Origin of the sequence: Sphingomonas sp. (assembly GCF_019635515.1) — a bacterium.
Classification (GTDB): domain Bacteria; phylum Pseudomonadota; class Alphaproteobacteria; order Sphingomonadales; family Sphingomonadaceae; genus Sphingomonas.
Genome location: NZ_JAHBZI010000002.1, coordinates 167,548 through 223,478 on the forward strand (window position 1 = coordinate 167,548; position 55,931 = coordinate 223,478).

The 55,931-nt window shown below is 65.7% G+C and carries 55 protein-coding genes, 2 pseudogenes and 1 riboswitch (2 of these 58 only partly in view); of the genes and pseudogenes, 43 read left to right on the plus strand and 14 right to left on the minus strand.

What is annotated here, in order from left to right; all coding sequences use genetic code 11:
• The 3 genes in view from KF730_RS13020 to KF730_RS13030 are tightly spaced (at most 57 nt apart) and all read left to right on the plus strand, a layout consistent with a single transcriptional unit that may run on beyond the window.
• On the plus strand, positions 1-230 hold the 3' end of the coding sequence (locus tag KF730_RS13020; protein ID WP_294097859.1) for a sterol desaturase family protein. 538 nt of this gene lie to the left of the window's left edge; only the last 230 of its 768 coding nucleotides appear in the window; its start codon lies beyond the left edge, outside the window; the stop codon is at positions 228-230.
• Positions 193-591 carry a DUF2141 domain-containing protein gene (locus KF730_RS13025; RefSeq protein WP_294097860.1) on the plus strand — a complete coding sequence of 133 codons (399 nt, stop codon included), beginning with the start codon at positions 193-195 and terminating at the stop codon, positions 589-591. The genes KF730_RS13020 and KF730_RS13025 overlap by 38 nt, the downstream gene beginning before the upstream one ends.
• A 57-nt stretch (positions 592-648) precedes the next feature.
• Complete coding sequence (locus KF730_RS13030; RefSeq protein ID WP_294097861.1) at positions 649-1,527, plus strand: MipA/OmpV family protein; 879 nt, start codon at positions 649-651, stop codon at positions 1,525-1,527.
• Here the strand turns inward: KF730_RS13030 and KF730_RS13035 are convergent.
• The gene (locus KF730_RS13035; RefSeq protein WP_294097862.1) at positions 1,524-1,904 is read right to left on the minus strand and encodes a hypothetical protein; all 381 of its coding nucleotides are present in this window, start codon (positions 1,902-1,904) and stop codon (positions 1,524-1,526) included. The genes KF730_RS13030 and KF730_RS13035 overlap by 4 nt on opposite strands.
• Before the next feature lie 125 nt (positions 1,905-2,029).
• Positions 2,030-2,138: riboswitch (TPP riboswitch) on the plus strand.
• Positions 2,139-2,172: 34 nt separating this feature from the next.
• Between KF730_RS13035 and thiC the strand changes: the two genes are divergently transcribed.
• Together thiC and KF730_RS13045 are read left to right on the plus strand one after the other, a co-directional pair.
• Entirely contained in the window at positions 2,173-4,068 is a 1,896-nt protein-coding gene (gene thiC, locus KF730_RS13040) for a phosphomethylpyrimidine synthase ThiC (protein WP_294097863.1), read from the plus strand.
• Between the two features lie 203 nt (positions 4,069-4,271).
• Positions 4,272-4,883 (plus strand): DUF6445 family protein, encoded by a 612-nt coding sequence (locus KF730_RS13045; protein WP_294097864.1) that lies wholly within the window; start codon positions 4,272-4,274, stop codon positions 4,881-4,883.
• 27 nt (positions 4,884-4,910) lie between these two features.
• Here the strand turns inward: KF730_RS13045 and KF730_RS13050 are convergent, their stop codons facing one another.
• Positions 4,911-5,837: a 5'-nucleotidase gene (locus KF730_RS13050; protein ID WP_294097865.1), complete on the minus strand. Its 927-nt coding sequence runs from the start codon at positions 5,835-5,837 to the stop codon at positions 4,911-4,913.
• A gap of 110 nt (positions 5,838-5,947) precedes the next feature.
• Between KF730_RS13050 and KF730_RS13055 the strand changes: the two are divergent.
• A pseudogene (locus KF730_RS13055) lies at positions 5,948-6,391 on the plus strand (VOC family protein).
• Here KF730_RS13055 and KF730_RS13060 read toward each other — a convergent pair.
• Positions 6,340-7,434, minus strand: coding sequence for a hypothetical protein (locus KF730_RS13060; protein WP_294097866.1), 1,095 nt, complete (start codon positions 7,432-7,434; stop codon positions 6,340-6,342). The pseudogene KF730_RS13055 and the gene KF730_RS13060 overlap by 52 nt on opposite strands.
• 8 nt (positions 7,435-7,442) lie before the next feature.
• On the opposite strand from KF730_RS13060, the gene KF730_RS13065 reads away from it, so the two are divergent.
• Both KF730_RS13065 and KF730_RS13070 read left to right on the plus strand, forming a co-directional pair.
• A complete protein-coding gene (locus tag KF730_RS13065; protein WP_294097867.1) occupies positions 7,443-7,727 on the plus strand; it encodes a LysR family transcriptional regulator in 285 nt (94 codons plus the stop codon).
• A 261-nt stretch (positions 7,728-7,988) separates the two neighbouring features.
• Positions 7,989-8,738: a 2OG-Fe(II) oxygenase family protein gene (locus tag KF730_RS13070; RefSeq protein ID WP_294097868.1), complete on the plus strand. Its 750-nt coding sequence runs from the start codon at positions 7,989-7,991 to the stop codon at positions 8,736-8,738.
• Here the strand turns inward: KF730_RS13070 and KF730_RS13075 are convergent.
• Genes KF730_RS13075 through KF730_RS13085 form a run of 3 tightly spaced genes read right to left on the minus strand, consistent with a single transcriptional unit; the run spans position 8,735 to position 10,680 of the window.
• Positions 8,735-9,205 carry a pyridoxamine 5'-phosphate oxidase family protein gene (locus KF730_RS13075; protein ID WP_294097869.1) on the minus strand — a complete coding sequence of 157 codons (471 nt, stop codon included), beginning with the start codon at positions 9,203-9,205 and terminating at the stop codon, positions 8,735-8,737. The two genes, KF730_RS13070 and KF730_RS13075, sit on opposite strands and share 4 nt — an antisense overlap.
• Before the next feature lie 36 nt (positions 9,206-9,241).
• Positions 9,242-9,949, minus strand: a complete 708-nt coding sequence (gene ung / locus KF730_RS13080) for a uracil-DNA glycosylase (RefSeq protein ID WP_294097870.1) — start codon at positions 9,947-9,949, stop codon at positions 9,242-9,244.
• A 32-nt stretch (positions 9,950-9,981) separates the two neighbouring features.
• On the minus strand, positions 9,982-10,680 hold the full coding sequence (locus KF730_RS13085; protein WP_294097871.1) for an endonuclease III: 699 nt from the start codon (positions 10,678-10,680) through the stop codon (positions 9,982-9,984).
• Positions 10,681-10,775: 95 nt separating this feature from the next.
• Between KF730_RS13085 and KF730_RS13090 the strand changes: the two genes are divergently transcribed.
• From KF730_RS13090 to KF730_RS13100, 3 genes are all read left to right on the plus strand, one after another.
• A complete protein-coding gene (locus KF730_RS13090) occupies positions 10,776-11,126 on the plus strand; it encodes a GFA family protein (RefSeq protein WP_294097872.1) in 351 nt (116 codons plus the stop codon).
• A gap of 2 nt (positions 11,127-11,128) precedes the next feature.
• On the plus strand, positions 11,129-11,500 hold the full coding sequence (locus KF730_RS13095) for a tRNA-binding protein (protein ID WP_294097873.1): 372 nt from the start codon (positions 11,129-11,131) through the stop codon (positions 11,498-11,500).
• 72 nt (positions 11,501-11,572) lie between these two features.
• The gene (locus KF730_RS13100; RefSeq protein WP_294097874.1) at positions 11,573-12,100 is read left to right on the plus strand and encodes a hypothetical protein; all 528 of its coding nucleotides are present in this window, start codon (positions 11,573-11,575) and stop codon (positions 12,098-12,100) included.
• Here the strand turns inward: KF730_RS13100 and ubiG are convergent.
• Positions 12,097-12,828 carry a bifunctional 2-polyprenyl-6-hydroxyphenol methylase/3-demethylubiquinol 3-O-methyltransferase UbiG gene (ubiG, locus tag KF730_RS13105; RefSeq protein ID WP_294097875.1) on the minus strand — a complete coding sequence of 244 codons (732 nt, stop codon included), beginning with the start codon at positions 12,826-12,828 and terminating at the stop codon, positions 12,097-12,099. The two genes, KF730_RS13100 and ubiG, sit on opposite strands and share 4 nt — an antisense overlap.
• Positions 12,829-12,886: 58 nt before the next feature.
• Here ubiG and KF730_RS13110 point away from each other — a divergent pair, with 58 nt between their 5' ends.
• The 4 genes from KF730_RS13110 (at position 12,887) to KF730_RS13125 (ending at position 17,025) form a co-directional block, all read left to right on the plus strand.
• Positions 12,887-14,137, plus strand: a complete 1,251-nt coding sequence (locus KF730_RS13110; protein WP_294097876.1) for an aspartate kinase — start codon at positions 12,887-12,889, stop codon at positions 14,135-14,137.
• Between the two features lie 39 nt (positions 14,138-14,176).
• A complete protein-coding gene (locus KF730_RS13115) occupies positions 14,177-15,106 on the plus strand; it encodes a rhodanese-related sulfurtransferase (protein WP_294099876.1) in 930 nt (309 codons plus the stop codon).
• A 103-nt stretch (positions 15,107-15,209) separates the two neighbouring features.
• Positions 15,210-15,938 carry a hypothetical protein gene (locus KF730_RS13120; protein ID WP_294097878.1) on the plus strand — a complete coding sequence of 243 codons (729 nt, stop codon included), beginning with the start codon at positions 15,210-15,212 and terminating at the stop codon, positions 15,936-15,938.
• Between the two features lie 55 nt (positions 15,939-15,993).
• Positions 15,994-17,025 (plus strand): nitronate monooxygenase, encoded by a 1,032-nt coding sequence (locus KF730_RS13125; RefSeq protein WP_294097879.1) that lies wholly within the window; start codon positions 15,994-15,996, stop codon positions 17,023-17,025.
• A gap of 9 nt (positions 17,026-17,034) precedes the next feature.
• On the opposite strand, the gene KF730_RS13130 is transcribed toward KF730_RS13125, so the two are convergent.
• Both KF730_RS13130 and KF730_RS13135 read right to left on the minus strand, forming a co-directional pair.
• Complete coding sequence (locus KF730_RS13130; protein ID WP_294097881.1) at positions 17,035-17,997, minus strand: hypothetical protein; 963 nt, start codon at positions 17,995-17,997, stop codon at positions 17,035-17,037.
• On the minus strand, positions 17,997-18,341 hold the full coding sequence (locus KF730_RS13135) for a PadR family transcriptional regulator (protein WP_294097883.1): 345 nt from the start codon (positions 18,339-18,341) through the stop codon (positions 17,997-17,999). The genes KF730_RS13130 and KF730_RS13135 overlap by 1 nt, the downstream gene beginning before the upstream one ends.
• Before the next feature lie 383 nt (positions 18,342-18,724).
• On the opposite strand from KF730_RS13135, the gene KF730_RS13140 reads away from it, so the two are divergent.
• From KF730_RS13140 to KF730_RS13170, 7 genes are all read left to right on the plus strand, one after another.
• Entirely contained in the window at positions 18,725-19,414 is a 690-nt protein-coding gene (locus KF730_RS13140; RefSeq protein WP_294097884.1) for a hypothetical protein, read from the plus strand.
• Between the two features lie 45 nt (positions 19,415-19,459).
• Positions 19,460-21,736, plus strand: coding sequence for a phosphoenolpyruvate--protein phosphotransferase (gene ptsP, locus KF730_RS13145; protein ID WP_294097885.1), 2,277 nt, complete (start codon positions 19,460-19,462; stop codon positions 21,734-21,736).
• Between the two features lie 106 nt (positions 21,737-21,842).
• Complete coding sequence (locus tag KF730_RS13150) at positions 21,843-22,796, plus strand: helix-turn-helix domain-containing protein (RefSeq protein WP_294097886.1); 954 nt, start codon at positions 21,843-21,845, stop codon at positions 22,794-22,796.
• Positions 22,797-22,876: 80 nt separating this feature from the next.
• Positions 22,877-23,830: a hypothetical protein gene (locus tag KF730_RS13155; protein ID WP_294097887.1), complete on the plus strand. Its 954-nt coding sequence runs from the start codon at positions 22,877-22,879 to the stop codon at positions 23,828-23,830.
• A gap of 4 nt (positions 23,831-23,834) precedes the next feature.
• Positions 23,835-24,806, plus strand: coding sequence for a tRNA lysidine(34) synthetase TilS (tilS, locus tag KF730_RS13160; RefSeq protein WP_294097889.1), 972 nt, complete (start codon positions 23,835-23,837; stop codon positions 24,804-24,806).
• 83 nt (positions 24,807-24,889) lie between these two features.
• Positions 24,890-26,851 (plus strand): ATP-dependent zinc metalloprotease FtsH, encoded by a 1,962-nt coding sequence (gene ftsH / locus KF730_RS13165; protein WP_294097891.1) that lies wholly within the window; start codon positions 24,890-24,892, stop codon positions 26,849-26,851.
• A 65-nt stretch (positions 26,852-26,916) separates the two neighbouring features.
• Positions 26,917-27,285 carry a hypothetical protein gene (locus KF730_RS13170; protein WP_294097893.1) on the plus strand — a complete coding sequence of 123 codons (369 nt, stop codon included), beginning with the start codon at positions 26,917-26,919 and terminating at the stop codon, positions 27,283-27,285.
• 7 nt (positions 27,286-27,292) lie between these two features.
• Here KF730_RS13170 and KF730_RS13175 read toward each other — a convergent pair whose 3' ends face one another.
• Complete coding sequence (locus KF730_RS13175; RefSeq protein ID WP_294097894.1) at positions 27,293-28,345, minus strand: DUF3667 domain-containing protein; 1,053 nt, start codon at positions 28,343-28,345, stop codon at positions 27,293-27,295.
• Between the two features lie 45 nt (positions 28,346-28,390).
• Here KF730_RS13175 and KF730_RS13180 point away from each other — a divergent pair, with 45 nt between their 5' ends.
• Positions 28,391-29,647: a glutamate-5-semialdehyde dehydrogenase gene (locus KF730_RS13180; RefSeq protein WP_294097895.1), complete on the plus strand. Its 1,257-nt coding sequence runs from the start codon at positions 28,391-28,393 to the stop codon at positions 29,645-29,647.
• 4 nt (positions 29,648-29,651) lie between these two features.
• Here KF730_RS13180 and KF730_RS13185 read toward each other — a convergent pair whose 3' ends face one another.
• A complete protein-coding gene (locus KF730_RS13185) occupies positions 29,652-31,688 on the minus strand; it encodes a M3 family metallopeptidase (protein ID WP_294097897.1) in 2,037 nt (678 codons plus the stop codon).
• Between the two features lie 65 nt (positions 31,689-31,753).
• On the opposite strand from KF730_RS13185, the gene KF730_RS13190 reads away from it, so the two are divergent.
• The 8 genes from KF730_RS13190 (at position 31,754) to KF730_RS13225 (ending at position 37,550) form a co-directional block, all read left to right on the plus strand.
• Positions 31,754-32,380 (plus strand): nicotinate-nucleotide adenylyltransferase, encoded by a 627-nt coding sequence (locus KF730_RS13190; protein ID WP_294097899.1) that lies wholly within the window; start codon positions 31,754-31,756, stop codon positions 32,378-32,380.
• A gap of 8 nt (positions 32,381-32,388) precedes the next feature.
• Complete coding sequence (gene rsfS / locus KF730_RS13195) at positions 32,389-32,769, plus strand: ribosome silencing factor (RefSeq protein WP_294097900.1); 381 nt, start codon at positions 32,389-32,391, stop codon at positions 32,767-32,769.
• 7 nt (positions 32,770-32,776) lie between these two features.
• On the plus strand, positions 32,777-33,199 hold the full coding sequence (locus tag KF730_RS13200) for a 23S rRNA (pseudouridine(1915)-N(3))-methyltransferase RlmH (protein ID WP_294097902.1): 423 nt from the start codon (positions 32,777-32,779) through the stop codon (positions 33,197-33,199).
• 4 nt (positions 33,200-33,203) lie between these two features.
• Positions 33,204-34,376: a peptidoglycan DD-metalloendopeptidase family protein gene (locus KF730_RS13205; RefSeq protein WP_294097903.1), complete on the plus strand. Its 1,173-nt coding sequence runs from the start codon at positions 33,204-33,206 to the stop codon at positions 34,374-34,376.
• A gap of 340 nt (positions 34,377-34,716) precedes the next feature.
• On the plus strand, positions 34,717-36,048 hold the full coding sequence (locus KF730_RS13210; RefSeq protein ID WP_294097904.1) for a S41 family peptidase: 1,332 nt from the start codon (positions 34,717-34,719) through the stop codon (positions 36,046-36,048).
• 3 nt (positions 36,049-36,051) lie between these two features.
• The gene (locus KF730_RS13215) at positions 36,052-36,534 is read left to right on the plus strand and encodes a disulfide bond formation protein B (RefSeq protein WP_294097906.1); all 483 of its coding nucleotides are present in this window, start codon (positions 36,052-36,054) and stop codon (positions 36,532-36,534) included.
• Positions 36,531-37,064 (plus strand): demethoxyubiquinone hydroxylase family protein, encoded by a 534-nt coding sequence (locus KF730_RS13220; RefSeq protein WP_294097908.1) that lies wholly within the window; start codon positions 36,531-36,533, stop codon positions 37,062-37,064. The genes KF730_RS13215 and KF730_RS13220 overlap by 4 nt, the downstream gene beginning before the upstream one ends.
• Before the next feature lie 81 nt (positions 37,065-37,145).
• Positions 37,146-37,550, plus strand: coding sequence for a hypothetical protein (locus KF730_RS13225; RefSeq protein WP_294097910.1), 405 nt, complete (start codon positions 37,146-37,148; stop codon positions 37,548-37,550).
• Between the two features lie 149 nt (positions 37,551-37,699).
• Here KF730_RS13225 and KF730_RS13230 read toward each other — a convergent pair whose 3' ends face one another.
• Complete coding sequence (locus KF730_RS13230) at positions 37,700-38,911, minus strand: hypothetical protein (protein WP_294097912.1); 1,212 nt, start codon at positions 38,909-38,911, stop codon at positions 37,700-37,702.
• A 72-nt stretch (positions 38,912-38,983) separates the two neighbouring features.
• Between KF730_RS13230 and KF730_RS13235 the strand changes: the two genes are divergently transcribed.
• From KF730_RS13235 to KF730_RS13255, 5 genes and pseudogenes are all read left to right on the plus strand, one after another.
• Complete coding sequence (locus tag KF730_RS13235; protein ID WP_294097914.1) at positions 38,984-40,234, plus strand: putative DNA modification/repair radical SAM protein; 1,251 nt, start codon at positions 38,984-38,986, stop codon at positions 40,232-40,234.
• A gap of 31 nt (positions 40,235-40,265) precedes the next feature.
• Positions 40,266-40,742: pseudogene (locus KF730_RS13240) on the plus strand (hemerythrin domain-containing protein).
• A gap of 60 nt (positions 40,743-40,802) precedes the next feature.
• Positions 40,803-41,990, plus strand: coding sequence for a parallel beta-helix domain-containing protein (locus KF730_RS13245; protein WP_294097916.1), 1,188 nt, complete (start codon positions 40,803-40,805; stop codon positions 41,988-41,990).
• Entirely contained in the window at positions 41,987-42,994 is a 1,008-nt protein-coding gene (locus tag KF730_RS13250; protein WP_294097919.1) for an SO2930 family diheme c-type cytochrome, read from the plus strand. The genes KF730_RS13245 and KF730_RS13250 overlap by 4 nt, the downstream gene beginning before the upstream one ends.
• A gap of 6 nt (positions 42,995-43,000) precedes the next feature.
• The gene (locus KF730_RS13255) at positions 43,001-44,380 is read left to right on the plus strand and encodes a UdgX family uracil-DNA binding protein (protein ID WP_294097923.1); all 1,380 of its coding nucleotides are present in this window, start codon (positions 43,001-43,003) and stop codon (positions 44,378-44,380) included.
• A gap of 124 nt (positions 44,381-44,504) precedes the next feature.
• Here the strand turns inward: KF730_RS13255 and KF730_RS13260 are convergent, their stop codons facing one another.
• Both KF730_RS13260 and KF730_RS13265 read right to left on the minus strand, forming a co-directional pair.
• The gene (locus KF730_RS13260) at positions 44,505-45,200 is read right to left on the minus strand and encodes a DJ-1/PfpI family protein (protein ID WP_294097925.1); all 696 of its coding nucleotides are present in this window, start codon (positions 45,198-45,200) and stop codon (positions 44,505-44,507) included.
• Between the two features lie 51 nt (positions 45,201-45,251).
• Positions 45,252-45,869, minus strand: coding sequence for a hypothetical protein (locus KF730_RS13265; protein WP_294097927.1), 618 nt, complete (start codon positions 45,867-45,869; stop codon positions 45,252-45,254).
• Between the two features lie 146 nt (positions 45,870-46,015).
• On the opposite strand from KF730_RS13265, the gene KF730_RS13270 reads away from it, so the two are divergent.
• The 7 genes from KF730_RS13270 to KF730_RS13300 form a co-directional block, all read left to right on the plus strand.
• The gene (locus KF730_RS13270; RefSeq protein ID WP_294097928.1) at positions 46,016-47,107 is read left to right on the plus strand and encodes a histidine kinase; all 1,092 of its coding nucleotides are present in this window, start codon (positions 46,016-46,018) and stop codon (positions 47,105-47,107) included.
• Positions 47,104-47,904 carry a LytTR family DNA-binding domain-containing protein gene (locus tag KF730_RS13275; RefSeq protein ID WP_294097930.1) on the plus strand — a complete coding sequence of 267 codons (801 nt, stop codon included), beginning with the start codon at positions 47,104-47,106 and terminating at the stop codon, positions 47,902-47,904. Before KF730_RS13270 ends, KF730_RS13275 begins: the two co-directional genes overlap by 4 nt.
• 1 nt (position 47,905) lies before the next feature.
• Complete coding sequence (locus KF730_RS13280; RefSeq protein ID WP_294097932.1) at positions 47,906-49,195, plus strand: hypothetical protein; 1,290 nt, start codon at positions 47,906-47,908, stop codon at positions 49,193-49,195.
• Positions 49,196-49,316: 121 nt separating this feature from the next.
• A complete protein-coding gene (locus KF730_RS13285) occupies positions 49,317-49,772 on the plus strand; it encodes a hypothetical protein (protein WP_294097934.1) in 456 nt (151 codons plus the stop codon).
• A gap of 213 nt (positions 49,773-49,985) precedes the next feature.
• Positions 49,986-53,009: a TonB-dependent receptor gene (locus KF730_RS13290; RefSeq protein WP_294097936.1), complete on the plus strand. Its 3,024-nt coding sequence runs from the start codon at positions 49,986-49,988 to the stop codon at positions 53,007-53,009.
• 226 nt (positions 53,010-53,235) lie between these two features.
• Positions 53,236-55,545, plus strand: coding sequence for a TonB-dependent receptor (locus tag KF730_RS13295; RefSeq protein ID WP_294097938.1), 2,310 nt, complete (start codon positions 53,236-53,238; stop codon positions 55,543-55,545).
• Positions 55,546-55,581: 36 nt separating this feature from the next.
• Positions 55,582-55,931: the beginning of an MFS transporter gene (locus KF730_RS13300; protein WP_294097939.1), read on the plus strand. It continues 937 nt past the right edge of the window; 350 of the gene's 1,287 nt are visible here — the first part of the coding sequence; the start codon lies at positions 55,582-55,584; the stop codon falls past the right edge of the window.

Consider the following 55,931-nt stretch of genomic DNA (forward strand, 5'->3'; position numbering starts at 1 on the left):
ATCACATGGGCTGGGAAATCTTTCCCCGCTTCATGCACCGGGGGCGATTGGGCGCGTGGCTGATCACGGCCAGCCATCACCAGCGCCACCACGACTATTATGGATGCAATTATGGCCTTTATTTCCGCCACTGGGACCGGTTGTGCGGTACCGACAAGGGCCTTGGCGATTTTGCCCGTTCTGGCAGGCCCGTTGCTGGCGGCCGCGGCGCCCACCAACGAAACCGCTAGCCTCCAGATCGAAATCATCGCGCTGCGCTCGCAAAAGGGCGTCATCCAGCTTTGCCTGACCCGCGAGCCCAGGGCGTTTCCCGATTGCAGCAAGGATCCCGCCTCGCTGCGCCGAACGCTGCCGGCCAGCAATCCGCGCATCCGCTTCACCGGTCTCGCCCCCGGCATCTATGCCATCGCCGTGATCCACGATGCCAATGACAACGCCAGGCTCGATACGATGATGGGTATCCCCCGCGAAGGTTTCGGCTTCTCGCGCAACCCGGCAATCGGCTTCGGCCCGCCCAGCTTCGCCGCCGCCCGTTTCGAACTGGGAGCAAGTGCCGGAATGCAACAGATCCGGATGCGATATCTGCTATAGGAACGAACCCGGCTCTGGCAGCGTTTCGCGGCTGCAATATATTTCCGGAGCCTGTCGATGTTCGTGCGTAGCGCCGCTTTCGTTTTCCCGTTCCTGTGCGCATCCGCCGCTTTCGCGCAGGACGCGCCCGCCGTTCCCGAACAGGCCGCGACGCAGGAGCAGGCATCGGTGGCGCGCGAGGGCGACAGCCGTCTCACCATCGGCGCGGGCGCGGCCTATTATCCCGATTACGAGGGCTCGTCGCACAATCGCTGGTCGCCGATTCCCGCCGCCAACGGCACGGTCGCGGGGATGAGCTTCACCGTGCTCGCCAACCGCGCCTCGATCGATGTCGTCCCCGACGGCACCGGCCCCGGCTGGGACTTCCAGCTCGGCCCGGTCGCGGTGCTCAACATGAACCGCAGCAACCGTGATGCGATCCGCGACCTGCGTGTCCGCCGTCTCGGTGAGATCGACACCTCGGTCGAGGTCGGCGCCTATGCCGGCATCGGCTATACCGGGCTGATCACCAGCGATTTCGACAAGCTCAGCCTGAGCGTCAGCTATCGCAAGGGCATCAGCGGCGCCAATCGCAGCGGCGTCTGGAACCCGGTGCTGACCTACACCACGCCGCTCAGCACCAGGGCGCTGGTCAGCATCTTCACCTCGGCCGAGATCGCCGAGGATCGCTATGCCCGGCTCTATTTCGGCGTCACGCCCGCCCAGTCGCTCGCCAGCGGCCTGCCCGCTTTCCGCCCGCAAGGCGGCCAGAAGGACATCAGCTTCGGTGGCTTCTTCACCTATGCCCTGACCGGCAACCTCACCAAGGGCCTGAGCCTGGTCGTCGGCGGCACCTACAAGAAGCTGGTCGGCGATTTCGCGGACTCGCCGATCGTCAGCATCGCCGGTGACCGCAAGCAATGGACCGGCGCCGCCGGGCTGGCGCTGACGTTTTAGGGAGCGGGCGGCGGACCTTGGGGTTTGCGGTTGATGCCGTGTTTCTCGATATAGTCGAAGGCACGGTTCGCGGCGTCGGGCGGGATCAGCTTCCCGCCAGCGCGCAGCCGCAGCGTCACCCGCCAGGCGAGAAAGCCCAATGTCATCGCCGAGGCCAGCGCGATCGCCGAATGCATGAACAGCCGGTAGTGGAAGGCAAAGGCGTTGGCACTCGCCTCGGTAATGCCGCCAAAGAAGCTTATCCGGCCGGTGCTCCACCCCTGATACGCGGTGAAGCCGCAGACCAGCATCGCCGATGCCAAGGCACCTGGCAGCAACATCATGTTGCGATTGAACCTTCTCGTGAATTGCGCGCGGCGTTCTTCCTGATCGGTCATTGGCCGGCTCTCTAAATCGGGTACATCCACCTAGCCTCCGCTCGGATTAAGAAATGGCGAACGCGCCCGGCTTGTTCGGCGCGAACAAAAGCTTGGACGCCAGGCGGCGAACGCCTACAACGCCCGCCATCCCCGGGGGAGCGCTCGATGCGCGCTTGAGAGGGAGGCAGCAGCCTCCGACCCGCTGAACCTGATCCGGCTGACACCGGCGTAGGGAGTGGGCGGCTTCGCGAAAGAGGTCCGTTTTCTCCCGAGATTGGAGAAGACCATGGCCGACATTCCCGCCCGCACTGAGTTGACCGTCACCACCGGCCCGATCCGCGGCTCGCGGAAAGTCCATGTCGGACCCTTGAACGTCGCGATGCGCGAGATCGACCTCGAGCCCTCGTCGGGCGAGCCCCCCTTGCGCGTCTACGACACCTCCGGCCCCTATTCCGATCCGCAAGCCCGCATCGACATCATGGCCGGTCTCCCCGAGCTCCGCCGCGACTGGATTCGCGGCCGCGGCGATGTCGAGCAAGTCGCCCAGCGCGAAGTCCGCCCCGAGGACAATGGCCAGCTCGGCCCGGACCGTTCGGGCGGCGTCCAGCCCTTCCCCAATATCCGCAAGCAGGTCCTGCGCGCCAAGCCCGGCCATAATGTCAGCCAGATGCATTATGCCCGCCGCGGCATCATCACGCCCGAGATGGAATATGTCGCCACCCGCGAGAATCTCGGCCGCCAGCGCCTCCGCGAATACACCCGCGACGGCGAATCCTTCGGCGCCGCCATCCCCGATTACGTCACCCCCGAATTCGTCCGCGACGAGGTCGCTCGCGGCCGCGCCATCATCCCCAGCAACATCAACCACCCCGAAACCGAGCCGATGGCGATCGGCCGCAATTTCCTGGTCAAGATCAACGCCAATATCGGCAACTCCGCCGTCGCCAGCGACGTGGCGTCCGAAGTCGACAAGATGGTCTGGTCGATCCGCTGGGGCGCCGACACCGTCATGGACCTCTCCACCGGCCGCAACATCCATGACACCCGCGAATGGATCCTGCGCAACTCGCCGGTCCCGATTGGCACCGTCCCGATCTATCAGGCGCTCGAAAAGGTCGGCGGCGTCGCCGAGGAGCTGACCTGGGAAATCTACCGCGACACGCTGATCGAGCAGGCCGAGCAGGGCGTCGATTATTTCACCATCCATGCCGGCGTCCGCCTGGCCTATATCCCGATGGCGGCGAAGCGCGTCACCGGCATCGTCAGCCGTGGCGGCTCGATCATGGCCAAATGGTGCCTGGCGCACCACCGCGAGAGCTTCCTCTACGAGCGCTTCGACGAGATCACCGAGATCATGAAGGCCTATGACATCGCCTATTCCTTGGGCGACGGCCTGCGCCCCGGCTCGATCGCCGACGCCAATGACGAAGCCCAGTTCAGCGAGCTCTATACCTTGGGCGAGCTCACCCACCGCGCCTGGGCGCAGGACGTGCAGGTGATGATCGAAGGCCCCGGCCATGTGCCGATGCACAAGATCAAGGAGAATATGGACAAGCAATTGGAGGTCTGCGGCGAAGCCCCCTTCTACACGCTCGGGCCGCTCACCACCGATATCGCCCCCGGCTATGATCACATCACCAGCGGCATCGGCGCGGCGATGATCGGCTGGTACGGCACGGCGATGCTCTGCTACGTCACCCCCAAGGAGCATCTGGGGCTCCCCGACCGCGACGACGTCAAGGTCGGCGTCGTCACCTACAAGCTCGCCGCCCACGCCGCCGATCTCGCCAAGGGGCATCCGGCGGCCCGGATGCGCGACGATGCCCTGTCGCGCGCAAGGTTCGAATTCCGCTGGCGCGACCAGTTCAACCTGTCGCTCGATCCCGACACCGCCGAGCAATATCACGACCAGACCTTGCCCGCAGAGGGTGCCAAGTCCGCCCATTTCTGCTCGATGTGCGGCCCCAAATTCTGCTCGATGCAGATCAGCCAGGAAGTGCGGGAGTTCGCGACCAAGCAGAACCAGTCCGCCGAAGGCTTCATCGCCACCGGCCCCACCGGCGCCGAAACCGCCGCCGCCAGCAAGGCCGCGGCGCTCGCCGGCATGGAAGAGATGAGCAAGCGCTTCAAGGAAACCGGCAGCGAGCTCTATATGGGCGCCGGCGGCCGCGATCACGACTAGCTAATTCCCTCTCCCCCGGGGGAGAGGGAGGGAGCCGCAAAGCGGCGGAAGGGTGAGGGTCAGTGCACCCAACTCCTACTTCGTCTTCCCGGCCTTGAGCCGGGATCCCGCTTCTTCTGCCTCTTCACGCCAACGGCAAAGCAGCGGGGCCCGGGTCAAGCCCCGGGGTGACGAAGAGGAACTAGGGCGGTACCCTTCCGCTCATGCCCCCCAGCTTCCTCATCATCGACGATTTCGCCGCCAACCCCCAAGAGCTCCGCCGCCAGGCGCTGAACCTCGGCTACGATCCCGCGAGCAAGCACGGCAACTATCCCGGCATCACCTCCGAGCGCAGCCTCTCGATCAAGGGCCTAGACGACTATGTCAGCCAGGTCATCGGCACGCCCGTCCAGGCCGCTCCCAACACCCTCCACGGCTATTGCCGTCTGACGCTAAAGGGCGATCGCGGCCTCAGCGGCGTCCATATCGATCCCGCATTCTATTCCGGCATCCTCTATCTGAGCCTGCCGGAGGACTGCAGAGGCGGCACCGACTTCTACCGCCACCGCCGCACCAACCTCGACCGTGTGCCCCAGACCGCCGAGGCCATCCACGCCGCCGGCTATGCCGATGTGAACGCGCTGATCGAGGAAGTGGTCAACCACGACACATTGAAGCCCGCCAAATGGGAAAAGACCTTCACCGCCCCGATGCGCTTCAACCGCCTGATCCTGTTCAGCCCGTGGATGTTCCACAATTCGGCGGCAGGGTTTGGAGATCGGGCGGAGAACGGGCGGCTGGCGCATTTGATGTTTTTTGCGCGTGATAAAAAGTAAACGTAGGAATCAAGGCAGTGAATATCTCTACTTATTGCGAATGCCGAAAGGTATATGCACGCAAGGTGTGTTATCTGATGCCGGAGTAAGGTGACCGATTTGGTCATCAAAGAATATCTGTGGCTTCATAATGTCTAGAATATTCTTCTTTTCAATACCTCCGGTCAGAAATAACTCGTCGGTCTCAAGGCCAAGATGCTTCATTGTATTGATAAGGCGCTCATGGGCAGGTGCATTGCGAGCGGTGACAATTGATATCCTAATCGCCTTATCGGGACTATTTATACGACTAGAATTTTCACCCTGTAATTTCTGGATAGCGGACAGCCGTTTCATTAAAGGCATCAGAGGCCCGTCCCTCAATGGGCGGTCCTTATTTTCTACCTCATAGTGAAAAAATAGCGGCAAGCCGCCGTCGGCGTATTGGGTTTCAGCTTCGTCATCGACCAGCACGCCGTCGAAGTCGAACGCAATCCTAAGTTGGGTATCACCTTCATCCAAGGCAGCGGCTGCACACGGGAGTACATGTCCTGCGGGATAGCCTCCCGCTACCGCTTCCTTTACCTCGTGCTTATTCGTGCTGAGATAGAGACAGGCATTCACAGCCTTCATGTATGGATAAGGCACCCCTCCTGATAGAAAGAACGAACGACTGATGTCCAAACCGTAATGCGGCATTGCATCCATCATCCGCAACCCCGCTTCGGGATCATTACGGGAAAGCATAATGACTTCCACGGGCCGTTCCTCAGGAAATACCGTGTTGAGATGCAGAAGGCGCTTAATGAAAGGAAAAGCCGCACCGGGAAGTGGAAGCTCTTTGCGGTGCTCAGTCTGAAAGGCCCGAAAAGCCTCTAAGCCCTCCGTGACAAAAATCTCATGTTCTTTGGAAAAATCAAAGAGCGCTGTCGATGTGATACCGACGACAAGCTTGTTTTCAATGGGGTAGGCCATCGGCACAATATAGTTATGGTTACGAAACGTTTAAAGTGCTTGCTTCGTCAGTCGATCCGTAGTCCGTAGTCCGTAGTCCGTGGTACTTGAAAGTCTTCGCCTTGCCCCACTTGGCCCACATCGCCGTCCTCGTCCGAGACTATGACGAAGCCCTGGCCTTCTACACCAACACCCTCGGCTTCACCCTCGTCGAAGCGACGTAGGCGGACCAGCCCGCGCAAGACAAACGCTGGGTCACCATCGCGCTACCGGGCGCGCCCGAAAACGCCACCACCGTCCTCCTCGCCCGCGCCACCACGCCCGAGCAGCAGCAAGCCATAGGCAACCAGTCCGGCGGCCGCGTCTTCCTGTTTCTCGCCACCGACAATTTCGCCCGCGACTACGCCGCCTACAAAGCGCGCGGCGTCACCTTCGTCCGCGAACCCGCCACCCACGATTACGGCACCGTCGCCGTGTTCGCGGACTCTGGGACCTGGTGGAATTCACCCGGGACTGAGCGCGCTCAGCAGCCATATCCGGCGCCCGGCTGCGGGCAGTCGCCATGCAGTCCATAGCTGCGCGGCGGGTCGCGCGGTTCGGGCGGGGGCGTGTAGCCCGGCCGTGGCCGATAGCGGCTGTCGTCGCCGCCGGCATTGCCGCTCGCATAGCCGTCCGACGATCCGCCGCCCGATCCCCCGCTCATCAGCAGCGCGACCACGCCGAGCGCGACCGCGCCCAGCACATAGCCGCCATAGCCCGATCCGCCTGAATAGATCGCCCGGCATCCCTTGCTCTCGCTGCCATATTGCATGCACACGAACTTGCCGTCGCTGACCTTGACGTCGACCCAGTCGCGGGTGCCGCCATTATAGCTGTAATAGGCGCGGGCAACGGTGGTGCGCCCGTCTGGCGAGGTGGCGCGGATATGCGCGCCGTTGATGCTGCCGCGGTCATAGCTGGTCCACCAGCCCGGCTCGTCCTTGAGGATCACCGCCTCGATCTCGCGGTTGAGCTGGGCGGCGGCGTTGGCGTTCGCCGCGGCATAATTGGGCTGGGCGGCGGGGTAGCGATAGACGAGGGGGCCGATCAGCGCCCGCGTCGTCCAGTTGCTCGCCGAGTCGAAATAGGAGATCTTGATCCGGGTTCCGGCGGGAAAGGTGCCGACAAAGGCGTCGAGGTCGCTCTGCGCGCGGAAATAGCTGTCGCCGATCGAGTAGATGCAGTCGCCGGGGCGCAGCGCGCTGAATGCCGAATCGCGGTCCACACCGGTGACGCGGTAGCAATAGAGCCCGTCCTTCACGAGCATCGCCAGATCATAGGATATGCCGATCTTGGCCCGGAGCGTGGTGTAGTTGGCCGGATAGGTCATATAGGTCCGGCCATCGGTGGCGACATAGGTACGGACCTGCGCGGCCGCGGGTGTGATCGCGATCGCGGACGCCGCCGCCATTCCCGCCAGATGCTTCCATCCCATCGCCGTTCCCCCCACCCCGATTGCGGCGAACATATCAGCAGCCTTGAAGATGCGTCCATATCCAAGATGGCCGGATTCGCGGCTTTCCAGCGAATCCGCCACGCCGAACGCGCCGCTGGCAATGTAGGATTTGGTCTGCTTCATGCTGGCCGATGGAACAGCCAGCCGCCGCATCGCCCCCGCCGCCCGCCCGCCCGCAATGGACGCCCGGGCGCCAGCGCATCTTCCTCGCCGCCCTGCTCGAGACCGGCAGCGTCGCCCGCGCGGCGCGCGCCGCCGGCATGTCGCGGTCGAGCGCCTATGGCCTGCGCCGGCGCCTTGCCGGTATGCCGTTCGACGCGGTCTGGGATCGCGCCCTCGCCGGATATGCCCGCCGCATGGCCGATCCCTATGCCGCCGATGTCCCGCCGCCGCCCGCCGCGCGGCCCGCGCGGTGAAAGTGTCGCGGACCCGTCGCCCCGGTGTCGCGTGCGCGTCTCGCCGCCGTCGCCGGGTGTCGCGCATCTGTCGCGCGGGCGTCGTTTGGCCGTCGCGCCGGTGTCGCGTGGCTGTCGCCCCGGCGTCGCCAACCGGCATTTCCCCAGAGGCGCCAATGTTGAGTCCCCGGAAAACACTAAACTTCATCAACATTCGCGCCCGCCAGCGGTCTTGCGCTCGGCGCGTGGCGGTTGGATAGCGCGGGGCATGGAGACGCATTCGTGATCAGCATCAATCCCGCCCATGATCCCGCCGCGCTGGCCAGGGCCTATGCCGCTGGCGGCGGCCGTATGCAGATCCGCGATTTCCTGGTGCGCGAGCATGCCGATCGCATCCACCATATCCTGCGCCACGAGACGCCATGGTGGCTGGCCTTCAACGACGGGCCCAAGGTCCATCAGCTCCCGCCCGAATATCTGGCGCGGCTGACCCAGCCGCAGCTCAACCAGATCCTCGCCGGCATCCAGCAGCGCGCGCGCGCCGGCTATCAATATCTCTACCAGTTCAATCCGATGATCGCGCATTATTTCGATCCGGCGCTGCCCAAGGATCCGATCCTGTGCGTCATGGAATTCCTCAACGCGCCAGCGACGCTCGATTATTTCCGCACGCTCACCGGCTGCCCCGATATCCAGTGGATCGACGCGCATGCGACCCTGTTCCGCTCGGGCAATTTCCTCAAGGAGCACACCGATGCCGATGACCGCGATAGCCGCGTCACCGCCTATGTGCTCAATTTCACGCCGAACTGGCAGCGCGATTGGGGCGGCTTCCTCCAATTCTTCGACGAAGGCTCGTACGATATCGAAAAGGCCTATTGCCCGGCGTTCAACGCGATCAACCTGTTCCAGATCCCCCGCGATCACAGCGTCGGCATGGTGTCGAGCTTCTGCCCGGAGAACCGCTATTCGGTGACCGGCTGGTTCCGCCGCGATGCGCCGCCGGGGCCGTTCGGGCGCGTCGCTTATTAGCCGGTCGCGGTCGCCACGCTGTCCGCGGTCGCGCCGGCCAGTTGCAGGTCGCCCTGGTCCTCGCCGTCCCAGTAATGGGCGCGCTCGCCATGGACCTTGATCAGCACCAGCCCCGGCGTGTCCACGCCCTGCTCGAACCATAGCGACAGGTCCTTGGTCCAATGTTCCTCGAACAGCGCCTTGTCCTTGATGATGCTGGCGGTGCCCTCGATCGAGACGAACACCGGCTTCATCTTGAGCAGCCCGGCCTTGCCCTGGAAACCCAATGCGACCTTGGGATTGGCGCGGATATCATCGACGAGGCGGGTGTCCTCCATGCTGAAGAACCAGTTGTCGCCGTCATATTCCACGTCGCGATTGTTGCTCATCGGCCGCGAGGCGATCGTGCCGCCGTCCGAATGGGTGGAAAGCATCGCGAAGTCGATGTCGCGCATCATCTCGGCGATCTCGGCGAGGGTCTTGGCCATGGTCCATGCTCCTGAAGTGTGGAGCGGGTAACGCGGTCAGGCCGCTTTGGGTTCGTGCGGCAGCGCCCAGTCGATCGGCTTCAGGCCGCGGCTCTTGAGGAAGTCATTGGCCTTGGAGAAGTGCTTGCACCCGAAAAAGCCCGAATGCGCGGCCAGCGGCGAGGGATGGGGGGCCTTGAGCACCAGATGCCGCCCGCCCTTGTCGATCGAATCGACGAACGCCGCCTTCTTCTGGGCGTGGCTGCCCCATAGCAGGAACACCACCGGCTCGGCCTTGGCATTGACCAGGCGGATGACGGCGTCGGTGAAGCGCTCCCATCCGCGCCCCTGATGCGACGCCGCCATGCCCATCTGCACCGTCAGCACCGCGTTGAGCAGCAGCACCCCTTGCTCGGCCCAATGTTCGAGAAAGCCGTGCCGGGCGCGGGGAATACCGAGATCCGCCTCCATTTCCTTGTAGATATTCTGCAGGCTCGGCGGGGTGCGCACTCCCGGCTGGACCGAGAAGCACAGCCCATGCGCCTGTCCCTCGCCATGATAGGGGTCCTGCCCGAGGATGACGACGCGAACCTGCTCCAGCGGCGTCAGATCGAGCGCGCGGAACCAGTTCTCTCCCCTGGGAAATATCCGCTTCCCCGCCGCCTTTTCCGCCACCAGGAACTGGCGGAGCGCCGCCATATAGGGATCGGCGAACTCCGGCCGCAGCGGCTCCAGCCAGCTCGGATGCAGTTTGGGGTCGGCCATACCCGCCAGATGCGGCAAGCGGGGCTACCGCGTCAATCGGCCCTCCCTCTCACACGGCTTTTGCAGTCGCGGGCGAGCGGGCAACGGCGGCAATCGGGCTCTTGGCTCCGGCAGACATGCTGGCCGAGCAGCTTCATCACGACATGATAGTTCAGGAAGTCGGACCCGCTCCATTCGGACATTGCCGCCGTAACCGCCTCGCTCGCCACGCGCGCTTCGGCATTGGTTGCCACGAAGCCAAGCCGTTGCAGGATACGCAGCACATGGCTGTCGACGATAAACACCGGCCGCGACAACGTGCTGGCGTTGAGTGTCGAGGCTGCCACCTTGCGCCCGACGCCGGGCAGCCGCTCGAGCCAGGCCAGCGCATCGGTCAGCGCCCATTCGCCGAGGAAATCGAGCTTGTATCCGGGCGTCTCGCGCTCGATCCGGCGCAATGCCGCGACGACATTGGCCGCCTTGTCCTCGGCAAAGGTGACATTGCCGATCACCGCCAGCAGCTGATCCGGGCTCGACCGGGCAATGCGCCTTGGCGATCCGAACCGCGCGACCAGTCCGTCATAGGCGGCCTGCGACACGGCATCGCGTGTCCGCCCGCTGATCATCGACTTGATCAGCTGCCCGAGCGGGCGCCGTGGCGGCAACAATTCGGCATGGCGAAGCAAAGGGGCCAGCGCAGCCTGCCAGCGCGCGATATCGTCATGCCCGTTGAATCCGAAACTGGATTGCATGCATTTACTATAGAACATAAAGAGAACAATGCAACTAGGCTGGTGCGGCCGCGCACGGGATGGCACAGCTGGTTTTCGATCGGAGGAAGATAAAGATGCCCGTCACCGGAAGCTGTCATTGCGGCGCGATCAAATACACGCTGGCAGAGGATCCGCCGCAGGGCGCGATGGCGTGCAATTGCTCGATCTGCCGGCGGAAGGGCTATCTGCTGCACTTCACGACGCCAGACAAATTCATCCTGCACACCAGCCGCGGCGAGATCACCACCTACACCTTCAAGAGCCACAATATCCGCCACCAATTCTGCAAGACCTGCGGCTGCGCTCCGTTCGGCGAAGGCACCGGGCCCGGCGGCCAGGCGGTGACGGTGATCAATCTGCGTTGCGCCGACGGCGTGGATCTCGATGCGCTCAAGGTCCAGCATGTCGATGGCGCGAGCCGCTAGCCATGCACGTCACCCACGATCCCGCCGCATTGCCCGCCGAGACGATCGGGTTCGATCAGTTCCTCGCCGTCGATATCCGCGTCGGCACCATCGTCGAAGCGCTGCCCTTTCCGGAGGCGCGCAAGCCCGCCTATAAGTTGCTGATCGATTTCGGCCCGGCGATCGGGGTCAAACGCTCCTCGGCGCAGATCACCGAGCATCACGCGCTTGAGGATCTGCCCGGCACCCAGGTCGCGGCGGTGGTCAATTTCCCGCCGCGCCAGATCGGCCCGGTGATGTCCGAAGTGCTGACGCTGGGCTTCCCCGATGCCGAGGGTAGGGTGGTGCTGCTGCGACCCGGCAAGCCCGTGCCGGATGGCGGACGATTGTTCTAGATAGCGCTAACATTGCAATTGATTGCGGCCGCTGCCGGACATAACCTGCTGCGAATAATGGAGGAGAGGGTCATGAAGCTGGGGATTGCGACGCTGATGGGGCTCGCGGCGGTTCCGGTCGCGCTGGCAAGCGCGCCGCTGGCGCAGGAGCCGGTGATGCTCAACAATCCCAATCCGGCGAGCTTCCAGGTCTATGGCCTCCAGCCGGTGCCGAAAACGATCGCCGATGATGGCGTCGAGGGCGGCCGCGCGTTGCCGATCGCGGTGACCGGGAACGGCAATGTCTGGGCGATCGGCGTCAACGTCCCGATCATCAAGCCCATCAAGGCAGGCGACAAGATCACCATCTATTTCTGGGCGAAGCTGCAGGGCACCGGCACCGCCAGCATTGCATCCGCCCAGCTCCAGCTCGCCAGTGCGCCCTATACCAGGATCTTCGGCGAAGGCGTGACGATCACGCCGCAATGGAAGCTTTATCAGGTCAGCGGGGTGGCCGACGCTGCGTACCCCAGGGGCACGCTCAACGCCGCGTTCCACCTCAATACCGGTAATCACGTCGCCGTGCTGGGCGCGGTCGCGGTGCTCGACGCGGGCGCCTAGGCGCGAACCGCCGTCACCAGATAGTTGAGCGCTTCGTTAGGCGAGGTGACGAAGCCGCGCGCCGGCGAGAAGCTGAGGCCCGAGCGGTCGATCATCCTGAGCCCGGCCTCGCTCAGCAACGCCTCCAGTTCCTCGGGATTGAGGAAGCGGTTCCAGTCATGCGTCCCCTTGGGGATCATGCCGGTGCCTTCGCCGACGGTGATCATCGCCAGCTTCGACAGCGGCGTGCGGTTGGGTGTCGACAGCACCATCAGCCCGCCCGGTGCCAGCGCGCGCGCCAGTCCGCGCACGAACGCGGCGGGATCGCTGACATGCTCGATCACCTCCATCGACACGACCAGATCGAATTTCCGCCCGGTCAGATCCTCGATGCCGCCGGCGATATAGTCGATATCGAGCCCGCCGGCCGCGGCATGTGCCCGCGCCGCGCCGATATTCTCGGCCGCGGCGTCCACTCCGGTCATCGCCGCGCCCAGCCGCGCCAGCGGCTCGGTCAGCAGCCCCGCACCGCAGCCGACATCGACCCCGGTCAGCCCGGCAAGCGGCGTGAACGACGCGCCGTCACCACCCCAATGCGCGTCCACCGCCGCGCGGATATAGCCGAGCCGCGCCGGATTGAGCCGGTGCAGCATCGCCGAAGAGCCCCTGGGGTCCCACCAGTCGGCGGCGAGCTTGCCGAAATGCTCAGCTTCACGCGGGTCAATAGTTGCTATTGTTGCCTTGGCCATGCGCGGCTCCTATCAGCCTGGCTTCCTGTTCCCAAGGCCCGGAAGCAACTAACTCTCCATGGCGCGCATCGTGATGAAGTTCGGCGGCACGTCGATGGCGGGGATCGAGCGCATCCGCAGCGTAGCCGCGCGGGTCAAGCGTGAGCATGACGCCGGCAACCAGGTCGCGGTCGTCGTCTCGGCGATGGCGGGCGAGACCGATCGGCTGGTCGGCTTCTGCCGTGAAGCCTCGTCGCTCTACGACCCCAAGGAATATGACGTCGTCGTCTCGGCCGGCGAGCAGATCACTAGCGGCTTGCTGGCGATCGCATTGCAGGCGATCGGCGTGCAGGCGCGTAGCTGGATGGGCTGGCAGCTGCCGATCCGCACCTCGGACGGCCATGCCTCGGCGCGCATCGCCGATATCGACACCACCGCGCTCAATACGTCGCTGGCGGCAGGCGAAGTCGCGGTGATCCCCGGTTTTCAGGGGCTTGCGCCGGGCGAGCGCGTCACCACGCTCGGCCGCGGCGGCTCGGATACTTCGGCGGTGGCGATGGCGGCGGCGATGCAGGCCGATCGCTGCGATATCTACACCGATGTCGACGGGGTCTACACCACCGATCCGCGCATCGTGCCGAGGGCGCGCAAGCTGAAGCGCATCACCTATGAGGAAATGCTCGAACTCGCCAGCGTCGGGGCCAAGGTGCTCCAGACGCGCTCGGTGGGGCTGGCGATGAAGGAGGGCGTCCGCGTCCAGGTGCTGTCCTCGTTTGTCGATGCCGATGGCGATAGCGAGCCGGGCACGCTGATCGTGGGCGAAGAGGAGATTGACGACATGGAACGCCAGCTCATCACGGGCATCGCGCACGACAAGAACGAGGCCAAGGTGACGTTGACCGCGGTGCCCGACCGCCCCGGTTCGGTCGCCTCGATCTTCACGCCGCTCGCCGATGCCAACATCAACGTCGACATGATCGTCCAGAACATCGCCCATTCGACCGGGTCGACCGACGTGACCTTCACCGTGCCGCAGGCCGAGCTCGCCCGCGCGCTCGACGTGTTGGAAAAGTCCAAGGGCGATATCGGCTATGAAGCGATGTTCCACGATACCCGCGTCTCGAAGGTCTCGATCGTCGGGGTCGGGATGCGCAGCCATGCCGGCGTCGCCGCGACGATGTTCAAGACGCTGGGCGAGCGCGGCATCAATATCCAGGCGATCGCCACGTCGGAGATCAAGGTCTCGGTGCTGATCGAAGAGGACTATACCGAGCTGGCCGTGCGCGTGCTCCATACCGCTTACGGGCTGGACACCGAAGACGCCGCCTGACTTTTCGCCGCGCTTCCTGCTAGGGGCGCGGCCGTGACCATGATTCCGCCCGTTCGCGTCGCCGCGCTGTATCAGTTTACCCGGTTCGGGGATTGTCCTGCGATCCAGAAGCGGCTGACGGCCGTCTGCAAGGCACAGGGCGTGAAGGGCACACTGCTGATCGCCCGCGAAGGCATCAACGGCACCATCGCTGGTACCGACACGGGCATCGGCGCGGTGCTGGAGTCGATCCGCCAGCTGCCGGGCTGCGCCGGGATTGAAATCAAGGAATCCCGTGCCGCAGCGATGCCGTTTCACCGGATGAAGGTCCGCTTAAAGCGCGAGATCGTCACCATGGGCGAACCCGATGTGGATCCGCTCGATACCGGCCATTATGTCGCGCCACAGGATTGGAACGCGCTGATCGCCGAGCCGGGCACGATCCTGATTGACACCCGCAACGATTATGAAGTCGCGCTCGGTACCTTCACCGGGGCCACCGATCCGCACACCAGATCGTTCAGCGAATTCCCCGACTGGTTCCGCGCCCATCGCGACGAACTCGGTGCCGCGCCGAAGGTGGCGATGTTCTGCACCGGGGGGATCCGCTGCGAGAAATCGACCGCCTTCCTCAAGGCCGAAGGCATCGAACAGGTCTATCATCTCAAGGGCGGCATCCTCGCCTATCTCGAACAGGTGCCTGCGGAGGAGAGCCGCTGGCAGGGCGACTGTTTCGTGTTCGACGAGCGCGTCACCGTGAAGCATGGCCTGACGCCCGGCGAGTACGAACTCTGCCGCGCCTGCCGGATGCCGGTTGGTGCGGCGGAAAAGGCATCGCATTTATACCAGGCCGGAGTGTCGTGCCCGGCCTGCCATGCCGCGCGCACCGAAGCGCAGCGCGCCCGCTACGCCGAGCGGCATCGTCAGGAACAACTCGCCGCCGCGCGCGGCGAGGCGCATGTCGGCGCGGTCTTTCCCGACGCGGATTGACCCAGCGCCGAATCCGCCATTTTCCGGTCGCGTTGCCGCCGCATCCTGTGTGCTTGGTGCCCGCGTGATGTGGCGGGTTCCCCGATTGCGATTTGAATCGGGATTGCTGCGCCGCCGTGGCGTCGCGCTGCTGCTCACGCTGGCGGTCGAAGCGCTGCTGCTCCTGCTGCTGTTGTTCCTCGTGCCGCCGGTGCCGGGAGGCAAGAAGGCCAATGGAACCGCGACCTTCTCGTTAGACGCCAGCGAAGACAGCGCCGAAACCAGCGATACGAGCAAGGCCCGGGCAAAGCCTCACCCGACCAGAGCCGCCCCGCGTCCGCCGATGCCGCAGCCGCCGGTTATCCCGCCGCCGCCGGTACCGGTGCCCGAGACTCCGCGTGGCCCCTTGCCCTTCATCGTGATGACGCGCGACGAATATCGCGCGTCGCGGGTGGAGAATATGGTCTCGCGCCCGTCGGAGCCGGGATCACCTTCGGCAGCCGCCGGCGGATCGGGACGCCCGGATACGCCGCTGGCACCGGGAAGGGGGCCGGGCGGCGAGCCGCTCTACGCCGCTGAATGGTATACCCGCCCCACCAATGCCCAGCTGAACGGTTATATCTCCTCGCGCGCACGCACCTCGGGCTGGGGGCTGATCGCCTGCCGCACCATCGCCAATTATCGTGTCGAGGATTGCCAGGAGCTGGGCGAGTCGCCGCGCGGATCGGGGCTCGCGGGTTCGGTGCGGCAGGCCGCGTGGCAGTTCCGCGTCCGCCCGCCGCGCGTCGGTGGCAAGGAACTGGTCGGCGAATGGGTCGCGATCCGGGTGGACTATACCTTCAGCGCCAGATGAGCGCGGCGCGCCTCGCCCCTTGCCGGATCGTATCGCCGGCGGGTAGGCGAGGGAGATGAGCACAGCATCCTCGATCGGCGCCGAGCGCCTCCAGCGCCGCATGGCGCGTGGCGCGGCATTTCTCGGCAGTGACGTCGCCATCATGTGCGGTGCGATGTCGTGGGTGTCCGAGCGCAATCTCGTCGCGGCGATGTCGAATGCTGGCGGCTTCGGGCTGATCGCCTGCGGCGCGATGACCCCCGAACTGCTCGATGCCGAGATCGCGGGGACCAGCGCGCTCACCGGCAAGCCCTTCGGCGTCAATCTCATCACCATGCATCCGCAGCTGATGGATTTGATCGCGGTGTGCGCGAAGCATCGGGTCAGCCATGTCGTTCTCGCCGGCGGCCTGCCCCCGCCCGGCAGCCTCGATGCGATCAAGGCCAATGGCGCCAAATTGATCTGTTTCGCGCCCGCCCTCAGTCTCGCCAGGAAGCTGATCCGCTCGGGCGTCGACGCGCTGGTGGTCGAGGGCATGGAAGCCGGCGGCCATATCGGCCCGGTCTCGACCAGCGTGCTGGCTCAGGAGATTCTTCCCGAAGTCAGCGAGCAGGTCCCGGTTTTCGTCGCCGGCGGCATCGGCCGCGGCGAGGCGATCGCCGGCTATCTCGATCAGGGTGCGGCCGGCGTCCAGCTCGGCACCCGCTTCGTCTGCGCGACCGAGAGCATCGCCCACCCGAACTTCAAGAAGGCCTTCATCCGTGCTTCCGCTCGCGATGCGGTCGCCAGTGTCCAGATCGATCCGCGCCTGCCGGTCATTCCCGTCCGCGCGCTCAAGAACGCCTCGTCCGAGCTGTTCACCGCCAAGCAGCGCGAAGTCGCCCAGCTCCTCGACGAGGGCAAGGTCGAGATGCTCGAGGCGCAGCTCCAGATCGAGCATTATTGGGCCGGGGCGCTGCGCCGCGCGGTGATCGAGGGCGATATCGACAATGGTTCGCTGATGGCCGGTCAGTCGGTCGGCATGGTCAGCAAGGAAGAGCCCGTCGCCGAGATCATCGCCACGCTGATGGCCGAGGCCGCGCATGCCCTGGAGAAGCGGGCGGCCTGAACGGTCGGCTCAGCGGTTGCGTTCGCGGGCGAGCCTCCATAGCTCCACGCCGCACTGCCAGACCGAAAGCGCCGCGATCACCGGCACCGCGATCGCCAGCGCCTTGTCGAGCCCCTCCTGCATGCGGATCGCCTGCTCGGCATGGTCGCCGGCAGCGGTAACGGTAACCAGTCGCCCGGCTTGATACAGGACCGCGGCGATCGCCACGGTTCCGGCCGCGCAGCCAAGCGACAGCAGCGCGCGCAACAGCTTCCAGGTCGGTATCAGCAGCGATGCCACATCCTGCACGACGCGCGCGCCAACCAGCGCGATCACCGGCCAATAGAGCTTGGTCCAGACCGGCGCGGCATGCACCACCGCATCGGCGTCATGGGGCGACCAGAAATGGATCGGTAGCGCGCCGGTCCACCAGGCGATGAAGCCGAGGCCGAAGACGATGCCCATGATCGGCTCGCCGATCTTGCGCGGTCGCGCCTCGATCCGCGGCAGGCTCGGCAGGGATTCGGGCTTCCATTTCGCCAGATAGTCGCTCAGCCATCCGCCGCGCTCGATGATCGCGAAGGCCAGGGTCACGATCGCGGCATTGAGCAGCAGAGACGCCACCGCGCCGTGCAAGCCCTGCGACAGCGCCTGGATCGGCATCTGGCCGCCGACGATGCGCCCACCGATCTGGATCGCTTCGATCACCGCGACGACCGCCAGCACCACGCGCAGGACGAACCAGTAAAAGGGAAACACCTCCGCCCCGATCAGCGCCCGCTGCTCCCGATAGCCTCCGGCCACCGTGATCGGGTGCCCGAACTCCTTGAGCAGCGCGCTGACCTCGCTCTGGGTCAGCGGTCTGCCGAGCTTCGCCTCGCGATCCTCTATCCGGCTCTCGATCACTTCGCGCAGTTCGGCGATGATATCGTCGGTCTTGCCCGCGGGCAGGTTCCAGCGCACCGCGCCGAGATAGCGTTCGATCAGGTCCATCATTTGTCCCCTTGGGTTTCGAGGCGAAGGATCGATTCCGAGATCGCATTCCATTCGCCGAGCAATTGCGCGAGCACGCGGGTGCCGTCGGCACTGAGCCGGTAGAAGCGCTTGTTGCGCTTGGCCTCTTCGCGCCATTCGCTGGTGAGCAGCCCCTGCGTCTCGAGGCGGCGCAGCAGCGGGTAGAGCGCGCTCTCGTCGATCGGCAGCCCGGCTTGCTCGAGGCTCTGGCGCAGCGTGTAGCCGTAGCGCTCCTCGCGCAGCGCCACGAGCACCGCCAGCACCAGCGATCCGCGCCGAAGCTCCACGCGCATCTTCTCGAACAAATCTTCTTCGACGGGCATAAGCCTGTGTCTCATATCGTGTGTGATACACACTGTATGACATACACTATGTGGCGAGGCAAGCGCCCGAACTTATGGGTGGGCAGAATCACGCTAACTGGCTGATCCGCCGCGATTCATCATTTCCGTTTCAGGTCCCGGATGATCCTTCGATTCGAGATGAAGCGATGAGGGACGTCGTGAATCGGGCGGCATCCAGCGCTTTGCCGCTCGCCGGAATCCCGTGCGATTCGCCGGCGCCGGCTGCGAGGACCGTCAAGGCGACGACATGTCGCGGCTCCGCGATTCCTTCGCGCGGCGCAGGGCGAAGCGGCGCGCTTAATCGGTTCTTTACCCTGTCCGGCGCAGGGTTTCTTCACGCCGGGGGGCGATTAGGATCGGTTATGCGTGCCCTGCTGCTTCCCGTCTTTCTGGTTTTGTCCGTCGCCGGATGCGCGCGCGGTTCGCGCCCAGCCGAAATCGCCAGCCCGCTTCCCCCGCCGGTCGCTCGGGCGATGCCGGTGCCGCCGGCCAGCGCCGCGCCCAATCTGAAGCTGCCCGATCGCCTCGCCGATGGCAGCTATGTCACGCCCAATCGCAATCTCTCCGATGCGGCGGTGGTCTGGCATGTCCGCTCGGCGCTCAACGTCGCGGTGCTGGGCTGCCCGCAGGGACAGTCGCTTGCCGCCAACTACAACCGCCTGCTCCAGGCGCAGCGTGGTGCTTTTGCCAGCGCGCATCGCCGTCTCGCCGCCGAATATCGCGGCGGCGATTTCGACGCCGCGATGACGCGCGTCTATAATTATTTCTCGCAGCCGCCCGCCCAGCGCGACTTCTGCCCGGTCGCGGCCGATGTGCTCGCGCAGGCGATTGTTGCCCCGCCCGCCGAATTCGACGGCTTCGCGCGCGCGGCGCTGCTTCGCCTCGATGCGCCGTTCATCGCCTTCTATCGCGCATATGACGCCTATCGCGCCGATCTGGCGCAGTGGCGCGCGGGGCTCCAGCCGCCGCAGATCACCTATGAGGGCGGCGAATTTCTGCGCGACGATCGCCTTGCCGGCGGCGCGCCCGCAAAAATCCTCGCGACTCGCTGACCGACAGCGTTGGAAAGCCCGCGCGCAATCTGTTAGCGCTCGGCCATGGCCCAAGCCGCAGCCGCATCAGCCCGTGAAATACTGACGCGCCTTCACGACGTGATGGCGACGCGCCTGCCGGTCCAGTCCAAGCTCAACTCGGTGGTCCAGACGATCGGCGAGGTCCTCGATAGCGAGGTCTGCTCGATCTATCTGCTGCGCGAAGGCGTGCTTGAGCTCTATGCCACCCGCGGCCTGTCGCAGGACGCCGTCCATGTCACCAGGCTCGGGCTTGGTGAGGGTCTGGTCGGCACGATCGCCGCCAATGTCGAGACGCTGAACCTCGACGAGGCCGAGATGCATCCCGCCTTCGCCTATAGGCCGGAAACGGGCGAAGAGGTGTTCCACAGCTTCGCCGGCGTGCCGATCATCCGCCGCGAGCGTGCGGTGGGCGTGCTCGCGGTGCAGCATATGGAGCCGCGCCGCTACGCGGAAGTCGAGATCGAGGCGCTGCAGACGGTGGCGATGGTCCTGTCCGAGCTGATCGCCAATGCCGATCTCGTCGATTCCGGCGGCGGCGGATCGACCCGCCAGCAGCCGACCACCGCCAGCCATGCCAAGGGCTTCAAACTGGTCGAAGGCATGGCGGCGGGCGTCGCGGTGTTTCACCAGCCGCGCATCACCATCGAGCATACCGTCGCCGAGGATACCGAGGCCGAGCGCCACCGGGTCTATGCCGCGTTCGACAAGATGCGCGAGCAGATCGACAAGATGGCCAGCCAGGCCGAGTTCGGTGTCGGTGGCGAGCATGACGAGATTCTCGCGACCTATCGGATGTTCGCCTATGACGAAGGCTGGTCGCGCCGGATCAACGAGGCGATCGATTCCGGCCTCACCGCAGAAGCCGCGATCGAGCGCGTCCAGCAGCGCACCCGCCAGCGCATGCGCGAGATCGACGATCCGTTGCTGCGCGACCGGATGCACGATCTCGAGGATCTGGCGAACCGCCTGCTCCGCATCGTCTCGGGCCAGCTCGGCACCGCCGCCCAGATGGGTCTGCGCCAGGATTCGATCCTGATCGCCCGCAACATGGGCCCTGCCGAGCTGCTCGAATATGACCGCCGGCGGTTGAAGGGCGTGATCCTCGAGGAAGGCTCGCTGACCGCCCATGTCACCATCGTCGCCCGCGCCATGGGCGTGCCGGTGCTCGGCCGCGTCAAGGAGGTCCGCCGCCTGATCGCCGAGGGTGACATGCTGCTCCTCGATACCGGCGAGGAAAGCGTTTTCGTCCGCCCGACCCCGGCGATGGAGGAGGCGTTCTCGGCCAAGCTGGCGCTCAGCCAGAAGCGCCGCGCCGCCTTTGCCCGCCTGAAGGGCGAAGCCCCGGTCACCGCCGACGGCCACCGCATCACCGTGATGGTCAATGCCGGCCTCCGCGACGATCTCGGCGCGCTCGATCTGACCGGTGCCGATGGCATCGGCCTGTTCCGCACCGAATTCCAGTTCCTCGTCTCGGCGACCTTGCCGCAGCGCGAAGCCCAGCGCCGCCTCTACAAGGACGTGCTCGACGCCGCCGGCGACCGCCCGGTCACGTTTCGCACCGTCGATATCGGCGGTGACAAGGCGCTGCCCTATCTCAACCATGACGAGGATGGCGATGAGGAGAACCCGGCGATGGGCTGGCGGGCGCTGCGTCTCGCCCTTGATCGCGACGGCCTGATGAAGGCGCAGGCGCGCGCCCTGATCGAAGCCGGTGCCGGCAAGACCCTCAACATCATGTTCCCGATGGTCTCCGAGCCCTGGGAGTTCGACCAGGCCAGGGCGCTGTTCGAAGCCCAGCGCGCCTGGCTGGCCGAACGCGGCAAGAAGATGCCGGTCGATATCCGCTACGGCGCGATGCTCGAAGTGCCGGCGCTTGCCGAAGTGCTCGATATCCTGTTGCCCAAGCTCGATTTCCTGTCGATCGGCACCAACGATCTCACCCAGTTCCTGTTCGCCGCCGATCGTGCCCATCCCAGGCTGGCGCTGCGCTACGACTGGTTGAGCCCGTCGATCCTGCGCTTCCTCAAGCGCGTCTCCGATGCCTGCCACGCGGCTGATGTCACCGTCGGCGTCTGCGGCGAGATGGGGGGGCGCCCACTGGAGGCGATGGCACTGATCGGGCTCGGCATCGAGCGGCTGTCGATCACCCCCGCCGCGGTCGGCCCGATCAAGGCGATGGTCCGCTCGCTGCCGCGTGCCGCGATCATGGAGACGATGCGGGGCCTGCTCGCCGACGGCCGCGCCCCGATCCGCGAGACTCTCCAAAGCTGGGCATCCGAACATTCGGTCGAACTGGGTTGATCCAGGGGCGGATTCGGTTGCCGACACGTTGACAGGGGCGTTCGGCTGAGGGACACCGCCCCTGTAGCGGGCCGAAACGGGCGCACCCCGCTGCTTGGAGAGCGTAATGGAAGGCGAGATTGCGGAAGACCCCACGCTGTTTCCCGCAACCGTCGGTGAAAAATTGCGCGGTGCCCGCGAGGCGCAGGGGCTAGAACTCGCCGAAGTGGCGGCGCGAACCCGCATTCCCCAGCGTCATCTCGAGGCGATCGAGAAATCGAATTACGAGGGCTTGCCCTCGGTGACCTATGCGCTCGGTTTCGCCAAATCCTATGCCCGCGCGGTCGGCGCCGATGAGGTCGAGATCGCCCGCGAGCTGCGCGATGAGCTCGGCCGCAACCCGGAACGTGTCCAGACCGTACCGTCCTATGAGATGGAGGATCCCACCCGCGTGCCGCCGCGCGGCCTTGCCTGGGCGGGGATCGCGGTGGCGTTGCTGGTCCTGGTCGGCGTCGTGTTGTGGTACGGCACCGGCCTGTTCCGCGGCAGCGCCCCGCCGCCCGAAACGCTGATCATCCCCGAGGCCAACCTGACCGCGCCGGACAATAGCGTCGATGCCGCGCCGGTTACCGGCGGTCACGTCACGCTCGTCGCCACCGATACGGTGTGGCTGCGCGTCAGCGACGCCAATGGCGTGAAATTGTTCGAAAAGGAAATGTCGGCCGGCGAGCGCTACGACGTTCCCGCCGATGCCGATCGCCCGCACGTCCGCACCCCGCGCCCGGACCGGCTGCAGGTGCTGCTCAACGGCTCGCAGGTGCCGCCGCTCTCCGACAAGGCCGAACTGGTCGATGTCGGGATCAGCGCCGCCGCGCTGCAGGCGCGCGGACAGCCCGCGCCCGTCGCTTCCGCCACACCGGCGCCCTCGGCGTCTCCAACGCCCGCTGCAACCGCTCCCGCCGCGACGCCGACGCGCGCTCCCGTCCGCCCGACGCCGAGCCCGTCCCCGCGGGCGACGACCGCGCCGGTGCAGCGTCCGGCGCCCGAACCTGCGACGGGTAACACCAGCACCGCGCCGTAAGGGGCTGGCGGGGCGCGCCGCCTCTCCGCTATATGCGGTTCGATAATCCAGTGAACCTTGCACCGGGGGGTGTGAAAACCATGCGTATCTTGATGATTGCGGCGCTGATGACGTCCGCCTTTGGCCTGACCGGAACCGCCGTCGCGCAGGACGCCGCGCTGAGCGGCCGCGTCGACCGGCTCGAGCGCGAAATGCGCGCCGTCCAGCGCAAGGTGTTCCCCGGCGGCGCCGGCCAGACCGTCGAGCCGCAGATCGTGCCCGAGAGCAACACCACCGTCCCGGGCACGCCCTCGGGCAGTCCGCTGGTCGATCTCGGCGCGCGCGTCGCGGCGCTCGAAAGCCAGTCGGCGGCGCTGATCGGCCAGATCGAGCAGGCCCAGTATCGCCTGCGCCAGCTCGAAGACGCGTTCAGCGCGTATAAGCGGTCGACCGACGCCCGGATCAAGGCGCTCGAAGAGACCGCCTCGGCGGTCGCGGTCCGCGATCCGATCGTGCCGGCCGCCGATGTCGCGGTTGCGACACCCAAGCCAGCGACGTCCAAACCCGCCGCTGAGGCGCCCGCTCCCAAGCCCGCCACCACCGCGGCTGCCGGCGGCGCCCGCGCGCAGCAGGTCGCGGCAATCGAAAAGCCCAATAGCGGCGATGCCGCCGAAGACGGCTACACCTATGGCTTCCGCCTGTGGCAGGCCAAGCTCTATCCCGAAGCGCGCCGCGAGCTCGAAGCCGTCGCCACCAAATATCCCAAGCATCGCCGCGCCAGCTATGCGCAGAACCTGCTCGGTCGCGCCTATCTCGACGCCAATGCGCCGAGCCTCGCGGCGGTCGCTTTCTACCAGAATTACAAGACCAACCCGAATGGCGAGCGCGCGCCCGACAGCCTCTATTATCTGGCGCAGGCGCTGGTGAAGCTGAAAAAGCCGTCGACCGAGATCTGCAAGGTCTATGGCGAGCTCACGCAGCTTTACGGCGACAAGCTCTCGGCGGAGATGACCGCCGGCGTGGCCAAGGGGCGCACCGAACAGAAGTGCAAGTGATCCGGTGACGCTCGATCCGGAGGCGATCGAGCGCTTCCGGCGCGATACCGCCGCGCTGCTCGGCGGTCTTCCACAGGCCGGGCGGCCGCTGGCGCTGGCGGTTTCGGGCGGGGCGGACAGCATGGCGATGCTGGCGCTGGCGCATGCCGCCTTTCCCGGCGCCGTCATTGCCGCCACCGTCGATCACCGCCTCCGCGCCGCCGCGGCCGCCGAGGCGAGGATGGTGGCGGAGCACTGCCACCAGCTTGGTGTTCCCCACGCTATTCTGCATCCGGTGTCGCCGATCGGCGGATCGAGCATCCAGGCGCGTGCCCGCGAAGCCCGCTACGCCCTGCTCCAGCATTGGGCGCTTGCGGCCGGCGCCGCCGCGCTGTGCACGGCGCATCATGTCGAGGATCAGGCCGAGACCTTCCTGATGCGCGCCGCGCGCGGCGCGGGCCTGGCCGGGCTCGCCGGTATCCGCGCACGCCGCGCGCTAGCCGGCGGCGATGGCACGCTGGCGCTGATCCGCCCCTTGCTCCAATGGCGCCGCGCCGAACTCCGCGCGATCGCCGCGAACGGTCCGTTCGTAGATGATCCGAGCAACATCGACCCCGCGCACGATCGCAGCCGCTTCCGCCAACTGCTCGACGCGAGCCCCGACCTCGATCCGGCGCACCTCGCCGCGACCGCCAGCTACGCCGCCGAGGCGCAACAGGCGCTCGAGGACGTCACCGAACTCCTCTGGAAAAATCGCGCGAACCTCGCCCACGGTCGCGTCGAGATCGAACTCGGCGATCTCAATCGCGAGCTTCGCCGCCGCCTCGCCCGCCGCGCCATCGGCCATATCCTCGCCCGCCCGTTCGACGGTACCGCGATCGAGCCGCTGCTCGATGCGATCGCCGCCGGCAGGGGCGCCACACAGGCTGGGGTGATGGTCTCGGTGCGCGGCGCTGCCGCCATCTTCGCGCCTGCCCCGCCGCGTCGATCACACTGATCGGCCTAATCTCGCGCGCGTTCCATTGCCATTAACCTCGGCGCGCCTATCTTTAGGGTGACGAAAAAGGTGCCAGAGATTCGATGAGCGACAGTGACAAGCAGCAAGGCGGCGACAATCAGGGCGGCAGCCCCTGGATGAAGAGCCTGTTGATCTGGGTGGGTATCCTCGCGGCGCTGGCGCTGTTCGTAACCCTGTTCGATCGCCCGGCGGCGACCGGTGCGGGCAACCCGATCCCCTATTCGCAATTCCTCGACAAGGTCGAAGCGGGCGAGGTCCGCGACGTCAGCCTGTCGCCGGGTACCGGCACGGTCAGCGGCACGCTCAGCGGCGACACCAAGTTCCGCACCGTCAATCCCGGCGATCTCAAGCTGGTCGATCGCCTCCGCGAAAAGGGCGTGATCATCAACGCCCGCGCCGAGGAGCAGCCGTCGATCTGGCTGTATATGCTCTATAACTCGCTGCCGTTCCTGCTTTTCCTCGGCATCGCCTTCTTCGTGCTGCGCCAGATGCAGAAGAATTCGGGCTCGGGCGCGATGGGCTTCGGCAAGTCGCGCGCCAAGCTGCTCACCCAGCGCGAAGGCAAGGTCACCTTCGACGATGTCGCCGGCATCGACGAGGCACGCGAGGAGCTGCAGGAGATCGTCGAGTTCCTCAAGGATCCGACCAAGTTCGCCCGCCTCGGCGGCAAGATTCCCAAGGGCGCGCTGCTGGTCGGCTCGCCCGGCACCGGCAAGACCCTGCTCGCCCGCGCCATTGCCGGTGAAGCCGGTGTGCCGTTCTTCTCGATCTCGGGCTCGGACTTCGTCGAGATGTTCGTCGGCGTCGGTGCGAGCCGGGTCCGCGACATGTTCGAACAGGCCAAGAAGAGCGCTCCTTGCATCGTCTTCATCGATGAGATCGACGCGGTCGGCCGTTCGCGCGGCGCCGGCCTCGGCAACCAGAATGACGAGCGCGAGCAGACGCTCAACCAGCTGCTGGTCGAAATGGACGGCTTCGACGCCAATGAAGGCATCATCATCGTCGCCGCGACCAACCGCCCTGACGTGCTCGATCCGGCGCTGCTGCGTCCGGGCCGCTTCGATCGCCAGGTCCAGGTGCCGCGTCCCGATATCGAGGGCCGGGTCAAGATCCTTCAGGTCCATATGAAGAAGGTGCCGCTGGCGCCCGACGTCGATCCGCGCGTCATCGCCCGCGGCACGCCGGGCTTTTCGGGCGCCGATCTCGCCAATCTCGTCAACGAAGGCGCCTTGCTCGCCGCCCGCCGCGGCAAGCGGCTGGTCGCCGCGCAGGAATTCGACGATGCGCGCGACAAGGTGCTGATGGGCGCCGAGCGCCGCTCGATGGTGATGACCGACGATGAGAAAAGGATGACCGCCTATCACGAAGCCGGGCACGCCTTGGTCTTCGCGCACGAGCCCACCGCCGATCCGATCCACAAGGCGACGATCATCCCGCGCGGCTTCGCATTGGGCATGGTCCAGCCGCTGCCCGAGCGCGATTCGTACAGCTATCACCGCGACAAGATGCACGCCGATATTGCCGTGGCGTTCGGCGGCCGCGTCGCCGAGGAGATCATCTTCGGCTATGACAAGGTCAGCTCGGGCGCATCGAGCGACATCCAGCAGGCATCGAAGCTCGCCCGGGCGATGGTCACCAAATGGGGCCTGTCCGATGCGGTCGGCCCGCTCGATTTCAGCGACAGCCATGAAAGCTTCGGTTACGCGATGCAGCAGGCCAAGCCGATGTCGGACGAGACCGCGCGGCTGATCGACAGCGAGGTCAAGCGCTTCGTCGAGAAGGGGCTGGAGCGCGCCCGCCAGATCCTGACCGATCATGTCGATCAGCTCCATACGATCGCGCTGGCACTGCTCGAATATGAGACGCTGACCGGCGAGGAGATCAAGCGGCTGATCGCCGGTGACGATCTCGGCCGTGACGATCCCGGCGCCAGCGCGCCGGCGGTCGCGGTCGCGGGCACCTCGATCCCCAAGATCCGCCGTCCCAAGGGTCCGTTCGGCAATCCGGCGCCGCAAGGCGCCTGACCGCCCGAGTTCAGCCACACTCTTTCGCGAAACCCTCTCCGAGAAGATCGGGGAGGGTTTTTCGTATGAAGCGTCTGGTTCTGGCGGCTGCGGCTTTGTGTTTCGTCGCGACCTCGGCGAGCGCGATGACCGTCGCCGAATTCCTCGCCAAGGCCAATGCGCTCAAGGCCAAGGGGATGATGGCCGCCTTCTCGTCCGATATCGGCCTGCTCAAGAGCGAGATGGCCGGGATCGCCGCCGCTTATCGCGCCGATATAGAGAGCGCCCGCGCCGCCGGACGCAAGCCCCATAGCTGCCCGCCGCCCAAGGGACAGACCAGAATGACCTCGACCGACTTGCTCGCCGAGCTGGAGAATATCCCCGTCGCCAGGCGCGGCATGAGCATGAAGGCCGCCTTCTACGCGATCATGCTCAAGCGCTATCCGTGCCGCTGAGGCGGACTTAGCTCATCCCCAGCGCGATCAGGATGACTAGGAACAACGTTGCCACGATGATGATGAAGAAGCCGAGGATCGCGGTGCGCACGATCGTCGAGAACCAGCCCAGACCATAGGCCTGACGCAGCTGGCGGGCGATATGGACGATCGGGATCAGCAGCGCCACCGGCACCAGGATCGCGCTGTCGAGTCCAAGCACCCCGGCGATCGTCACCGCGATGAACAGCAGCGACATGAACGCGATCGAATAGGTGATGAATACCGTATGGTCGTAGAGGCGGAATTCGCGCCGCCAGGCGAACAGCAGCCACAGGAAAGGCAGCGACAGCGGGATCAGCAGCCATGAGAATTTGTAGCTGCTCGATTGCAGCTTGTAGAGCATCAGCGCGGGATTCTTGTTCCATTTCTCGATCCCGTGATCGAGCGGCGCCCAGCCGCTGTAACGCGTCGTGACGTTGAAATTATTATGGGTGTCGGCCTCCTTGGAGACGACCGGCAGCTCGGCGATGACGCGGTCGAGCTCGGCGATCCTTTTCTCGCTCCGCAGCCTTTTGGGGTCGCCTGGCGCGCGCGTGTCGCGGGCCGCGACCAGATCCTTGCGCTCGGCGAGCATCCCCTCGCGCGCGGTCTCGATATGCGTCGCCGCGCTGCCAGTGTTGATCTCGCTCGGCGCGGAGATTCCCGCCCACGAAAACACCGCGAACATCGCGAAGATCGAGAACAGGAAAAGCGCCATCGGCGAGACGAAGCGCGCGCGTTCGCCCTCGACATAGCGCCGCGTCAGCTCGCCCGGCCGCCATACGAGCAGCGGCAATGTGCGCCAGAGCTTGCCCTCGAAATGGGCGACGCCGTGGAGGATTTCATGCCCGATCGCCCCCAATGAACGATGAACGTGCCCGCTCTGTCCGCAGCGGTGGCAATGTGGACCCGCCAATGCGGTCCCGCAATTGAGGCACAATATGCCGCCGCCATGCCCTTCGCCGGCATGCGGTTCGAACGCCCGCCCGAGCAGCGCGCCCGTCGCGAACTCACCCGCGGCTTCGATTTCCCCCACCATGCGGCGGGCCTATCAGCTTCGTTTCGCGCGTGCTAGCGGGTCCGGATGGCCGAAACCGCACCCGAACTGATCGCCGTAATGGGCAAGCGCGCCCGCGCCGCCGCGGCGCGTCTGGCCGCGATGACAAGCGCCGAAAAGAGCCGTGCGCTTCTCGCGGCGGCGCAAGCGATTCGCGCGGACGCCGATGCGATCATCGCCGCCAATGCCAGGGATATGGCCGCCGCCGAAGCCAATGGCCTGTCCGGCGCGTTGCTCGACCGGCTCAGGCTCGACGCCGGCCGTGTCGAAAGCACCGCCGCCGGTGTCGAGGCGGTCGCCCGCCTCGCCGATCCGGTCGGCGACGTCATCGAGCGTGTCGAGCGCCCCAATGGCCTGGTTCTCACCCGGGTTCGCATCCCGATCGGCGTGATCGGCATCATCTATGAAAGCCGTCCCAACGTCACCGCCGATGCCGGTGCGCTCGCGGCGATGTCGGGCAATGCCGCGATCCTGCGCGGCGGTTCCGAAGCGGTCCACAGCAACCGCGCCATCCACGCGGCGCTCGCCCGCGGTCTCGAAGCCGGCGGTATGCCCGCCGATGCCGTTCAGCTCGTGCCCACCACCGATCGCGCCGCTGTCGGCGCGATGCTCACCGCCGAAGGGCTGATCGACATGGTCGTGCCGCGCGGCGGCAAGAGCCTCGTCGCTCGTGTCCAGTCCGAAGCGCGCGTCCCCGTCCTCGCCCATCTCGACGGCATCAATCACACGTTCATCGATCGTGCCGCCGATCCGGTGATGGCCCGCGATCTCGCCCTCAACGCCAAGATGCGCCGCACCGGCATTTGCGGCGCGACCGAGACGTTGCTCATCGACCGCGGCTTCGCCGATCCCTTGCCCGTTCTGTCGGCGCTCGCCGATGCCGGTTGCGAGCTGCGTGGCGATGGCGAAATCCAGGCGATCGAGCCCCGAACGCTCCCCGCCGAATGCGGCGATTGGGACACCGAATATCTCGACGCGATCCTGTCGGTGAAGCTCGTCGACGGCGTCGACGACGCCATGGCCCATATCGCTCGCCACGGCTCGCACCATACCGACGCGATCGTCACCGAAGACGAAGCCACCGCCGAACGCTTCCTCGCCCGCGTCGACAGCGCCATCGTCATGTGGAACGCCTCGACCCAGTTCGCCGATGGCGGTGAGTTCGGCCTCGGCGCCGAGATCGGCATCTCCACCGGCCGGCTGCATGCGCGTGGCCCGGTCGCATTGGAAGGCCTGACGACCTACAAATGGGTGGTGCGCGGGACGGGCCAGGCCCGCCCCTGACGCTTCACTTGCCCGACAATTCCTTGCGAATCGCGTCGGTATTGGGCTCGCGGCCGAGGAAATCGCGGATCAGCGCGCCTGCCGGCTTCGAGCCGCCCGGATCGAGCACCGCCTTGCGATAGGCCATCGCCGTCGCCTGGTCGCGGATCCCCGCAGCGCGGAAGCGCGTGAGCATGTCGAGCGAGATCGCCTTCGACCAGGCATAGGTGTAATAGATCGCCGAATAGCCGTTCAAATGCCCGAACGAGGCATACATATGCCCTTCGGCGGGCATCGGGATCAGCGCATAGCGGTTCTCCTGCTCGCGATAGACCTGGTCGAGGTCGAAACCCGCCGGGCGGTCGTAATACGCCAGCGACACCGCCGAGAAGCCGAGCTGGCGCTTCCAGCCGCCCGCCTCGCCGAAATGCCGCGCCGCGTTCATCTTCGCGACCAGATCGGCGGGGATCGTTTCGCCCGCGGGGTTCGACGCGAAGGTCTTGAGCGTGTCGTAATCCCAGGTCCATTCCTCGAGCAGCTGCGACGGCGCCTCGATGAAATCCCATTGCAGCGCGCCCATGCCCTGCGTCGAATATTGCTGATGCCCCGAATAGAGATTGTGGATCAGATGGCCGAACTCGTGGAGGAAGGTCGTGACGTCGTCATGATCCATCGGGCCCGTCTCGGGGAAATTGCACACCAGCGCCGCGATCGGCACCTGGCGCCCTTCCAGCCCGGTGCGGATGTCGAACTGGGCGGCGTGACTGAATTTGCCGTCGCGCGGCGAGAGATCGAGGAAGAAGCGGCCGACCAGCCGCTGGCCGTCCCAAAGCTCCCATGCGGTGACCCCCGGTGCCCAGGTCTCGGTCTTCCACGGGCGGATGTCCGCACCGAACAGGTCCTTCATCAGCCGGAAGATGCCGCTGCGTGTCTTGTCGAGCGTGAAATACTGGCGGACCAGCGCCGAATCGACGCTGTACTGCTCCTTGCGGATCAGCCCGTTGACATAGCCGCTGTCCCACGCGGTCACGCTTGTCGCCGACGGATCGATCTGCTTGAGCCGCGCCAGCGTCCGGGCGAGATCGGCTTCGGCGGCCGGCGTCGCCGCGCTGTTGAGCTCGTCCAGGAATTCGCGGGCGCGCGCCGGCGATCCGATCATCTTGTCCTTGGTGATCAGCGTCGCATAGTCGGGAAAGCCGAGCAGCTTGGCCAGTTCCTGCCGCTTGGCGATCAGCTTGGCGAGGACCGGGCCGTTCTCCGGATAGGCGCGGTTGACGAAGGCGAGCATCACCGCCTTTCGCGTCGCGCGGACCTCGGCATAGTCGAGGATCGGGAAGATGTCCGGATAGCTGGTGGTCAGCCGGATCTTGCCGTCGGCACCGGGCTTGTGCGCATCGAGATAATCCTGGGGCATCCCCGCGAGCGCGGCCGGGCCGTCGAGCACGATCTCGCCCTTATATTCGGAGATATTGCGATCGAAGGCGAGGCCGATCTCGGTGATCTCCTTCTGCATCGCCGCGATCTGCGCGCGCGTCGCGGCATCGCGGTCGACACCCGCCAGGCGATAATCGAGCAGCTGCTTGTTGAGCGTGAAGGCCGTGGCGGGATCAAGATTCGCGGTCGGGATCGCGGAAAGCCGGTCGTAGACCGGGCGCGACAGCGAAAGGTCGGTTCCCGCCGCCGAGATCTTCTCGACGCAGCCTTGCGCGGCGTCGCGCACCGGCTTGGCGGGATTGGTCTCCTTGATCAGGCCCATCTCGTTGCCGATGCCGCCGAGCAGATTGACCAGCGCGTCGAAGCTCTGGAAATCCCCCTTGATGGTCGCGGGGCCCTTGCGGCCCTCGAGCCCGGTGCGCAGCTTCTGCGCGAGCGCCAGTGCGGCGGTGCATCGCGCATCGATCGTCGGCGCATCCTTGACGGTGGTCAGGATGGTGGTGGCAAGGAAGCCGTCGCTCTCGGCGCGCGGATCGGGCGCGGGCGCCGTCGCGCCGGTGGAAACCGCCCATGCCACCGCCAGGGCACTCAATCCAATCCGCCGCATCATCGCCATCCCCCTGGTCAAGTTGCGGCTTTCTCGCACGCCGCCAACGGCTTCACAATTGCCCGCGTGCGTGCAAAGCCGCGATCATGAAGCGCATCGGCCTGCTCGGCGGCTCGTTCAATCCCGCGCACAAGGGGCATCGCGCGATCTCGCTCCACGCCCTGCGCGCGCTCGATCTCGACGAAGTGTGGTGGCTGGTCTCGCCCGGCAATCCGCTCAAGCCGCAAGAGGGTATGGCGCCGCTCAGCGCCCGCCTCGCCTCGGCCCGCAAGATGGCCCGTCATGCCCCGATCCGCGCCACTGCGATCGAGGCCCGGCTCAAGACCCGTTACACCGTCGATACCCTCACCAAACTCCCGCGCATGTTCCCGAAGCACCGCTTCATCTGGCTGATGGGGGCGGACAATCTCGGGCAGTTCCATAAGTGGCGCGACTGGCGCGGAATCGCCCGGCAGGTTCCGATTGCGGTGGTCGCGCGTCCGGGGTATGATCGCAAGGCCCGCGCAAGTCCTGCGATGGGTTGGCTGCGGCGCGCTGTGCGGCCCGCAGGCCAGGCAAAGAACTGGACGCGTTGGAGATTGCCGGCCCTCGTGCTGCTGCGCTTTCGCCCCGATCCGACTTCGGCGACAAGCCTTCGGGCCGCCGACCCTGCCTGGCATCGGCGTTTTTCGCCGTCTCCAGAACCAGACAGCACAGCTATCGCTCACCCTTAGGAGGCCCCTTGGCCACATCGCCCAACGTCTCGCCTGTTCCCAAGTCCGATGGAGTGGAGGCGCTGCACAAGATCATCCTCGCCTCGCTCGACGACGATCAGGCGGTCGAAACCGTCTCGATCCCGCTCGCCGGCAAGAGCAGCATCGCCGATTATATGGTGGTGTCCTCGGGCCGCTCGACGCGCCAGGTCGCCTCGATGGCCAACAAGCTCGCCGAGAAGATCAAGGCCGAGAGCGGGCGCAGCCCCCGTGTCGAGGGCCTGCAGACCGCCGATTGGGTGTTGATCGATGCCGGCGACGTCATCGTCCATCTGTTCCGCCCCGAAGTGCGCAGCTTCTACAATCTCGAGCGGATGTGGTCGTTCGGCGAAGCGCCGGCGGCCAACTGAGCCGGCCATGCTCCTCCACATCGTCGCGAGGGGCAAGATCGGGCGATCGCCAGAGGCCGAGCTGGTCGAGCGCTACCTCAAGCGCGTGACCTGGCCCACCCGCGTCACCGAACTGCCCGACACCGGCGGCAGGATGCCCGACCTCGCTCCCGGCACGCGCGTGGTGATGCTCGACGAGACCGGCGACAATCTCCCCTCGCGCGTCCTTGCCGAGCGGCTCGGGGCGTGGCGCGACGATGGTGTCCGCGAAACCCGCTTCCTGATCGGCGGCGCCGACGGTTTCGGCGATGCCGAACGGGCCGGCGCGGACCTGCTGCTCTCCTTCGGCCGCGCAACCTGGCCGCACATGATGGCCCGCGCCATGCTCGCCGAGCAATTGTGGCGCGCCGCCTCGATCCTTGCCAACCACCCCTATCATCGCGAAGGGTAGGGCGATGCTCCGCGCCGCCGCCCTTGCCGGATCGATGCTCGCGATCCTCGCGACCGGCAGTCTGGCCTCCGCGCAAATCCCGACGCTACAGGAACAGCAATCGCGCCTGCAAAGCGCCAATGCCCGCTCGCGCGAGGCGCAGGCGCGCAGCCGCGCGCTCGAACAGGCGGCCGCCGGCGAGCGCGATCAGGCCGCGCAGGCCCGCGCCCAGGAAGCCGCCGCCGCCGAGCGGATCAAGGCCGCCGAAGCCGATATCGCCGCCGCCACCGCCCGGATCGGCATCGTCGATCGCCAGCTCGCCGATCAGCGTACCCGCGTCGCCGAGCAGCAGGGTCCGATCCTCCGCCTGATCGCCGCGCTCCAGTCGATGGCCCGCCGCCCGCCGGTGCTCGGCCTCGTCCAGCCCGGCTCGACCGAGGATGTCGTCCATGTCCGCGCCGTGCTCGGCACCGCGATGCCGGTGGTCGCGGCGCGCACCACCCAGGTTCGCGCCGAGCTCGGCCGCATCCGCGCGCTGCGGGCCGAGGCCGCCGCCGCCGTCGCCAGCCTCAAGGAAGCGCGTGACCGCATCGAGTCCGAACGGGTGGCGCTGGTCAAGCTCGAGGGCGAGCACCGCGCCCGCTCGCAGGAGCTGGATCGCGGCGCCCTCACCGAATCGGATCGCGCGCTGGCGCTGGGCGAGCAGGCCCGCGACATCGTCGATCAGATGCAGAGCGCCGGGCAGGCCGCCGAGCTGCAGGGCGATCTCGCCGCGCTCCCCGGCCCGCTGCCGCGCACCGGCGACGCGCAGGCGCCGAAGCGCAGCCCCGGCGGCGCACCCTATCGCCTGCCGGTCAGTGGCCAGGTGGTCACCGGCATGGGCGAATTGTCCTCCACCGGCGTCCGCGCCCGCGGCATCACCCTCGCCTGCGCGCCCGATGCCCAGGCGGTTGCGCCCGCGGCCGGCCGCATCGTCTATGCCGGTGACTTCCGCGCCTATGACGGCGTCGTCATCATCGATCACGGCAATGGCTGGACCTCTCTGATCACCGGCCTCGGCGCGGTTTCGGTCAAGGTCGGCGATCAGGTCGGGCAGGGCAGCGCGATCGGCCGCGCCCCCGGCGGCGATGCCCCGCGCGTCACCATCGAGCTGCGCCGCCGCGGCCAGCCCATGGATTTGGCGCAATTGCTCGACTGACACGCCGCATCCACATTCTGTCACCCCGGAATAGGTCGGTATTTATGCCATTCGAGCATGTGTCTCCCGCAGTTCCCCGGCGAAGGCCGGGGCCCAGTTGGCGGACGGATATTGGCGAGCGCAGCGCTTCGTTACGGCCACCTCTCCACCTGGGCCCCGGCCTTCGCCGGGGAACCGCAGATGTTCGAGCGGGATAGGCACCGAACGGGTCGGGGGTGGCAATCTGGTTGTGGCAACGAATATCCGCGAAGACCTGACACGCCGTGCAAATGCCGTTATCCCGCACTAAATCAATTGTGCGCTAGCTTGGCGCCGGTTGTTACGTTTGAGGTCGTCCAGAATGCTCCGTCCGCTTCTTCAGGTCACTGCCGCGGTCAGCGCGCTCGCGCTTGTCCCCATCGCCTCGGGCGCGATGGCGCAGGTCGATACCGCCAGCTACCGCCAGCTCGACATGTTCATGGAGGTCTTCAACCGGGTGAAGGCCAATTATGTCGACAAGGTCGATGACGCGACGCTGGTCAAGGGCGCGATCGATGGCATGCTCGCCGCGCTGGATCCGCATTCGTCGTTCGCCGACGGGCTCGAATTCGACAATCTCAAAATCCAGACCGACGGCAATTATGGCGGGCTGGGCTTGAGCGTCACCCAGGAGAATGGCGCGGTAAAGGTGATCACGCCGACCGAGGACACGCCTGCCCAGCGCGCCGGCATCAAGGCGGGCGACTTCATCACCCATCTCGATGGCAAGTTCATTGTCGGCGGCAGCCTCGACGAGGCGATCCAGCAGATGCGCGGCAAGCCCGGCACCAAGATCACGCTTACCGTGGTCCGCCCCGGCGCCGACAAGCCGCTCCAGTTCACGCTGGTGCGCGAGATCATCACGACCAGGCCGGTGAAGTGGGAAGTGAAGGGCAATATCGGCTATATCAACATCAACACCTTCACCGCCCAGACCGGTGCCGACACGATCAAGGCCATCCAGGAGATCGACAAGAAGCTCGGCCGCAAGCCGCTCGGCTATGTCGTCGATCTGCGCCAGAATGGCGGCGGGCTGCTCAGCGAGGCCATCGCCGTGTCGGACGTGTTCCTCAGTCATGGCGAGATCGTTTCGCAGCGCGGCCGCGAGAAAGCCGATATCGAGCGCTATTATGCCGAATCGATGGTTCCCGGCGATCTCGCCCGCGGGCTGCCGGTGGTGGTGCTGGTCGATTCGGGCACCGCTTCGGCCTCGGAAATCGTCGCCGGCGCGCTCCAGGATCATCACCGCGCGCTGGTGATGGGCGAGCGCAGCTTCGGCAAGGGTTCGGTCCAGTCGATCCTGCAGATGGGCGACCGCGCCGCGTTGCGCCTGACCACCGCGCGTTACTACACGCCGTCGGGCCACAGCGTGCAGGAAGGCGGCATCCGCCCGGATCTGGTGGTCCCGCAGATTTCGGATGCCGATTACAAGGATCGCCCGGTGGTCCGCGAAGCCGATCTTCGGCGGCATCTGCTCAACAGCGACAAGGTCGACGACAAGGTGCTCGAAGAGGATGTCATCACCGATCCGCGCTTCTCGCAGACCGCGGAGCAGCTCAAGAAGCAGGGCATCGACGATTTTCAGCTCCATTACGCGCTCCAGACGATCGCCCGCCTCGGCCCCAAGCCGCAGGTCGCGGCGAAGAGCCGCTAAGCGATGTACCGCGACGGGCTCCGCACCGCGCAGCTGATTGCGCTTTTCCTGCCGCTGGCTTTGATCGCCGGGGCGCTTGGCTCGCAGGTGTTCGGCGGGCTGATCCCGTGCGAGATGTGCCATTGGCAGCGCTGGCCGCATTATGCCGCGATCATCGTCGCGGCGCTGTCGTTCGCGGTTCCGCACCGTCCGACGCGGATGCTGTTCGTGCTGTTTGCCGGCGTTCTGATCGCGCTTTCGGGCGGTATCGGCATTTTCCACGCCGGCGTTGAATATCACTGGTGGCCCGGCATCACCCCCTGCTCCACCGATGTCGCGCATGGCGATCCGATGCAGATCATGATGGAGCAGCTCGGCAAGCCGCTCATCCGCTGCGACGCCGCGCAATGGTCGCTGTTCGGGATCAGCCTCGCCGGGTTCAATGCGATTCTCTCGCTCGCCGGCGCGGTCGCGATCTTCGCCTTCGCCGCCCGCCGTCCGCGATGAGCTGGAAGCCCGGCGACGCGCGCGAACACATGGCCAGCATGGTCCGGGTGGATCAGGCTGGCGAATATGGCGCGACGCGGATCTATGCCGGGCAGTTGGCGGTGATGGGCGATCGCCTGCCCGCCGCGCGGGTCATCGCAGGCATGGCCGCGCAGGAGGAGCGCCACCGCGCCTTTTTCGACAAGATGATCGCGGATCGCGGCGTACGCCCCACTGCGCTTCAGCCCTTCTGGAATGTCGCCGGTTTCGCATTGGGGGCGGTCACCGCCGCGATCGGCCCCAATGCCGCCATGGCCTGCACCGCCGCGGTCGAGACCGAGATCGACATCCATTATCGCCAGCAGCTCGAAGAGCTGGGTGACAGCGATACCGAGCTCAGCCATGCCGTCGCCGAGTTTCGCGCCGAGGAGCTGGAGCACCGGGATACCGCTATCGAAGCGGGCGCGGAGAACCTTATCGGCTATCCTTTGTTGTCCGGAATGATACGCCTCGGTTGTCGTGCGGCGATTGCGCTGTCGAAACGAATCTGACAGGCATCGGTCGCCGACAGGCGTGGTTCACGTCGGCGTCCGCATAAGGCGTCCAACCGTCTTCGCGAAGGAGCAGGCACGATGTTGAAGAAAATCGCTCTTCTGGCCGCATTTGCCGCCGCCCCCGCGCTGATCCCGTCGGCGCAGGCGCAGAATGCCGCGCAAAACGGCGTGCTGATCATCTATGGCGATGACAAGTGCCCGACCAATACCAATGGCGAGGAAATCGTCGTCTGCCGGCGCCTCGATGAGGCCGAGCGCTACCGCATCCCCAAGAATCTGCGCGAGGCCGAAGGGCGCCCCCAGGCCAATGAGAGCTGGGCGGTGCGCTCGCAGGGCGCGCTCGACACCGGCCGTTTCGGCACCGGCAGCTGCTCGACGGTCGGCGTCGGCGGCACCACCGGCTGCTTCGTCCAGCAGGCGACCGCCGCCAAGAAGGAGCGTCAGGCCGCCAAGAAGGCCGAAGAGAATCTTCCGTTGCCCTAAGGCTTGCAATGTAGGATTTCGCCTGCTTGGCTCATGCGGTCGGCATTGCCGTCCGCTCTTTGAAATCGTCGGCCAAGGACTCTCCAGGCAACCCCCATGGTCACCGCGACCATTGGGACCATTCGCGAATGTTTAGTCCCTCAAAAAGACTAAACTTCCTCAACATTCGCGCCGATCCAATCCGGCGGATCGCGCCGCACCGCATCGACGATCAGCCACAGCATCACCACCCCGCGCAGCACCGCCGCGAACGCCACATCCGGGAATTGCGCCGAAGGCCAGCCGCCCTCCATTCCCGCGAAATACCAGAATTCGGCAAAATAGGCCGCGATATCGCCGAGAACGAACAGCGCCACCGGCCATAGCCGTGGCGCGGTGAGCAGCAGCATCGGATAGAGCCACAAATCGAATTGCGGCGAATAGACCTTGTTGGTCAGCATGAACCAGGCGAGCACCGGGGTGAACAACACCCACAGATGATCGCGGTGCCGCTGCCAACCCAGCCCGACGATCGCCGCCGCGCCGGCGAGGAATAGCGTCGCCGCATAGCGATTCTGGTCCTGGCTCCAGGTGAACAGCCAGCTCATATTCTGAAGCACGTTCCACGTCCCCGCCGCGGTGCCGCCGCGCTCCTCGGAGAAACGGTAGAACTCGCTCCAGTTCTCGAACGCGAAGGCCGCGACCGGCAGGTTGACCAGCGCCCATGCCCCGATCGCCGCCGCCGACAGCAAAGAGGCGCGGATCAGCCGCTGCGCCCAATTCTGCCCGCGCTCGAACAATGCGCCCAAGCCGAACAGCGGTAGCATCAGCACCGGCCACAGCTTCGCCGCCGTGCCCAGCCCCGCCATCGCCGCCGCCCGCACCAATCGGTTGCTCCGCGCGTAGAGCATCGCCGCGACCGCCAGCGTCACCGCCACCATGTCCCAATTATGCCCGACATAGAGGATCAAGGGCGGCGCGCATGCCCACATCCACAGCCGTCGCCGGTCGAGCCCGGCGAGGAGGAACAGCCGCAGCACCAGCGCCGCCAGCAGCGCGTTGACGATGGTCGCGAAGCCCAGAAAATGCGTGGCGTTGGCATTGCGGCCGAACAGCAATCGCGCCGCGCCGCCCTCGATCCAGATCGCCGCCCCGGTCAGCACCGGATATTCCATCCGCGCCTGAAAATAGGGGATCTTGCCCTTGTCGACTTCGCGCGCGGTCCAGAACGGGATCGCGTCGCTATAGCAGCCGGTGGCGTATTGCTCGGCATTGGTCCAGCCGCCCGGCGTGCAATGCGCCTTGAACAGCCAGCCCAGGCTGCAGGTCAGTGCCAGCACCAGGAACAGCATCCGCACTTGCCTGTCCGCCATCAGCCGCATGTCCGAACCCCTTCGCCGCGGCTTTCTCACATGCCGCTGGACTCCGCAATCTCAAGAACATATATAGAACATATGGCACAACTCGACCTGCGCGCGAAGCTGGCGATCCTCGCCGATGCCGCCAAATATGATGCGTCGTGCGCGTCTTCCGGCACCGCCAAGCGCAAGACGGCCCCGGGCGGAAAGGGCATGGGTTCGACCGAGGGGATGGGCATTTGCCACGCTTATGCGCCCGATGGCCGCTGCATCTCCCTGCTCAAGATACTGCTGACCAATAGCTGCGTCTTCGACTGCCATTATTGCATCAACCGCAAGAGCTCGAACGTCCGCCGCGCCCGCTTCACGCCGGAAGAGGTCGTCGATCTCACTCTCAGCTTCTACAGGCGAAACTATATCGAGGGGTTGTTCCTGTCCTCGGGGATCATCGCCTCGTCCAACTACACGATGGAGCAGATTGTCCGCGTCGCGCGGCTGCTGCGCGAAGAACATGATTTCCGCGGCTATATCCACCTCAAGACCATTCCCGATGCCGATCCCGAGCTGGTCCATCAGGCCGGCCTCTATGCCGATCGCGTCTCGATCAACGTTGAATTGCCAACCGTCGCCGGGCTGACGCGTCTGGCCCCGGAAAAGTCGGCGCCGCGCATAGAGGCTGCCATGCGCGACGTTCGGGAAGATTTGGACGAATCCATCGACGCCCGAAAGCGTTTCAAATTCGCGCCCAAATTCGCGCCCGCTGGCCAGTCGACCCAGATGATCGTCGGCGCCGATGCCGCGACAGACGGTGACATCATCCGGCGCGCCGCCGGTCTCTATGATCGCTTCGCGCTGCGCCGCGTCTATTATTCCGCCTTCAGCCCGATCCCCGATGCCAGCACGGTCTTGCCGCTCCAGCGCCCGCCGCTGATGCGCGAGCATCGCCTCTACCAGTCCGACTGGTTGATGCGCTTCTACGACTATCAGCCCAGGGAAGTCGCCGAGGCCGCCGACCCCGCCACCGGCATGCTCCCGCTCGATATCGATCCCAAGCTCGCCTGGGCGCTCAGGTTTCGCGATCGCTTCCCGATCGACGTCAACCGTGCCCCGCGTGAAGCGTTGCTGCGCGTCCCCGGGCTGGGTGTGAAGGCGGTCAATGCGATCCTGAAGACGCGCCGCTGGCGCCGCCTCCGCCTTGCCGATGTCGCCCGGCTGACGGTGTCGGTCGCCAAGGTTCGCCCGTTCCTGATCGCCGAGGATTGGCGCCCGGTTGCGCTCGCCGAAAAGGCCGATCTGCGCACGCTCGTCGCACCAAAGCGCGAGCAATTGGAGCTATTCGCGGCCTGATTTGTTTGGCGGTCGTAACGAGGGAGTTCATATGGCCGACGCGCGCATCTTTCAGGATCTCAAGGCCGATCACGACCGCCACCGTGCGATGCTCGCCGAGCTGGCCGCCGCCAGTTTCGCCGACCGCGCCGAGCTGTTCGAAGCGCTGCGGATCGAGATCAGCGCCCATGCCGCGGCCGAGGAGGAATCGCTTTACGCGAAGATGCTCGCCAATCCCGATCTGCGCGACGAGGCCCGACATTCGGTGTCCGAGCACAAGGAGATCGACGATTTCTTCGGCGAGCTGGCCGACCTCGATCCGGCAAGTGCCGAATGGACCGCGAAGTTCAAGGAAATGCGCCACCGCTAAGAGCATCACATCGGCGAAGAGGAGGAAGAGATGTTCCCGTCCGCTTCCGCCAGCCTATCGGCCGAAGACGAGAAGGACCTCGCCGACATTTTCGAGCGCCGCAAACCGAAAGAGCTTGTCCGCGCCGAGGAAACTCCGGCGGGCGATGCGCGCGAGTAACTAACAAGGGTGTCAATTCGCTCCGGCTTGGGTAAGCTACCCGAAAAGCAGGAGAGAATGATGCTTCGAACCGCCCTGTTCGCCGCCGTGCTGATCGCCGCGCCCGCCGCCGCGCGCGACATCACGGTTGAGGCCGGCGCCAATGCGCAGGAACGGTTGCAGGAGGCGCTGCTCGACGCCAGGCCGGGCGATACCGTGCGTATCGGCGCCGGCCGCTTCGAGCTGACCGACGGGCTCAGCCTCGACGTTAACGGTGTCACTGTCCGCGGGGCGGGCGCGGGCAAGACCGTGCTCAGCTTCAAGGGGCAATTGGGCGCGGGCGAGGGCTTGCTGGTCACCTCTGACGACGTGGTGCTGCGCGATTTCGCGGTCGAGGACACCAAGGGCGACGGCATCAAGTCCAAGGGCGCCGATCGCATCGTCTACAAGAACGTCCGCGTCGAATGGACCGGCGGACCGAAGGAAACCAACGGCGCATATGGCGTCTACCCCGTCTCCAGCACGCATATCCTGGTCGATGGTGTCACCGTGAAGGGTGCTTCCGATGCTGGCATCTATGTCGGCCAGTCCGAGCAGATCATCGTGCGCAATTCCACGGTCAGCGGCAATGTCGCGGGAATCGAGATCGAGAACAGCCGCCATGCCGATGTCTATGGCAATCTCGCCACGCACAATACCGGCGGCATCCTCGTGTTCGATTTGCCGAGCCTGCCCAAGATGGGCGGCGGCGATGTGCGGGTGTTCAAGAACCGCGTGATCGACAACGATGAGCCCAATTTCGCGCCCAAGGGCAATATCGTCGCAAGCGTGCGCAAGGGCACGGGCGTGCTGATCATGGCGAACGACAATGTCTCGGTCTTCGACAATGATCTGTCGGGCAATGCCACCAGCAATGTCATGCTGATCTCGTACCGCGAGAAGTTCGACGACGTGAAGTACAATCCCCTGCCGCGCCATATCGAGATCACGGCCAATCGCCACGGCAAGGCCGGCTTCGCGCCGCAACTGCCGGGGGGCGAGCAGATCGCTGCCGCGTTTGGCGGCAGCATTCCGCCGATCCTGTGGGACGGCACCGGCGATCCTACCACGCTGAACGTCAGCGACCCGGTTCCGGTGCTCGGCCTCGGCCTCAAGCTCGGCGCGCCGGTCGAGACCGCGCAGCCGGGGCTCGTCAAGCTGACCGGCGCGACTTCGGCCAAAGTCGATATCGTCGTGCTGCCACCCGCGATGGAGGCTGCCGCGAAGTGAAGGCGCTGGTTGCCGCGGTATTGTTGTTCGGCGCCGCGCTGTTTGCGAAACCCGGCGCGGTCAACGATGCGGTGATCGTCGCGGAAGACTATCCGGCGCGCTTGTCCGACTATGGCTTCTTCGCCGATCTGGCGAGGCGCACGCCCAATGCGCGTGTCGTTGGCTACGGGCTCGAAACGCCGCTCTTCTCGGACTATGCCGAGAAGCAGCGCTATCTCTATCTGCCCGCCGGCGCCAAGGCGGGATATCAGCCCGACAAGGCGCTCGATCTTCCGGTCGGCGCGGCGCTGATCAAGACCTTCGGCTATCAACAGAATGGCGCGTTCAAGCCGCTGGAGACGCGGTTGCTGCTCCACCGCGCCAGTGGTTGGGTGGCGCTTCCCTATGTGTGGAACGCGAATGGAACCGACGCCGATCTCAAGCGGGCGGGCACGCGGATTCCGATAACCTTCACCGATCCCTCGGGCGAGACGCGCAGCATCAGCTATGCGGTGCCCAACCAGAACCAGTGCAAGGACTGCCATGCGCTGGACGGCGCGATCACCCCGATCGGGGTCAAGGCACGCTACCTCAATCATGACGGCCAACTCGAACGTCTGGTTGCCGGCGGGATGCTCGACCGATTGCCCAGGGATGCGCCGCGCGTCGCGCGCTGGAACGACCCGAAAGCCCCGCTCGAAGACCGGGCCCGCGCTTATCTCGAGATCAATTGCGCGCATTGCCATAATCCGGCGGGAGCGGCGTCGAACTCGGGGCTGTTCCTCGACTGGAAACAGGCGGATGCCAATGCGCGCGGTATCCTCAAGCGCCCGGTGGCGGCGGGCAGGGGGTCGGGCGGACGCGATTTCGCGATCCAGCCGGCGCGCGCCGAGGAGTCGATCCTGATCTACCGGATGGAATCGACCGATCCCGGCATCGCCATGCCGGAGCTGGGCCGGGCGACGGTGCACAAGGAAGGCGTGGCGATGCTGCGGCAGTGGATCGATTCGCTTCCCGAGCGTTGAGACGCGATGCGCGTCGTTACGCTCACGGCGGAGGATGATTTCGAGGGCTGGCGCGATGCGGCGCGGGCGCTGGCGGGCGCACGGGTTTCGCCGTCGGAGGTGGTATGGCAGGTCGGCGATCACCCTGCTGATCTGTTCGGCGACGAAGCGGTGCTTGAATCCGCCGCGCCGCGCGCCTTCCGGGTACCGCGTGCCTTTCTCGATCTCGCCCAGACCGTGATCCTCCACAGCGATCCGCAGCGTTTTGCGCTGCTCTACACGCTGCTTGCCGGGGTGATCGAGGCGCCCAAGCGGATCGACGACCATGCCGATCCGCTGGTCCGGCGATTGGAGGAAATGGCCAAGGCGGTGCGGCGCGATATTCACAAGATGCGGGCGTTCGTGCGGTTTCGCGAGATCGCGGACGATGTCGGCACCCGCTACATCGCCTGGTTCGAGCCCGAGCATCATATCGTCCGCACCAATGCCCGCTTCTTCGTCGATCGCTTCGCCAATATGCGCTGGTCGATCCTGACGCCGGAACTGTCGGTCCATTGGGACCGCGCGACGCTCAAGGAAGGCCCGCCCGCAACCAAGGCGGACGCGCCCGAAGGCGATCCGGTCGAGGATGTGTGGAAGACCTATTACGCCTCGATCTTCAATCCGGCGCGCTTGAAGACCGGGGCGATGCTCAAGGAAATGCCACGCAAATATTGGAAAAACATGCCCGAAACCGCGTTGGTCAAGGAGCTGGTCGCTGGCGCGCGCCAGCGGGAGACGGCAATGGTCCAGACAGCGCGGACGGCGGCGGGCGGCAATATCGCGGGGGCGTGGGGCGCGCTGCGCGATGAGGCGATGGGTTGTACCCGCTGCCACCTCTACGAGCAGGCGACGCAGACGGTGTTCGGCGAAGGCCCGATCGACGCGCGGATGATGTTCGTCGGCGAGCAGCCCGGCGACAATGAGGATCTGGAAGGCCACCCATTCGTGGGGCCGGCGGGACAAATGTTCGACCGGGCTATGGCCGATGCCGGAGTGGATCGGGCCAGCGTCTACGTCACCAACGCGGTCAAGCATTTCAAATTCGAGCGGCGCGGCAAACGCCGCATCCATTCAAAGCCCGATGCCGGCGAGATCACCGCATGCCGCTGGTGGTACGAACAGGAACGGCTGCTGCTCAAACCCGCGATGACCGTGGCGCTGGGCGCGACAGCGGCGCGGCAGATGATTGGCAAAACGGTGACGATCACCGCAACGCGGGGCCGGGTGATCGAGCTGGCCGAGGGCGGGAAGGGCTGGGTAACGATCCATCCGAGCTTCCTGCTGCGCCTGCCCGACAAGGCTCGCGCCGAGGACGAATATGCGATGTTCGTCGAGGATCTGAAGGGCGCGGCCAAGGCGCTGTGAGCGCGAATGGTCCCAATGGTCGCACTGACCATGGGAGGTCTGGCCGGGCCGAGAATGTGACGATGTCAAAGAGCCGGGCAAGCCCAGCAGCCGAAATCCTACATTGCAAGCCTATTGGGCAAGCTTACCGGGCAAGCTTCTCGGCGATCGCCCTGACCTTCTCCGCGCGACCGGGAGCGAACTTCTCAACCATCGCCCTATAACGCGCCAGCGTCGCCGCATCGGCGCGCTCGGGCGAGCCGCTGTCAAAGGGCGGATGCGGATCATATTCGAGGCTGAGCTGGACGAACCTGGCGTGATCTTCGCCGGCAATCGCGGCGACCAGAGCCAGCGCGAAATCGATCCCCGCGGTGACGCCGCCGCCGGAGACCCGGTTGCGGTCGAACACCACCCGCTCGGCGACCGGTTCCACTCCGAAGAAGGCGAGCTGATCGCGCGAGGCCCAGTGGCAGGCGGCGCGATAGCCGGTGAGCAGCCCGGCGGCGGCGAGCAGCAACGATCCGGTGCACACGCTCGTCACCCATCCCGCCTCGGCGCCGACCTGACGCAGCCACGCCAGCGTTTCGACATCCTCCATCGCCGGGATCGTGCCGAAGCCGCCGGGCACGCAGAGGATGTCGGCGCGCGGCACGTCGGCGAAGGTCGCGGTCGGCAGCAAGGCGAATTGCGCGTCGGTGGGCACCGGGTCGAGCGATCTGGCGACGAGATGGATCCTGGCGCCGGGCAGGCGCGACAGCACCTGCGCCGGCCCGGTCATGTCGAGCTGGGTGATGCCGGGAAACAGCAGGAAGGCGATGTGGATGGGCGCGGCTTCGGACATGCGCTATGGATAACCCGGTCCCGGCGGCAAGGACAGCCGCGCCGGCGCACCTCAGCGCGGCGGCGGCGCCGCGATCCGGTCGGCGATCACCGAGCGCATCGTGCGGCCGTCCCACAACCAGGCATCGAAAGTACGGGCGCCATCGGGGGCGACGTGCCAGCGCCATGCGAGCGTGCCGTCCGCCGAGGCGCCTTCTCCGGTCTTGCCATCGTTGGCGGTGGCGGCGGACACCGTGCCCGGCTTGCCCTTGCAGGCGGCGCGGTGGATCGCGGCCTTGTCGCGCGCGGCGCGTGGTGTGGCGACGCCGTCGCCACCATCGACGCGCCACTTCCAGCCACCTTTGGGCTGGCGTTCCCAGACGGTGGTGAAATAGCCGTTATTGCCGCGGCGGTTCAGCCACGGCCCGGTGTTGACCGCCAGCGCGCCATCGCACGAGACGAAGCTATCCGACGCCCACCATTGGATCGCCACCGGCGGATCCTTGAGGCCCTTGATCGCTTCCTCGATCGGCTGCGGGCCGTCGCCGAACATCGTCGCGCCAGGCAGCGCGAAGCTGCGGAATGCGGTCCATTGCCCTTCGGTCTGCGCCGCGCGGGCGAAGGCGATCTCGGCATCGGCGGCGGTCGCGGGGAGCGGATCGGCGGCCGCCAGCAAGAGCGTGATGAACATCGGCAATCCCCATTCTGTCGCTGCGGAGGAAGGCTGGCCATCGCCGTGCCTGATCGGGACGGTGATGCTATGAACCGTCGCGGTCGCGCTACGAACGTCCCCACATCCTTGTTTCGCCCCAATTGGTGGCCCGATAGGAAATATGAGTGAATTTTGAAGCAAGCCCAACTCCGCCGGCGCTAACCGGCGCCGCGCGCCGCGTGGTGGCGCTGTTCATCGTCCTGTTCTGGATCGCGCAATTCGGGCTGGTGACCGCGCAGCGGCTCGTCTTCCTCGAAGAAGAGTCCGTGTGGTTGATCATCCCGCGACTGTGCGTGTCGGCAATCGCCATCACCATGTCGTTCGGCATCGCCTATCTGCTGGCGCGTTCGGTCGGCAGGCCGGTGATCGCGCGCGTCCGGTTGGCGATCGGGCTGGCGCTGGTCGCGCCATGGATCCACGCGCTCAGCAATTACACGATCTTCCAGATCTACACGCCGATGCCGAGCCCGTTCGAGGACATCGTGATGAGCTACGTGCCGGCGCTGGTGCAGTGGCTTACCTCCTACGCCGCTGCGACGGGGATGATCTACGCGCTGGTCACGCATTTCGAATCGCGCGAGCGCGAGCGCGAGATCAGCCGGCTTCAGCGCGTCGCCGCCGTCGCGCAGCTTCGCGCGCTGCGCTATCAGCTCAATCCGCATTTCATGTTCAACACGCTCAATTCGGTGACGGCGCTGATCGGGGCGGGGCGGGCGGCGGATGCCGAGGAGATGGTCGAGAATCTCGCCGACTTCCTGCGCGCCGGCCTGTCGCTCGATGCGCTCGACGATATCCCGCTGAGCCGCGAGCTAGAGCTGCAGTCATTGTACCTGGCGATCGAGAAAGTGCGCTTCGTCGATCGCCTGCGGGTGCGCGAGGAAGTGAGCCGCGAGGCGATGCAGGCGCTGGTGCCGAGCCTGGTGACGCAGCCGCTGATCGAGAACGCCATCCGCCATGCGGTGGCGGCGACCACCGAGCCGGTCGATCTGGTGATCTGCGCCAAGGTGGTCGGCGAGGATCTGCACGTCGCGATCCGCAACACTGCCCCCGATCAGTCGCGGCCGGGCAAGCGCGGCACCGGCCTGGGCCTGATCAATGTCGAGGAGCGGCTGCGCGCGCGCTTCGGCGAAGTGCGCTTCTCGGCCGGGTTGGCGCCGGACGGGATGTACGAAGTCGCCTTCGCCGTGCCGTACCTGCGGGCGAAGGAAGCAGCATGATCCGGCTGCTGCTGTGCGACGATGAGCCGCTCGCGATCCAGCGGCTGGGCGAGATGCTCGGACGGTTCGCCGATGTCGAGATCATTGGCATCGCCAATGACGGACGCGATGCGATCGAGCGGATCATCGAGCTCAAGCCCGATGCGGTGCTGCTCGATATCGAGATGCCCTATCTCGACGGCTTCGACGTGATCGAGGAAGTCGCCCGGCGCGGCGAGGCGTGTCCGCTGGTCGTGTTCGCCACGGCGTTTCCGCGCTTCGCGACGATGGCGTTCGAGACCGGCGCTATCGACTTTCTGACCAAGCCGGTGCGGCTGGCGCGGCTTGAGACCACGATCCAGCGCATCCGCGCCGCGCTCGACGACCGCAGCGCGCGCAGCCGGCTCGAGGAATTGTCTCGCCAGCTCGAAGCACTGCGCCGGACCGGCTCTCCCGCCACGGACGATCCGCATATCTGGATCCAGCGCCGCGGCGAGACGGTGCGCGTCTCGCTGCAGCGGATCGACTGGATCCGCGCCGAGGCCGAATATGTCCGGATCGTCGTCGGGCAGGCCAGCTATCTTCACCGCGAGCCGCTGAGCGAGTTCATGACCCGGCTCGACGAGAAGGATTTCCTGCGGGTCCACCGCTCGCTGATCGTCAATCGCCACCGCGTCGTGGCGGTGCGCCGCAATCCGACCGGCAGTTACCGGCTGATGACGGAGGACGGCACCGATCTGCCGGTGGGGCGCAGCTATCGAAAGGCCGTGCGTGCGCTGGTGGCGGCGACACCCGAGCTCGAAACCCGGGGGGGCTGATATGGCTGGAATGCGCAACCGCGCCTGCGCTGCCGCCGTGGCGCTGATGCTGGTGGCGGGCAACGCGGCGCCGGGCGGGGCGGACCGCGATTACGCGGCGATCCGCGCAGCCTGGGCCGAGGCGCGCGCTGCCGCGCGGAGCGACGCGGCGGCGGCCTTGCCGCGCTACGATGCCCTGATCGAGATGGCGGCGGGCAGTCACGGGATCCTGCTCTCGGCGATCTCGGTGGCGGCGAAGGCGCGGGACAAGATGCGTCTCGCCCGTTGGCTGGCGTTGTTCGTCGAGCAGGGCGGCGCGTTCCCGGCGGAGGATTGCGCGGAACTGGCCGCTATCCTCGGTGCGGGTAGCGAAGCGGTGCTCGAAAGGGCGCGGGAGAATGGGCGCGGGTTCGGCGGCGCAATATCGCTCGCGGAAATTCCCCCCGAACTGCCGCTGATCGAGGGCATCGCGCACGATGCGCGTCGCGGCGCGCTGTTCGTCTCCAGCGTGATCGATCGCCGGATCGAGCGGGTCGCTGCCACCGGCGCGCGCCACACCGTGTTGCGGCTGGCGGAAAGCGACGGTTTTCCGATGGCGCTCGCCTTCGATCGGCGCCGGAACACGCTGTGGGCGGCGATCGACAGCGCGTTGTTCGATGGCGACAAGCCCGGTGCCGGCGGCGTGATGCGGATTTCGCCCGGGACCGGCGCGCACGTCCTGATCGGCGCCGAGCCGGGCACGGCGCTGCATATCGGCGACATCGCGCTCGGACCGGACGGCAGCGTCTATGCCGCGGATTCGCAAAGCGGCGCGATCTATCGCTGCGCCAGCGATTGCACGCGGCTGAGCGTGCTGGTGCCGGCGGGACGGCTGCGCAGCGGGCAGGGCATGGCGGTCGCGCCCGGCGGAAAGCGGCTATATGTCGCCGACTATTCCTACGGCCTGCTCGCGGTCGATCTTCGAACCGGGGCTCTGGCACGTGTCGAAACGGCGGCGGGGATCGCGCTTGACGGGATCGACGGGATCGCGATGCGCGGCAACAAGCTGATCGCCATCCAGAATGGCTGGGTGCCGGCGCGGGTGATCGAGATCGGGCTCGATGCGCGGGGCATGACCGCCACCACGGTTCGTGTGCTTGCGCGCGGCGCGCCGGCCGCGGAGGAGCCCGGGCAATTCACTCTGGGGCCTAGCGGCGCGATCCTGATGGTCGCCAACAGCCAATGGAGACGCATGGACAAGCCCGCAGCGAGACGTTCGCCCCCCGATCCGACGCGGTTGGTGCGATTGATCGCGGGGCGACCCGGGCACTGATCGTCTGAAACGGACGGTTCGTCCGACGCGACATTTCGTAGCAAGTGTGCCGCCGCTCATGGCTTCGCTCCATGAGTGGTGGGCCGCGATCCTTAGGCTGCTTCCCGAACAGGAGGCAGCCATGCAAGTCACCCAACACGCTCCCCGCTCCGCCAAGATCGCGCGTCAGTCCGCGGTTCAGCCGGCGATGCAGCGCGCTGCCGGATGCTGCCCCTATTGCGGGCATGCCGGCGAGACGGTGATCAAGCGCGGCGCGATCGTCATCCAGAACGATCCCATCGAAGTGACCTGGCAGGGCCTGCCGGTGCCACTGTCGCCAACCGAGGCCTTTGTCTTCCGCACGATCGCCGTGCGGGGCCGTGCGACCAATCAGGCGATCGACGAGGCGATGCGCGAATTCGGATCGAACCCGGACACGCGGCCGGTAGTGATGATGCGAATTCGCCGCAAGTTCATGGCGCTCGGCAGCGAGGATCCGTTCGTGCGGCTGGGCCAGCACGGCGTGCGGCTGCGCATCGAGGCCGATGCATGGGGATCGTCGTCAACGGTGATCGGGCTGAGCCTGCAATCGGCATAATCGGATAGGTTACAGGTGGATAGCTGATCTCTAAAGTATATTTTTGTATATCTGACGTATATCCTGGGGCGGAGTTAGAGAATTTGCTGTATGCGCTAAGCAACAGGCCAATAATTGGCAGTTTACAAGCGCTCCTCAACCGATAGCTAGGCAAGAATGTCACGGCTCCGCTCCGCCTATATTGAGCGGAGCCTGATGAACAGGGAGACTAACATGCGTAAGACGTCCTATCTAACAAGCACAATCCTGTGCTCGGCTTTCGCGGCGATGGCGTTGCCATCGGCCGCTCTCGCCCAGGAAGCGAAGACCGCGCCTGCCGCAACCGGGGCCGCCAAGGACGAACAGGCTGCCGATGAGGGCGAGGCGATCGTCGTCACCGGTTCGCTGTTCCGCCGCACCAACACCGAGACGCCGTCGCCAATCACCGTGCTGAGCGCAGCGACGCTCGAAGAGCGCGGCATCAACACCGTCAGCGAGGCGATGCAGCGCCTGACCGCCAACGGCGCGGGCAACATCTCGCAGGGCTGGAACGCCGCCGGCAACTTCGCCGCTGGCGCGACCGCGCCTTCGCTGCGCGGCCTGACCGTGCAGGCGACGCTGTCGATCTCCGACGGTCTGCGCATGGCGCCCTATCCGCTCGCGGACGACGGCCAGCGTAACTTCGTCGATCTGAACTCCATTCCCTCGGCAACGATCGAGCGCATCGAAGTGCTGCGCGACGGCGCTTCGTCGACCTATGGTGCCGACGCGATCGCGGGCGTGATCAACATCATTACCAAGAAGGAGATCAAGGGCCTTCATCTCAACGCCAGCGCCGGCATTTCTCAGCGCGGCGACGCCGGCGAGCAGCGCGTCTCGGGCGCATGGGGCATTGGCGACCTCAACGAGCAGGGCTTCAATTTCTACCTGTCCGGTGAGTATCAAAAGCAGGATCGCCTGCTTGCGCGTGACCGCGGCTATCCGTTCAACAGCTCGGATCTGTCGCGCCTCTGCAACGCGGCCGGAAGCTGCCGGAACAATGGCATTCAGAACGCGGTCACCACCGAGACCGGTATCTTCAACGGTCTGTTCGCCATTTCCGGCGTGACGCTGATCCGCCCGATCACGGCAGCGGGCACCAACACCGGCGCCGGCCGCTTCACCTATCTGAACCCGGGTGCCGGCTGCCTTGGCCGCACCACGGGCACGATCACGGCCGCACAGTCGCCCACGTCGCCGCTGACGATTTGCCAGACCGATCCGATCGCCGAATATGGCCATTTGCTGCCGAGCGTCGAACGCTTTGGCGGCTCGGCGCGCTTCACCGCCAATCTCGGCGACAGGGCGCAGCTCTATGCGATTGCGAGCTTCTACGATTCCAAGGTCAAGCGCACCGCGCAGCCGAGCGGTTATAACGGGCTTCCGCAGCCGCCGCGCCCTGCCGGTCAGCCGACCTACAACACGGTTCTGCCGGTCTATGTCTGCGCCGCGGGCGTGGGTACGTTCAACGGCACGAACACCGGCTGCACCGCCGCCAATGGCGTCCTCAACCCGTACAACCCCTATGCAGCTTTGGGCCAGACGGCGCAGGTTCTTTACCGCGACACGCGTCCGGTCGAGCAGAATAGCGACGCGCGCAGCTTGCGCGGCGTCATCGGTGTCGATGGTACGTTCGGGGACGGCTGGAACTATTCGGCCAGCTTCACCGCGATGAACGTGCGCCTGCTGCGTGCCCAGCTCAATTACCCCAATTTGCAGCACATCATGGATGTCGTCGCGCGCGGAGAGTTCAACTTCTTCAATCCGTCGGCGACGCCGCAATCGGTGCTTGACTATATCTCCCCGGCGAGCATCACGCGGTCGAGTTCGGACCTGTGGCAGCTGAGCGGGACGCTTACGAAGGATCTGTTCGAGCTTCCCGGCGGGCCGCTCCAGGCCGCTGTCGGCGGACAGATGCGCTACGAATCGATCAACGCACCGAGCGCCAACCCCGCTAACCTGATCCGGCCCTATGACCGGTACCTCGTGCTCAACGCGGTCGGCACCAAGGGCAGCCGCCGGGTGAAGTCGGGCTTCTTCGAAATCAATGCCCCGATCGTCAAGGAGCTCGAACTGAACGTCTCGGGCCGGTACGACAGCTATTCGTCCGGCCAGAGCAATTTCTCGCCGAAGGTCGGCGCGAAATTCACGCCGATCCCGCAGATCGCGGTCCGGGGCACCTATTCGAAGGGCTTCCGTATCCCGAGCTTCAACGAAGCGTTCGGCCTGCCGACCACCGGGTTTACGAACCAGACGCTCTCGCCTTCGGTGCCAGCCCAGGCAGCGTTCATAGCGCTGCACGGCAACAACGCCTATGCCACCAATCCATTCCCGCTCGGTACGACGACGGTTGGCAATCCCAGCCTGACGCCTGAGAAATCGACCAGCATCACCGCTGGTGCGGTTTTCGAGCCGATCCGCAATGTCAGCCTCACGGTTGATTACTGGCAGATCAAGATCAAGGGCCTGATCGCCGGCGTCACCGATGTCGCTCCGGCAATCGCCGCTTATTATGCCAATAACGGCGTCGTGAACATTCCAGGGATCAACGTGCTTCCGGGGCTTCCGGACGTCGCGCTCCCCAATGCGCTGCCGCATATCGGCTTCATCGAAGCGTCGTACACGAACACCGACTCGCAATTCTCGAGCGGGATCGATGTCGGTGCCAACGTCAACGTCAACATCACCGACGGCATTCGCCTGAACAGCAGCTTCGAAGCGTCGTACCAGCTTCGTTACGAGCTGATCCAGACCAACGGCGTCAAGCTGAACTATACCGGCACGCTCAGCCCCTGCTCGGTCACATCTTGTTCGGGCGCACCGCGGCTGCGTGCCACCTGGCAGAACACGCTGGACTTCGGCGACACCAAGATGTCGGTGACCGCCTATTACACCAGCGGATACGACAATGCGTCGGTTGACGAGGGCGGTATCGCCGGCAATTGCGCCGCCAACGCCGCAACGCGTCACCGGGTGCAGGTCTATAACGATCAGTCGCCGGTCCTCTGCCGCGCCAAGCCGACCTGGAACGTCGATCTGACGGCAAGCCAGAAGATCAACGAGAACTTCCTGCTGTACGTGAACGTGCTCAACGTTCTGGATATCAAGCCGCCATACGACCCGTCGTCGAGCTACGGCCAGTTCCAGTACAACCCGGCTTGGGCCGGCCCGAACATGATGGGCCGCTACTTCAAGGTCGGTGCCAAGATCGACTTCTGAGCTAACCGCGCTACCCGCCTGACGATCCGAAGCGTCAGGCGGGAGCGGCAAGAGACGGGCGGTGCGAGCGTTTTGACGCTCGCACCGCCCCTTTCGTTTGTCCGTCCCACCTTGTCCCGAAATAATATTCACGCGCGTGATAGTGAATATTGACAAGATTCTTCCGTGGCGGCATCCTTGGCCTCACAAGCCGGCAGGACAGGATCGGCATATTGGGAGAGAGAGCATGCGAGTGAACCTTCTCGCGTCGGCGTGCGCCGTCGCCATTGCCGTGAGCGCCACGCCCGTCTGGGCGCAGAGCGCGCCCCCCGCCGATCAGACGGCGGCGCAGGACGATGCTTCCGACGAAGACATCGTCGTCACCGCCACGCGCCGCGAAGAACGCATCCAGGATGTGCCGCTGTCGATCACCGCGTTCACGCAAAAGACGCTGACCGAAAAGGGCATTGTCGGTTTCGAGGGCATCGGCCGCGAAACGCCCGGCGTGGTGCTCAACCGCCCGACCCAGAATTTCAACAACTTCACGTCGCGCGGCATCGCCACCAACGGCTATAACGCCAACCTGCAAAGCTCGGTCGCGGTCTATATCGACGAACTGCCGGTCTCGACGATCGGCAACACCACGGTGGTCGATCCCAATCTGTTCGACGTCGAGCGCGTCGAGTTCCTGCGCGGGCCGCAGGGCACGTTGTTCGGATCGGGCTCGCTGTCGGGCGCGATGCGGATCCTCACCAAGAGCCCCAACCTCTCGAACTTCGACGTCTCGGCGCTCGCCGATCTCGGCCTAACCGGATCGGATTCGTTCCGCCAGCGCTATAATCTGATGGTCAATCTGCCGGTCGTCACCGACAAGCTCGCGATCCGTGCCGTCGGCTTCTACCGCAACGAAGACGGCTATCTCGATAACGTCGGCACCGGCGTCCATAACTCGAACAAGCTGATCGATTATGGCGGGCGCCTGGTCGCGCTGTGGCAGCCCACCGACCGGCTCTCGATCAAGCTGCTGGCTTCCTATGAGAATAGCGATCCCAAGGATTCGTCGCTGACCAGCCCGTCGCTCGGACGCGAGAAGCGCGTCTCCGACCAGCCGGACCGCTTCACCGGCAAGCAGACCGTGTTCAACGGCACGCTCAACTACGACATGGGCTTCGCGAACCTGACGAGCTCATCGACCTATTCGAAGATGGATCAGCGCTTCTGGGTCGATCTGGCCGGCACGTTCCCCGCGCAGCCGGCCTATCCGGGCGCCCCGATCGCCTTTGGTCTCGACGCCAATGCCTATGACAAGGTGTTCGTGCAGGAGACGCGGCTGGTGTCGTCGCTCGACGGTCCCTTGCAGTTCACCCTCGGCGGCTTCTATCTGCACCGCCGCCGCGACGTGGATTATTTCTACCGCTCGAGCCTCGCCTTCCTCGCCTCCCGCAACTACACCGGGCTGCCCGACCAATATTATCAAAAGCAGTACACGCACTTCAACAGTGAGGAGCTTGCCGGATTCGGCGAGCTGACCTACCGCTTCTCGCCCAAATTCTGGCTGACCGGCGGCATGCGCTATGGCCGCACCTCGCAGCAGGGCTTCACCGAGCCCGGCGGTTATCTCGCGACGGCGGCGGGCTTCAACTATTTCACCTATGCGCTGCTCAACTACCGCAACATCAACTTCAACACGCTGACGCCCTACGCCGCCGCCACCGGGGTCAAGGCGACCGGCTCCAAGCCGTCATGGAAGGCGAGCGCCAGCTTCAAGCCGGTCGATCACATCACCACCTATGCGACCTTCTCGACCGGCTTCCGCGCGCCGATCGTCAACGCGTTCGCCGGCCGCGCCAGCCTGACCAATCCGGCCGACATCATCATCCCCAACGGCGCGTCCTCGGACGATCTGAAGAGCTATGAGATCGGCGCCAAGGCGCGCTTCCTCGGCGGGCGGGTGACGATCAACGCCGCAGCCTATCTGATCGACTGGAACAACATCCAGGCCCAGGCCAACCGCGTTTCGGACTCGGTGCAGTTCGCCACCAATATCGGCGGCGCGCGCAGCCAGGGCTTCGAAGTCGAGATGGGCATCCTGCCCGGCAGCGGCTTCTTCATCGGCTTCAACGCCGCGTACAATGATTCGAAGATCACCAAGCTGAGCGCCACGGAGGCGGCGATCTCCGGCGCGGTGCTCGGCCACCGGCTGTCGGCGCCGCGGCTTCAGGGCGCGCTGTCGATCTCGAACACCTTCGATATCGGTCCGGACGCGAAGGGCACCCTTGCGGTCAGCACGCAATATATCGGCTCGTACAACAGCGCCTTCCCCAACGTGCCGGGTGCGCCGAACGTGCGGCTGGCAACCTTCGGGGTGACCGACGAATATCTGAACACCAATATCAGTCTGGGCATGAAGAAGGGGCCGCTCTCGGCGCAGCTTTACGTCGAGAACGTCTTCGACGATCATTCGACGGTCTACATCCACCCCGAGGCGTTCTTGAACAGCCGCTTCGGGACGATGCGGCCGCGCACCATCGGCATCCGCCTCGGCTACGGACTCTAAGCGATGACGACCGGCTCCGTTTCTTCCTCCGATGCAATGGAGCCGGTCGCAGGCTCAGGCGGCGCGCGGCCCTGGGTCGTGCTGTCGATGCTGACCTTCGTCTACGTCATCAATTTCCTCGATCGGCAATTGCTCGGCTTCCTCGCCAAGCCGATCAAGGATACGCTGCACATCAGTGACGGCGATCTCGGCAAGATCGGCGGCCTGTATTTCGCGATGTTCTATTGCTTCATCGCAATTCCCGTCGGCTGGCTGGCGGACCGCACCAATCGCGTCAACGTGCTGTCGCTGGCCTGTGCGATCTGGAGCGGGGCGACGGTCGCGTGCGGGATGGCGACCAACTACACCCAGCTCGTCGCGGCACGAATGACGGTCGGCTTTGGCGA

Excerpts from the sequence above, each read along its gene's own strand:
- KF730_RS13030 (WP_294097861.1), top strand. The coding sequence starts at position 649 with ATGTTCGTGCGTAGCGCCGCTTTCGTTTTCCCGTTCCTGTGCGCATCC.
- KF730_RS13035 (WP_294097862.1), bottom strand. The coding sequence starts at position 1,904 with ATGACCGATCAGGAAGAACGCCGCGCGCAATTCACGAGAAGGTTCAAT.
- thiC (WP_294097863.1), top strand. The coding sequence starts at position 2,173 with ATGGCCGACATTCCCGCCCGCACTGAGTTGACCGTCACCACCGGCCCG.
- KF730_RS13045 (WP_294097864.1), top strand. The coding sequence starts at position 4,272 with ATGCCCCCCAGCTTCCTCATCATCGACGATTTCGCCGCCAACCCCCAA.
- KF730_RS13050 (WP_294097865.1), bottom strand. The coding sequence starts at position 5,837 with ATGGCCTACCCCATTGAAAACAAGCTTGTCGTCGGTATCACATCGACA.
- KF730_RS13060 (WP_294097866.1), bottom strand. The coding sequence starts at position 7,434 with ATGAAGCAGACCAAATCCTACATTGCCAGCGGCGCGTTCGGCGTGGCG.
- KF730_RS13065 (WP_294097867.1), top strand. The coding sequence starts at position 7,443 with ATGGAACAGCCAGCCGCCGCATCGCCCCCGCCGCCCGCCCGCCCGCAA.
- KF730_RS13075 (WP_294097869.1), bottom strand. The coding sequence starts at position 9,205 with ATGGCCAAGACCCTCGCCGAGATCGCCGAGATGATGCGCGACATCGAC.
- ung (WP_294097870.1), bottom strand. The coding sequence starts at position 9,949 with ATGGCCGACCCCAAACTGCATCCGAGCTGGCTGGAGCCGCTGCGGCCG.
- KF730_RS13085 (WP_294097871.1), bottom strand. The coding sequence starts at position 10,680 with ATGCAATCCAGTTTCGGATTCAACGGGCATGACGATATCGCGCGCTGG.
- KF730_RS13090 (WP_294097872.1), top strand. The coding sequence starts at position 10,776 with ATGCCCGTCACCGGAAGCTGTCATTGCGGCGCGATCAAATACACGCTG.
- KF730_RS13095 (WP_294097873.1), top strand. The coding sequence starts at position 11,129 with ATGCACGTCACCCACGATCCCGCCGCATTGCCCGCCGAGACGATCGGG.
- KF730_RS13100 (WP_294097874.1), top strand. The coding sequence starts at position 11,573 with ATGAAGCTGGGGATTGCGACGCTGATGGGGCTCGCGGCGGTTCCGGTC.
- ubiG (WP_294097875.1), bottom strand. The coding sequence starts at position 12,828 with ATGGCCAAGGCAACAATAGCAACTATTGACCCGCGTGAAGCTGAGCAT.
- KF730_RS13110 (WP_294097876.1), top strand. The coding sequence starts at position 12,887 with ATGGCGCGCATCGTGATGAAGTTCGGCGGCACGTCGATGGCGGGGATC.
- KF730_RS13115 (WP_294099876.1), top strand. The coding sequence starts at position 14,177 with ATGATTCCGCCCGTTCGCGTCGCCGCGCTGTATCAGTTTACCCGGTTC.
- KF730_RS13125 (WP_294097879.1), top strand. The coding sequence starts at position 15,994 with ATGAGCACAGCATCCTCGATCGGCGCCGAGCGCCTCCAGCGCCGCATG.
- KF730_RS13130 (WP_294097881.1), bottom strand. The coding sequence starts at position 17,997 with ATGGACCTGATCGAACGCTATCTCGGCGCGGTGCGCTGGAACCTGCCC.
- KF730_RS13135 (WP_294097883.1), bottom strand. The coding sequence starts at position 18,341 with ATGCCCGTCGAAGAAGATTTGTTCGAGAAGATGCGCGTGGAGCTTCGG.
- KF730_RS13140 (WP_294097884.1), top strand. The coding sequence starts at position 18,725 with ATGCGTGCCCTGCTGCTTCCCGTCTTTCTGGTTTTGTCCGTCGCCGGA.
- ptsP (WP_294097885.1), top strand. The coding sequence starts at position 19,460 with ATGGCCCAAGCCGCAGCCGCATCAGCCCGTGAAATACTGACGCGCCTT.
- KF730_RS13150 (WP_294097886.1), top strand. The coding sequence starts at position 21,843 with ATGGAAGGCGAGATTGCGGAAGACCCCACGCTGTTTCCCGCAACCGTC.
- KF730_RS13155 (WP_294097887.1), top strand. The coding sequence starts at position 22,877 with ATGCGTATCTTGATGATTGCGGCGCTGATGACGTCCGCCTTTGGCCTG.
- ftsH (WP_294097891.1), top strand. The coding sequence starts at position 24,890 with ATGAGCGACAGTGACAAGCAGCAAGGCGGCGACAATCAGGGCGGCAGC.
- KF730_RS13170 (WP_294097893.1), top strand. The coding sequence starts at position 26,917 with ATGAAGCGTCTGGTTCTGGCGGCTGCGGCTTTGTGTTTCGTCGCGACC.
- KF730_RS13175 (WP_294097894.1), bottom strand. The coding sequence starts at position 28,345 with ATGGTGGGGGAAATCGAAGCCGCGGGTGAGTTCGCGACGGGCGCGCTG.
- KF730_RS13180 (WP_294097895.1), top strand. The coding sequence starts at position 28,391 with ATGGCCGAAACCGCACCCGAACTGATCGCCGTAATGGGCAAGCGCGCC.
- KF730_RS13190 (WP_294097899.1), top strand. The coding sequence starts at position 31,754 with ATGAAGCGCATCGGCCTGCTCGGCGGCTCGTTCAATCCCGCGCACAAG.
- KF730_RS13200 (WP_294097902.1), top strand. The coding sequence starts at position 32,777 with ATGCTCCTCCACATCGTCGCGAGGGGCAAGATCGGGCGATCGCCAGAG.
- KF730_RS13205 (WP_294097903.1), top strand. The coding sequence starts at position 33,204 with ATGCTCCGCGCCGCCGCCCTTGCCGGATCGATGCTCGCGATCCTCGCG.
- KF730_RS13210 (WP_294097904.1), top strand. The coding sequence starts at position 34,717 with ATGCTCCGTCCGCTTCTTCAGGTCACTGCCGCGGTCAGCGCGCTCGCG.
- KF730_RS13215 (WP_294097906.1), top strand. The coding sequence starts at position 36,052 with ATGTACCGCGACGGGCTCCGCACCGCGCAGCTGATTGCGCTTTTCCTG.
- KF730_RS13220 (WP_294097908.1), top strand. The coding sequence starts at position 36,531 with ATGAGCTGGAAGCCCGGCGACGCGCGCGAACACATGGCCAGCATGGTC.
- KF730_RS13225 (WP_294097910.1), top strand. The coding sequence starts at position 37,146 with ATGTTGAAGAAAATCGCTCTTCTGGCCGCATTTGCCGCCGCCCCCGCG.
- KF730_RS13230 (WP_294097912.1), bottom strand. The coding sequence starts at position 38,911 with ATGCGGCTGATGGCGGACAGGCAAGTGCGGATGCTGTTCCTGGTGCTG.
- KF730_RS13235 (WP_294097914.1), top strand. The coding sequence starts at position 38,984 with ATGGCACAACTCGACCTGCGCGCGAAGCTGGCGATCCTCGCCGATGCC.
- KF730_RS13245 (WP_294097916.1), top strand. The coding sequence starts at position 40,803 with ATGCTTCGAACCGCCCTGTTCGCCGCCGTGCTGATCGCCGCGCCCGCC.
- KF730_RS13255 (WP_294097923.1), top strand. The coding sequence starts at position 43,001 with ATGCGCGTCGTTACGCTCACGGCGGAGGATGATTTCGAGGGCTGGCGC.
- KF730_RS13260 (WP_294097925.1), bottom strand. The coding sequence starts at position 45,200 with ATGTCCGAAGCCGCGCCCATCCACATCGCCTTCCTGCTGTTTCCCGGC.
- KF730_RS13265 (WP_294097927.1), bottom strand. The coding sequence starts at position 45,869 with ATGTTCATCACGCTCTTGCTGGCGGCCGCCGATCCGCTCCCCGCGACC.
- KF730_RS13275 (WP_294097930.1), top strand. The coding sequence starts at position 47,104 with ATGATCCGGCTGCTGCTGTGCGACGATGAGCCGCTCGCGATCCAGCGG.
- KF730_RS13280 (WP_294097932.1), top strand. The coding sequence starts at position 47,906 with ATGGCTGGAATGCGCAACCGCGCCTGCGCTGCCGCCGTGGCGCTGATG.
- KF730_RS13285 (WP_294097934.1), top strand. The coding sequence starts at position 49,317 with ATGCAAGTCACCCAACACGCTCCCCGCTCCGCCAAGATCGCGCGTCAG.
- KF730_RS13290 (WP_294097936.1), top strand. The coding sequence starts at position 49,986 with ATGCGTAAGACGTCCTATCTAACAAGCACAATCCTGTGCTCGGCTTTC.
- KF730_RS13295 (WP_294097938.1), top strand. The coding sequence starts at position 53,236 with ATGCGAGTGAACCTTCTCGCGTCGGCGTGCGCCGTCGCCATTGCCGTG.